The sequence below is a fragment of the Acidocella sp. genome, from assembly GCF_035535915.1.
Lineage (GTDB): Bacteria > Pseudomonadota > Alphaproteobacteria > Acetobacterales > Acetobacteraceae > Acidocella.
Map to the genome: position 1 here is coordinate 114,062 of NZ_DATLPB010000063.1, position 47,331 is coordinate 161,392.

At 63.5% G+C, this 47,331-nt stretch carries 56 protein-coding genes and 1 tRNA gene (1 of these 57 running past the window's edge); 50 read left to right on the forward strand and 7 right to left on the reverse strand.

The window, feature by feature from the left end; genetic code table 11:
- The 3 genes in view from dapD to VNC39_RS07545 are tightly spaced (each overlapping or abutting the next) and all read left to right on the forward strand, a layout consistent with a single transcriptional unit that may run on beyond the window.
- Positions 1–409, forward strand: partial view of a 2,3,4,5-tetrahydropyridine-2,6-dicarboxylate N-succinyltransferase gene (gene dapD, locus VNC39_RS07535; RefSeq protein ID WP_325397747.1) — the end only. Its footprint begins 437 nt before the window's first position; only the last 409 of its 846 coding nucleotides appear in the window; its start codon lies off the left edge, out of view; its stop codon occupies positions 407–409.
- Positions 409–1,506: a succinyl-diaminopimelate desuccinylase gene (gene dapE, locus VNC39_RS07540; protein ID WP_325397749.1), complete on the forward strand. Its 1,098-nt coding sequence runs from the start codon at positions 409–411 to the stop codon at positions 1,504–1,506. The genes dapD and dapE overlap by 1 nt, the downstream gene beginning before the upstream one ends.
- Complete coding sequence (locus tag VNC39_RS07545; RefSeq protein ID WP_325397751.1) at positions 1,503–2,069, forward strand: hypothetical protein; 567 nt, start codon at positions 1,503–1,505, stop codon at positions 2,067–2,069. Before dapE ends, VNC39_RS07545 begins: the two co-directional genes overlap by 4 nt.
- 139 nt (positions 2,070–2,208) lie before the next feature.
- On the opposite strand, the gene prfB is transcribed toward VNC39_RS07545, so the two are convergent.
- From prfB to VNC39_RS07560, 3 genes are all read right to left on the reverse strand, one after another.
- Positions 2,209–3,340, reverse strand: a protein-coding gene (prfB, locus tag VNC39_RS07550) for a peptide chain release factor 2 (RefSeq protein WP_325397753.1) whose coding sequence is annotated in 2 segments (ribosomal slippage) — positions 2,209–3,270 and positions 3,272–3,340 — 1,131 coding nt in all. Because the reading frame shifts where the segments join, the coding sequence is not laid out codon by codon here.
- Between the two features lie 137 nt (positions 3,341–3,477).
- On the reverse strand, positions 3,478–5,973 hold the full coding sequence (locus tag VNC39_RS07555; protein ID WP_325397755.1) for a penicillin-binding protein 1A: 2,496 nt from the start codon (positions 5,971–5,973) through the stop codon (positions 3,478–3,480).
- Between the two features lie 216 nt (positions 5,974–6,189).
- On the reverse strand, positions 6,190–7,017 hold the full coding sequence (locus VNC39_RS07560; RefSeq protein ID WP_325397757.1) for an N-acetylmuramoyl-L-alanine amidase family protein: 828 nt from the start codon (positions 7,015–7,017) through the stop codon (positions 6,190–6,192).
- A gap of 142 nt (positions 7,018–7,159) precedes the next feature.
- On the opposite strand from VNC39_RS07560, the gene VNC39_RS07565 reads away from it, so the two are divergent.
- Positions 7,160–7,237, forward strand: a tRNA-Pro gene (locus tag VNC39_RS07565).
- A gap of 44 nt (positions 7,238–7,281) precedes the next feature.
- Here VNC39_RS07565 and VNC39_RS07570 read toward each other — a convergent pair.
- The 3 genes from VNC39_RS07570 to VNC39_RS07580 form a co-directional block, all read right to left on the reverse strand.
- On the reverse strand, positions 7,282–7,464 hold the full coding sequence (locus VNC39_RS07570) for a hypothetical protein (RefSeq protein ID WP_325397759.1): 183 nt from the start codon (positions 7,462–7,464) through the stop codon (positions 7,282–7,284).
- Between the two features lie 115 nt (positions 7,465–7,579).
- Complete coding sequence (locus VNC39_RS07575; protein ID WP_325397761.1) at positions 7,580–7,753, reverse strand: hypothetical protein; 174 nt, start codon at positions 7,751–7,753, stop codon at positions 7,580–7,582.
- A gap of 458 nt (positions 7,754–8,211) precedes the next feature.
- Positions 8,212–8,487, reverse strand: a complete 276-nt coding sequence (locus tag VNC39_RS07580) for a helix-turn-helix domain-containing protein (RefSeq protein ID WP_325397763.1) — start codon at positions 8,485–8,487, stop codon at positions 8,212–8,214.
- A gap of 141 nt (positions 8,488–8,628) precedes the next feature.
- Between VNC39_RS07580 and VNC39_RS07585 the strand changes: the two genes are divergently transcribed.
- From VNC39_RS07585 to VNC39_RS07810, 46 genes are all read left to right on the forward strand, one after another.
- The gene (locus tag VNC39_RS07585; protein WP_325397765.1) at positions 8,629–8,979 is read left to right on the forward strand and encodes a hypothetical protein; all 351 of its coding nucleotides are present in this window, start codon (positions 8,629–8,631) and stop codon (positions 8,977–8,979) included.
- 30 nt (positions 8,980–9,009) lie between these two features.
- On the forward strand, positions 9,010–9,393 hold the full coding sequence (ssb, locus tag VNC39_RS07590) for a single-stranded DNA-binding protein (protein ID WP_325397767.1): 384 nt from the start codon (positions 9,010–9,012) through the stop codon (positions 9,391–9,393).
- A complete protein-coding gene (locus VNC39_RS07595; RefSeq protein WP_325397769.1) occupies positions 9,378–9,857 on the forward strand; it encodes a hypothetical protein in 480 nt (159 codons plus the stop codon). Before ssb ends, VNC39_RS07595 begins: the two co-directional genes overlap by 16 nt.
- Positions 9,858–10,083: 226 nt before the next feature.
- On the forward strand, positions 10,084–10,695 hold the full coding sequence (locus tag VNC39_RS07600; protein WP_325397771.1) for a hypothetical protein: 612 nt from the start codon (positions 10,084–10,086) through the stop codon (positions 10,693–10,695).
- 165 nt (positions 10,696–10,860) lie between these two features.
- On the forward strand, positions 10,861–12,270 hold the full coding sequence (gene terL, locus VNC39_RS07605; RefSeq protein WP_325397868.1) for a phage terminase large subunit: 1,410 nt from the start codon (positions 10,861–10,863) through the stop codon (positions 12,268–12,270).
- A 3-nt stretch (positions 12,271–12,273) separates the two neighbouring features.
- Positions 12,274–13,734, forward strand: a complete 1,461-nt coding sequence (locus tag VNC39_RS07610) for a hypothetical protein (RefSeq protein WP_325397773.1) — start codon at positions 12,274–12,276, stop codon at positions 13,732–13,734.
- Between the two features lie 103 nt (positions 13,735–13,837).
- The gene (locus VNC39_RS07615; RefSeq protein WP_325397775.1) at positions 13,838–14,377 is read left to right on the forward strand and encodes a phage scaffolding protein; all 540 of its coding nucleotides are present in this window, start codon (positions 13,838–13,840) and stop codon (positions 14,375–14,377) included.
- Between the two features lie 168 nt (positions 14,378–14,545).
- Positions 14,546–15,919 (forward strand): DUF4043 domain-containing protein, encoded by a 1,374-nt coding sequence (locus tag VNC39_RS07620; RefSeq protein ID WP_325397777.1) that lies wholly within the window; start codon positions 14,546–14,548, stop codon positions 15,917–15,919.
- A complete protein-coding gene (locus tag VNC39_RS07625; protein ID WP_325397779.1) occupies positions 15,919–16,128 on the forward strand; it encodes a hypothetical protein in 210 nt (69 codons plus the stop codon). Before VNC39_RS07620 ends, VNC39_RS07625 begins: the two co-directional genes overlap by 1 nt.
- A gap of 4 nt (positions 16,129–16,132) precedes the next feature.
- The gene (locus VNC39_RS07630) at positions 16,133–16,426 is read left to right on the forward strand and encodes a hypothetical protein (protein WP_325397781.1); all 294 of its coding nucleotides are present in this window, start codon (positions 16,133–16,135) and stop codon (positions 16,424–16,426) included.
- 159 nt (positions 16,427–16,585) lie between these two features.
- Positions 16,586–17,014, forward strand: coding sequence for a hypothetical protein (locus VNC39_RS07635; RefSeq protein ID WP_325397783.1), 429 nt, complete (start codon positions 16,586–16,588; stop codon positions 17,012–17,014).
- Positions 17,015–17,656: a hypothetical protein gene (locus VNC39_RS07640; RefSeq protein ID WP_325397785.1), complete on the forward strand. Its 642-nt coding sequence runs from the start codon at positions 17,015–17,017 to the stop codon at positions 17,654–17,656. It abuts the gene before it with no gap.
- A 3-nt stretch (positions 17,657–17,659) separates the two neighbouring features.
- Positions 17,660–18,643: a hypothetical protein gene (locus tag VNC39_RS07645; protein WP_325397787.1), complete on the forward strand. Its 984-nt coding sequence runs from the start codon at positions 17,660–17,662 to the stop codon at positions 18,641–18,643.
- Positions 18,640–19,404, forward strand: a complete 765-nt coding sequence (locus VNC39_RS07650; RefSeq protein WP_325397789.1) for a hypothetical protein — start codon at positions 18,640–18,642, stop codon at positions 19,402–19,404. The genes VNC39_RS07645 and VNC39_RS07650 overlap by 4 nt, the downstream gene beginning before the upstream one ends.
- Positions 19,404–20,798 carry a hypothetical protein gene (locus tag VNC39_RS07655; RefSeq protein WP_325397791.1) on the forward strand — a complete coding sequence of 465 codons (1,395 nt, stop codon included), beginning with the start codon at positions 19,404–19,406 and terminating at the stop codon, positions 20,796–20,798. Before VNC39_RS07650 ends, VNC39_RS07655 begins: the two co-directional genes overlap by 1 nt.
- Positions 20,799–20,828: 30 nt before the next feature.
- Positions 20,829–21,614: a hypothetical protein gene (locus tag VNC39_RS07660; protein WP_325397793.1), complete on the forward strand. Its 786-nt coding sequence runs from the start codon at positions 20,829–20,831 to the stop codon at positions 21,612–21,614.
- Between the two features lie 81 nt (positions 21,615–21,695).
- On the forward strand, positions 21,696–23,255 hold the full coding sequence (locus VNC39_RS07665; protein ID WP_325397795.1) for a phage tail protein: 1,560 nt from the start codon (positions 21,696–21,698) through the stop codon (positions 23,253–23,255).
- A gap of 15 nt (positions 23,256–23,270) precedes the next feature.
- Positions 23,271–23,693, forward strand: coding sequence for a hypothetical protein (locus VNC39_RS07670; protein WP_325397797.1), 423 nt, complete (start codon positions 23,271–23,273; stop codon positions 23,691–23,693).
- Entirely contained in the window at positions 23,690–24,268 is a 579-nt protein-coding gene (locus VNC39_RS07675; RefSeq protein WP_325397799.1) for a hypothetical protein, read from the forward strand. The genes VNC39_RS07670 and VNC39_RS07675 overlap by 4 nt, the downstream gene beginning before the upstream one ends.
- Before the next feature lie 14 nt (positions 24,269–24,282).
- Positions 24,283–24,450: a hypothetical protein gene (locus VNC39_RS07680; protein WP_325397801.1), complete on the forward strand. Its 168-nt coding sequence runs from the start codon at positions 24,283–24,285 to the stop codon at positions 24,448–24,450.
- Between the two features lie 73 nt (positions 24,451–24,523).
- The gene (locus VNC39_RS07685) at positions 24,524–25,702 is read left to right on the forward strand and encodes a hypothetical protein (RefSeq protein ID WP_325397803.1); all 1,179 of its coding nucleotides are present in this window, start codon (positions 24,524–24,526) and stop codon (positions 25,700–25,702) included.
- A complete protein-coding gene (locus VNC39_RS07690; protein ID WP_325397805.1) occupies positions 25,699–26,544 on the forward strand; it encodes a hypothetical protein in 846 nt (281 codons plus the stop codon). Before VNC39_RS07685 ends, VNC39_RS07690 begins: the two co-directional genes overlap by 4 nt.
- Positions 26,545–26,547: 3 nt before the next feature.
- A complete protein-coding gene (locus VNC39_RS07695) occupies positions 26,548–26,736 on the forward strand; it encodes a hypothetical protein (RefSeq protein ID WP_325397807.1) in 189 nt (62 codons plus the stop codon).
- Positions 26,733–27,836 (forward strand): hypothetical protein, encoded by a 1,104-nt coding sequence (locus VNC39_RS07700; protein ID WP_325397809.1) that lies wholly within the window; start codon positions 26,733–26,735, stop codon positions 27,834–27,836. The genes VNC39_RS07695 and VNC39_RS07700 overlap by 4 nt, the downstream gene beginning before the upstream one ends.
- The gene (locus VNC39_RS07705; protein ID WP_325397811.1) at positions 27,836–28,387 is read left to right on the forward strand and encodes a baseplate assembly protein; all 552 of its coding nucleotides are present in this window, start codon (positions 27,836–27,838) and stop codon (positions 28,385–28,387) included. Before VNC39_RS07700 ends, VNC39_RS07705 begins: the two co-directional genes overlap by 1 nt.
- A 2-nt stretch (positions 28,388–28,389) precedes the next feature.
- Positions 28,390–28,755, forward strand: coding sequence for a hypothetical protein (locus VNC39_RS07710; protein ID WP_325397813.1), 366 nt, complete (start codon positions 28,390–28,392; stop codon positions 28,753–28,755).
- The gene (locus tag VNC39_RS07715) at positions 28,755–29,900 is read left to right on the forward strand and encodes a baseplate J/gp47 family protein (RefSeq protein WP_325397815.1); all 1,146 of its coding nucleotides are present in this window, start codon (positions 28,755–28,757) and stop codon (positions 29,898–29,900) included. The genes VNC39_RS07710 and VNC39_RS07715 overlap by 1 nt, the downstream gene beginning before the upstream one ends.
- Positions 29,900–30,646, forward strand: a complete 747-nt coding sequence (locus VNC39_RS07720; protein WP_325397817.1) for a hypothetical protein — start codon at positions 29,900–29,902, stop codon at positions 30,644–30,646. Before VNC39_RS07715 ends, VNC39_RS07720 begins: the two co-directional genes overlap by 1 nt.
- Before the next feature lie 156 nt (positions 30,647–30,802).
- Positions 30,803–32,062 carry a hypothetical protein gene (locus tag VNC39_RS07725; RefSeq protein ID WP_325397819.1) on the forward strand — a complete coding sequence of 420 codons (1,260 nt, stop codon included), beginning with the start codon at positions 30,803–30,805 and terminating at the stop codon, positions 32,060–32,062.
- A 319-nt stretch (positions 32,063–32,381) separates the two neighbouring features.
- Complete coding sequence (locus tag VNC39_RS07730; protein WP_325397821.1) at positions 32,382–32,582, forward strand: hypothetical protein; 201 nt, start codon at positions 32,382–32,384, stop codon at positions 32,580–32,582.
- 104 nt (positions 32,583–32,686) lie between these two features.
- Positions 32,687–33,034: a hypothetical protein gene (locus VNC39_RS07735; RefSeq protein WP_325397823.1), complete on the forward strand. Its 348-nt coding sequence runs from the start codon at positions 32,687–32,689 to the stop codon at positions 33,032–33,034.
- Entirely contained in the window at positions 33,031–33,591 is a 561-nt protein-coding gene (locus VNC39_RS07740) for a hypothetical protein (RefSeq protein WP_325397825.1), read from the forward strand. Before VNC39_RS07735 ends, VNC39_RS07740 begins: the two co-directional genes overlap by 4 nt.
- Positions 33,588–34,016: a hypothetical protein gene (locus VNC39_RS07745; RefSeq protein ID WP_325397827.1), complete on the forward strand. Its 429-nt coding sequence runs from the start codon at positions 33,588–33,590 to the stop codon at positions 34,014–34,016. Before VNC39_RS07740 ends, VNC39_RS07745 begins: the two co-directional genes overlap by 4 nt.
- A gap of 167 nt (positions 34,017–34,183) precedes the next feature.
- A complete protein-coding gene (locus VNC39_RS07750) occupies positions 34,184–34,420 on the forward strand; it encodes a hypothetical protein (protein WP_325397829.1) in 237 nt (78 codons plus the stop codon).
- Positions 34,421–34,423: 3 nt separating this feature from the next.
- Positions 34,424–34,960: a hypothetical protein gene (locus tag VNC39_RS07755; protein ID WP_325397831.1), complete on the forward strand. Its 537-nt coding sequence runs from the start codon at positions 34,424–34,426 to the stop codon at positions 34,958–34,960.
- Positions 34,953–35,636, forward strand: a complete 684-nt coding sequence (locus VNC39_RS07760; RefSeq protein WP_325397833.1) for a hypothetical protein — start codon at positions 34,953–34,955, stop codon at positions 35,634–35,636. The genes VNC39_RS07755 and VNC39_RS07760 overlap by 8 nt, the downstream gene beginning before the upstream one ends.
- Complete coding sequence (locus VNC39_RS07765) at positions 35,633–36,169, forward strand: glycoside hydrolase family 108 protein (RefSeq protein WP_325397834.1); 537 nt, start codon at positions 35,633–35,635, stop codon at positions 36,167–36,169. Before VNC39_RS07760 ends, VNC39_RS07765 begins: the two co-directional genes overlap by 4 nt.
- 299 nt (positions 36,170–36,468) lie before the next feature.
- Positions 36,469–37,710, forward strand: a complete 1,242-nt coding sequence (locus tag VNC39_RS07770; protein WP_325397836.1) for an MFS transporter — start codon at positions 36,469–36,471, stop codon at positions 37,708–37,710.
- Between the two features lie 223 nt (positions 37,711–37,933).
- On the forward strand, positions 37,934–38,908 hold the full coding sequence (gene egtD / locus VNC39_RS07775; protein ID WP_325397838.1) for an L-histidine N(alpha)-methyltransferase: 975 nt from the start codon (positions 37,934–37,936) through the stop codon (positions 38,906–38,908).
- A complete protein-coding gene (gene egtB / locus VNC39_RS07780) occupies positions 38,892–40,076 on the forward strand; it encodes an ergothioneine biosynthesis protein EgtB (protein ID WP_325397840.1) in 1,185 nt (394 codons plus the stop codon). The genes egtD and egtB overlap by 17 nt, the downstream gene beginning before the upstream one ends.
- A 234-nt stretch (positions 40,077–40,310) precedes the next feature.
- Positions 40,311–41,168: a CPBP family intramembrane glutamic endopeptidase gene (locus VNC39_RS07785; RefSeq protein ID WP_325397842.1), complete on the forward strand. Its 858-nt coding sequence runs from the start codon at positions 40,311–40,313 to the stop codon at positions 41,166–41,168.
- Between the two features lie 92 nt (positions 41,169–41,260).
- On the forward strand, positions 41,261–41,962 hold the full coding sequence (locus tag VNC39_RS07790) for a CBS domain-containing protein (protein WP_325397844.1): 702 nt from the start codon (positions 41,261–41,263) through the stop codon (positions 41,960–41,962).
- 45 nt (positions 41,963–42,007) lie between these two features.
- The gene (locus VNC39_RS07795) at positions 42,008–42,682 is read left to right on the forward strand and encodes a TenA family protein (RefSeq protein ID WP_325397846.1); all 675 of its coding nucleotides are present in this window, start codon (positions 42,008–42,010) and stop codon (positions 42,680–42,682) included.
- 21 nt (positions 42,683–42,703) lie between these two features.
- Positions 42,704–44,119: an amidase family protein gene (locus tag VNC39_RS07800; RefSeq protein ID WP_325397848.1), complete on the forward strand. Its 1,416-nt coding sequence runs from the start codon at positions 42,704–42,706 to the stop codon at positions 44,117–44,119.
- Entirely contained in the window at positions 44,116–44,769 is a 654-nt protein-coding gene (trhA, locus tag VNC39_RS07805) for a PAQR family membrane homeostasis protein TrhA (protein ID WP_325397850.1), read from the forward strand. Before VNC39_RS07800 ends, trhA begins: the two co-directional genes overlap by 4 nt.
- Before the next feature lie 216 nt (positions 44,770–44,985).
- Positions 44,986–45,900 carry a LysR substrate-binding domain-containing protein gene (locus VNC39_RS07810; RefSeq protein WP_325397852.1) on the forward strand — a complete coding sequence of 305 codons (915 nt, stop codon included), beginning with the start codon at positions 44,986–44,988 and terminating at the stop codon, positions 45,898–45,900.
- Between the two features lie 173 nt (positions 45,901–46,073).
- Here VNC39_RS07810 and VNC39_RS07815 read toward each other — a convergent pair whose 3' ends face one another.
- Positions 46,074–46,955, reverse strand: a complete 882-nt coding sequence (locus VNC39_RS07815) for a LysR family transcriptional regulator (RefSeq protein WP_325397854.1) — start codon at positions 46,953–46,955, stop codon at positions 46,074–46,076.
- Between the last annotated feature and the right edge of the window lie 376 nt (positions 46,956–47,331).

The following is a 47,331-nucleotide window of genomic DNA, read 5'->3' on the forward strand; positions in this document are numbered from 1 at the left end:
CTGGTCCACCGTGGGCTCCTGCGCGCAGATCGGCAAGAACTGCCATATCAGCGGCGGTGTCGGCATCGGCGGCGTGCTGGAGCCGCTGCAGGCCAACCCGGTGGTGATCGAGGATAATTGCTTTATCGGCGCGCGTTCCGAAGTCGCCGAGGGCGTGATCGTCGAGACCGGGGCGGTGCTCTCCATGGGCGTGTTCCTGGGGGCCTCCACCAAGATCATCGATCGTGAGAGCGGCGAGGTGCTGATGGGGCGTGTGCCGGCTTATTCCGTGGTCGTGCCCGGCACGCTGCCCGGCAAACCGCTCGCCGACGGCACGCCCGGCCCGAACCTCGCCTGCGCGGTGATCGTCAAGCGCGTTGACGCGCAGACCCGCAGCAAGACCTCGATCAACGAGCTGCTGCGCGCCTGATGGACGGTGTGGTCCTCGCCCAGGAGCTGCTGCGTTGCCGCTCGGTGACACCGGCGGACGGCGGCGCGCAGGCGGTGCTGGCGGTGGCTTTGGAGCGGCTGGGATTTTCCGTGACGAAACTCCGTTTCGGCGCGATCGAGAATCTCTTCGCCGAGCGGCCGGGTGCCGGAAAGCATCTCTGTTTCGCGGGCCATACCGATGTGGTGCCGCCCGGCCCGGGCTGGGGCCATGATCCGTTTGGCGGCGTTGTGCAGGATGGCATGCTCTACGGGCGCGGCGCGGTGGACATGAAAGGCGGCATTGCCGCCTTCGTGGCGGCCGCCGCGAAGCATCCCGGCGCGCATCTTTCGCTGCTGATCACCGGCGATGAGGAAGGCGACGCGACCGACGGCACGGTGCGCGTGCTGGAATGGATGGAGGCGGCGCAAAAGATTCCCGATTTCTGCGTGGTCGGCGAGCCGACCAGCAAAAACCGGCTTGGCGATGTGGTGAAAATCGGCCGCCGCGGCAGCTTGAACGCGCGCATCGCCGTGACCGGGCGGCAGGGCCATGCCGCCTATCCGCATTTGGCAGACAACCCGATCCACCGGCTGGTGCCGGCGTTGGCGGCGATGATCGCCAGGCGGCTGGATGAGGGCACGGAATGGTTCGAGCCGTCTGCGTTGCAGGTGACGAGCGTCGATGTCGGCAACCCCGCCACCAACGTGATCCCCGGCGCCGCCACGGCGCGGCTGAATATTCGCTTCAACGACCGGCACAACGCCGCCGGGCTGACCGGCTGGTTGGAGGAAACCCTGGCTCTGCATGCGCCGCACGGCGAGCTGGAGGTCCGCTGTTCCGGAGAGGCCTTCCTGACCCGGCCGGGCGCGCATACGGCAGCACTTTGCCAGGCGATCGCGCGGACAACCGGGGTGACGCCGGAGCAGAATACCGGGGGCGGGACGTCGGATGCGCGGTTCATCGCCCGCTATTGCCCGGTGGCGGAATTCGGCCTGGTCGGCGCGACGATGCATCAGGCCGATGAATGCGTGCCGGTGGCGGAATTGCGCCAGCTGGTCGATGTCTACGCCGCTTTTATCGGGGAGTTTTGCGTGTGATTCTGCGTGGCTTGTTCCTGATGGCGCGGGGCGCCAAATCCGGCATCAAGGAATTCGACAACACCATGGATGCGTTCACCGCCTCGCTGGCGCCGCTGATCGCATTTCCGTTGGTGGGGGCGGGCGTCTCGGCGGTGGGCGGGCAGTGGCAGCTGGCCCTCATCGGCTTTCTGTCACATTTATGCGCGGTGCTGGCATTGCCCCTGATCACCCACGAATTCGCCCGGCGCACCGGGCGCGAGGCGCTGTGGCTGCGCACCGCCACGGCGCTCGACTGGTCGTTCTGGCTGCTGGTGCCGCTGCTGTTCGTCGCCGCGATCGCCGGGGCGGTTTTTGTGCAGTTCGGCCTGCCGCTCATGAGTGCCGAATATATCGCGCTTGGCCTGATGGGCGGTTATTTGTTCTGGTATCACTGGTTCGTCGTGCGTACCGGGCTGGTGCTCGGGCGTGGGCAGGCGGCGTTTCTGGTGGTGATCACCAGCCTCGCCATGGCGTTGTTTACCGCCGGGCCGTTTTTGCTGGACTATGCGTTTACCGGCTCGTTTGACTTGTCGCGGGTGTAGGGAGAAAGAAAGCGGCCGCTTTTTGAAAAAAGCGGCGCAAAAACTTTTGTTTATGCTGGGCCGGTGGCAGCGAAACCGCACGGGCCCAGTTTAAAAAAGTTTTTTGCTTCTTTTTTTCAAAAAAGAAGCCCTTCCTTCCTTAATCAGCCGCGGCGGAAGCGTCGGAGCGGGTGGCGCCGACGCGTGCGGCTAACGACGCCGCCATGAACGGGTCGAGCCCACCATCGAGCACCGCGGCGGGATTGCCGGTTTCGTAACTGGTGCGCAGATCCTTCACCAGCTGGTAGGGCGCCAGCACGTAGGAGCGGATCTGGTGGCCCCAGCCGATGTCGGTTTTCGCGGCCTCGGTGGCGGCGCTGGCCGCTTCGCGCTTTTGCAGTTCCATTTCGTACATGCGGGCTTTCAGCATGTTCATGGCGGTGGCGCGGTTGCGATGCTGCGAGCGGTCGGTCTGGCAGGCGACGATGATGCCGGTCGGGATATGGGTGATGCGGATCGCCGATTCTGTCTTGTTCACGTGCTGGCCGCCGGCGCCGGAGGCGCGGAACGTGTCGACTTTCAGGTCGGCCGGGTTGATCTCGATTTCGATCGTGTCATCGACCACGGGATAGACCCAGACCGAGGAGAAGCTGGTGTGGCGGCGGGCGGCGGAATCGAAGGGCGAGATGCGCACCAGCCGGTGCACGCCGGATTCGGTCTTCAGCCAGCCATAGGCGTTGGCGCCGGTAATCTGCATGGAGACGGACTTGATGCCGGCCTGTTCGCCCTCGGACTCATCGAGGATTTCCACCTTGAAGCCGTGCTGCTCGGCCCAGCGCGTGTACATGCGCGCCAGCATCTGCGCCCAGTCCTGCGCTTCGGTGCCGCCGGAGCCGGCATTAATTTCAAGGAAGGCGTCGCGCCCGTCGGCCTCGCCAGAGAGCAGGGATTCGATTTCGCGCTGCCTGGCCTGCTCGGCCAGGCGCTGCAGCGTGGCGACGCCGTCGGCCACCATCGCCGCGTCGCCCTCGGCCTCGGCCATCGCGACCAGCTCAAGCGTATCCTTGGTTTCGGCTTCCAGCGTGCGCACGCCCTCGACCAGCGAGGCGATGCGGCCGCGTTCGCGCATCACGGTCTGCGCGGCCTCGGCATCGTCCCAGAGGGAGGGGTCCTCGGCGCGGGCGTCGAGTTCGGCGAGTTTTAGGACAGCGGCATCCCAGTCAAAGATGCCTCCTCAGCAGGGCGACCGAACGGCCGATCTGCTCGTTTAACTGATCTGATTCTGTGGACATGAGGCAGCATATACGAGCAGGAGGCGGGGAATGAAAGCGGCCGCTTTTTGAAAAAAGCGGCGCAAAAACTTTTATGAGTTTGGGACCGAGCGGTGGAACCGGCACGGGCCCAAACTCACAAAAAGTAGCGCTTTCTTTCAGTACAGCCCGCCGAGATTATTACCGGCTGGCTGCGCCGCGGCCGGGGTTGCGGCCGGGACCGCGGAACCGGGCGTGCCCGGCGTGCCGGCCGGTATGCCGCTGTCTTGCGCGGTCAGGCCGCTTTGGCCGGCGAGCAGGCCATCAGTGGACTGAGCCCCCGGCACCTGCCCGGTCTTATAGGCCTCGGTGAGGGGCTGGCCGTTGAAGCTGGTCTGCTCCAGCGTGGTGCCGGAGGGCACCGGGAAGTCGAGATTGGGCTGCCCCTGCAGCGCCACTTTCATGTAGGCGTTCCAGATCGGACCGCAGACCTCGGCACCGGTCTGGTTGTTGCCGAGGCTGGCCGGCGTGTCGTAGCCGGTCCAGCAGCCGGTGACGATGCCGGGGCTGAAGCCCATGAACCAGGCGTCGTTGAAGTCGTTGGTGGTGCCGGTCTTGCCCGCGATCGGCTGCGTGATGCCCGCGACCGCCGGCTGGCCGGTGCCGCGCAGCACCACGCCGCGCATCATCGTGATCATCTGGAACACGCTGTCGGGATCGGCCAGCTGCGCGCCGGAGAAGACGCTGAGCGGCGGCTGGTCCGGACTGCCGTTCACGCAGTTCGTGCAATTCTGGCCCGCGGCCTGATACAGGATTGAGCCGTCGGGATTGGTGACGCTGTCGATCAGGCTCGGCGTGACCTGCCGGCCGTACTCGTCGAGCTCGGCATAGCCGGTGGTCATGCGCCAGAGCGTCGTGTCGATCGCGCCGATCGCCGAGGGGTAATAAGGTGGCATCTGGTCGACGATGCCGAAGCTTTCGAAGGTTTTCGCGATGTTGGTGAGGCCGATCTCGCGGGCGAGATGCAGCGTCGCGAGATTCAGGGATTGTTCCAGCGCGTGGAAAATCGGCACCGGCCCTTCGAAGTTATTCTCATAATTGCCCGGCCGGTACACGGTGCCGTTCGCCAGCCGTTGCACGAACGGGGCGTCCAGTACCGGGGCGTCGGGCTGGATGCCTTGTTCCATGGCGGTGAGGTAGACGAAAGGCTTGACCGAGGAGCCGGGCTGGCGTTGCGCCTGGATCGTCCGGTTATACGGGCTTTGGTCGTGGCTCCAGCCGCCCACCATGGCGAGCACGCGGCCGGTGCGCGGATCGATGGAGAGCAGGGCGCCCTGGATCAGCGGGATCTGTTCCAGCGCGAGGGTGCTGCCGCCCGTTGAATCCGGCATGACCATGACGATGTCGCCGGGATGCAGCACATCCGCAACCGTTGCGGGGCGGGGGCCGAGATAACCGTGCAGCCGGGGCCGCGCCCAGAGCAGCGAGGCGAGCGGCAGCGTGCCGGTTTGCGGGGTGCTGTTGCCGCTGGCGGCATCGACATAGCCGACATGGGCCGCGTTGCCGGAGGCCTGGAGCACGATGCCGAGCTGCCAGCCCCGCCGCATGCCGGCCGGGAGCGTTTGCCGGGCGAGGTCGGTGGCCCAATTGCTGAGCAGGTCCGGATCGTCGACATGGCCGACGAGACCGTGCCAGCCGTCATGGGCGCGATCATAGCGCATGAGCCCGTCGCGGACCGCGTCGGTGGCGGCGGCCTGCAAAATAGGATTGAGGCTGGTGTGGACGATCAGTCCGCCCTGGTTGACGGTGGTGGCGTCGAATCGCTGCGCCAGCGCGGCCCGCACGGCATCGGCGAAATAGCCGGAACTGGCGACGGTGCGCGGCGTGCCACCGGAGTGCGGCAGCAGCGGCTCGGCCGTGGCGGCGGCGGCCTGGGCCTGGGAGATGACGCCGTCATCCAGCATGCGCGAGATCACGAAATTGCGCCGCTGCAGCGCATCCTGCGGGTGCAGGAATGGGTTGTAGGTGGTCGGCGCCTTCGGCAACGCGGCGAGCGAGGCGGCCTCGGCAATGTCGAGCTGGCTCAGCGGCTTGTCGAAATAAGCCTGCGCTGCTGCAGCGACGCCGTAGGAATTATTGCCGAGGAAGATTTCGTTCAGATACAACGTGAGAATCTGCTGCTTGCTCATCACCTGGCTGACGCGCACGGCCAGGATCGCTTCCTTGATCTTGGTGGCAAAGGTGATGTGGTTGTCGAGCAGCATGTTCTTCACGACCTGCTCGGTGATCGTGGAGGCGCCAAGCGGCCGATGGCCGGAGCCGATCATGGTGAGGTCGGTCAGGCCGGCGCGGATGATGGCAAAGGGGTTGATGCCGGGATTCACCCAGAACAGCCGGTCTTCGGCGGCGATGAAAGCATTCGCCACCACTGGCGGGATCTGGTCGTAAGGAACGTAAATTCGATTTTCGGAGCCCACTTCCGAGACCAGCTGGAAATTATTGGCGTAGATCCGCGTTTCCAGAGGCGGGTGATAGTGCTTGAGCGAGTCGACGCTGGGCAGGTCGGCGCTGAACACGAAATAGCCGGCGATGCCGCCAATGATGGCGGCGATGATGCCGACAAAGACCAACCGGTACAGGCCGAAGACGAAGAACCCGGCGACTCTGCTCAGCATGCCGGTCTTGCGTGGCTTTTTGCCATTCCCTGGCCCCTGCGGCGGTTGCCGGGGCGGCTGCCGAGGCGGTTCGCGACGGGTCGGGCTTAAGCGCTCACCGGCGCTGAATGGTTCTCTCGGGTCAGACATGAGCGGTCCTTAGCATCCCATCAGCCCCCTCGCGAGGACGCCGGCATAAATTTCTCGAAAGGCTCCGGCCATGTTCAAGGGCGGCGTTCAGCCCGCCATCCGCACGCCTCTGCCGCCGGAATAGTGGGTGAAATAGGCGTCGATCGAGGAGGTGAGCCGGTCTGCGATCAATTGCCGGTGCGAAGCGCTTTTCAGCAGCCGCTCATCGAGCGGGTTCGACAGGCAGCCCATTTCCAGCAGCGCGCTGGGCACGGAAGGATCGCGGAGCACCGCGAGATTGGCGCTGCGGTGCGGGTCGGGCAACAGCGGCACGACCCCGGTGAAGGAGCGTTGGATGTCGCTGGCGAGCGTTGCCGAGCCGATGCGCGTGGCGCGTGTTTCCAGGCTGGCGAGAATGCTTGCCACCTGCGGCGACACCCCGGCAAAATGCGGCCCGGCAAAGCGGTCCGCACTGTTTTCATCCGTTGCGACGTCCGCCGCCAGCCGATCGGAGGCTTTGCTGGAGAGGGTGAAGACGGAGGCGCCGCTGAGATCGGCCTCGGGCAGGTGGTCGCAATGCAAGGAGAGAAACAGATCGGCTTTGGCCGCGACGGCATCGGCGACGCGCCCTTCGAGCGTGACATACACATCGGTCGAGCGGGTCATCTCCACCCGGTAGCGGCCGGTGCGCGAGAGTGTGCGATAGAGCAGATGACCGGTGGCAAGGGTGATGGTCTTCTCGAACAGGCCGTCCGCCGCGATCGCACCGGGATCGTTGCCGCCGTGACCGGGGTCGAGCATGATCAGGGGGAGGCTTTTTCGGACGGACCGGGACCGCGCCAGCGCGGGCAGGCCGGTGGCGATGAGGCCGGTGGCCGCCAAGCCGAGGGCCAGGCCGGAAAATTTGCGGCGTCCAACGAAGCAGATTTCGCACATGACGGCTTGCTTACCAGGAAACTTGCGGTTTTGGCTAGGAGCCTTTGAAAAACATGAGTTTTTGAGGCGTCGCCCTCGGTACCGACTTAATTGCGCCGGAGATCTTGCGGCACCGGCCCAGCTTGGCTATAGGGTCGCGCAACGGAGTGTAGCTCAGCCTGGTTAGAGTACTGTGTTCGGAACGCAGGGGCCGGAGGTTCGAATCCTCTCACTCCGACCAAACAAATCCTTGAATATTTTGAAGTTTTTTGAGGCCGCACGCGCTCAGGACATGTGCCTGACGATTGCGCCGGTGCCGTCGCACGCGTCGCAGCGGATCAGGGTTTTGCGCGTGATCTGGCGATAGCCGCCGAACCAGCCCGCGACCCACAGCAGGCGGCTGACATAATATTGGCGCTGCCCGGCGCAAACCGGGCAGGTTGCGATCTCAGTGCGGCATGGTGTCACGGTGGCATGACCCTGGCCACGGGGATTTTGATGATTTTGAACGGATAGGTTGGAACCATTCGAGACGCTCCGGTTGGGGCGTTGAGAGGGCGGGGCGGCGCCATGCGCGGGCGCGTTATTCGGTCAGCCGCCGGTCGCGCAGGAAATCCGCCCGCGTGGCCGCAAGGTCGCGTGCCGCCGCGGTGAAACATTTCGGCTCGCCGATCGCCTCGAGCTCCGCTTTCGCCCGGCGCAGCACCATCGCGATGCGGGCGTTGTGGGCGAGGATGGCGGCGAAACGCGCGCTCATGGCATGCGCGCGGGCATGTTGTTTGTAAAACACGACATTCTGTCAGGGGCGGGCAGGGGGCTGCCGGCGCCGCCCACCGAGTTCGTTATTATTGTCCTGCAAGAGGTTTAAATGGCTGACCGGCATGGTTGCGCTCCGCGAAGATCCGTCTGAGTGAACTGTATCAATAAAAAATATTTGACGTCAAGAAAAAATAATTGATTGACCATCAAAATAATTAACGTTAAATGTCTACACCGGAGAGTTGTCAAAGTGAAAATTCAACGAAAGGTTGCTTTCTGTGGCAAAAAAATATCAAAAAATCGTTGAAGAATTATTCGGCTTATCCGAAACCTTGGAAATTTTCGGCAATGCCGCGATCTCCGGCGTGGCCCCGGCCGCCGCGACCTCGCTTCTGGTGGTCAGCAGGAGACTTGGAAACATTGCGCAAAATATCAGCAGAGATCTCGATGACGTCGCTAAGATAGTTTCAAATGCTGGTGAATCCACTGCGGCAGGCCTGACGGATCGCCGCAATATATCCAGTCCAGAGTGACTCCGTATAAACGGCGCAACTGGCACATCGCATATTGATCGGGGTAATTCTTTCCCATTTTCCAGTTGTTGAAGACGGCGTCGGACACGCCCAGCGTTTCCGCGAGCTTCTTGTTGTTCAGGCCGCGTTCGCGTTCCAGAATATCGGCGATTTGTGCGAGGTTTTCGCAGGACATTTTGCGGTGCTGCAACTTGTTCATGTAAATCTCTCCTTTGTCTCGTTTGATGCCCGCGGTCTGGTTGCGGAAAGATCGTGTTTGTATCTTTAATGCATTTTTTTTCTTGATTCAATCAAGAAAAAAATCTTTATTATGGCCTGTTGCGCAAAAGGAGCGTGGCTCATGGCAAAAGCCTTCCCGCGGCGCCGCGATTTCAGCTGTTCTGACGTGGCGTCAATAATTGCCCAAATTGTGCCGGGCAGGCCGGGCCTGCCGGCCGGGGGCGGCGCGGGGCTTTTCGTCGCGCCTGCGGCGATATCCGTGCGGAGCATTCTCAACATTCCCGACATGCCGTTCGAGGCCGGCCCGCGGCCGCGGACCTGCCAGTGGGTGACCAGCGATGGCGCGCCGTGGACATTCTGCGATGCGCCCGTGGCACATGCCGGCAGTTCATTCTGCGCGCCCCATCACGCGCGCGCCTGGTACGTGCCGCCTAAAGCGTCAGGCGACCGGCCGCAGGGCGGCACGGACTGACAAGCAGGGGACGCAAGAAGGGGAAAATTCATGTCTGGCTTTGTCAACAAGGCGATGATCGTCGGGCGCCTCGGCAAGGACCCGCATATCCGCAACACGCACCGCAGCGGTATCAAAATTGTGACGCTGACCGTCGCCACATGCGAACATTGGACGGACGCGTCGACCGGCATGCGGCGGGAGCATGTCGAGTGGCACCGCGTGGTGATCATGAATGAGGCGCTGGGCGACGTCGCGGAAAAATTTTTGCGCAAGGGCGCGAAGATTTACGCCGAGGGCAAGCTGATGACGCGCCGCTGGGTCGATCAGGACGGCGCCGCCCGTGCCACCACCGAAATCAATCTCGGCCGGTATCATGGCACGCTCACGCTGCTCGATGCGCAAGAGGAGGACGGGCCATGGCCCTGCATCTGACCGCCGATTATATCGGCCGCCGAATCGAGCATGCCGGCGCGGTGATGCGCTGTCTGCACGTGAAGCATCCGAGTACATTATTGGCGCAGGGGCGCGTTCTGATGACCCGCGAAACGCTGGAAGGGGATGTGCCGCGCGGCGATCAGCTTGCCTATCCGGTGCCGAGCGCGCGCGACGTGTCGCTGATGGATGAGGCACTGTCCTGGATTTTGCTGATTCCCAACGAGACGAAGCGGCGCGTGGTGTCGCTGCGCTCGCAATATCACCCGCTTCGCGAGCGCCATGTGATGAGCTGGCGTGCCTGCGGGGCGACCTTGCGGGTCTCGGATAAAAGCGCGCAACGCTGGCACGCCGAGGCGCTGGCGTTTTTGCAAGCGGCGTTGGCCGGCTGGGAGGTTAAAAATCCCGCGGGTTGCCGGGTGCTGGCGGGGCATATTAGCCTGCTGTGGCTGGAGGCGCGGTGATCAAGAAAAATTTTGTGAGTTTTTGATGGATATCACGAAATCGTGATAATTTTTATGTCGCAAAAGTCGCGGTATTAGGCTAGAAAATGGTTATTCTGGATTTTTTCGCGACGGCGTGATCAATAAAAAATAATTTATTTTTTGGCCACGCAAATGGCCTGTGGCCCGAGGCGGCGGCCGGGGCGGACCATGTCACCACATTTGAAAGGCGCAGGCGTCACGCTCCATGCCGTTACCACGATCCGCCAGGGGCGCGCCGTTGGGCCGCGCGGGGACGCCGATGCGCCGGGTGACGGACATGCCGGATGACGCGCGGAACGCCGTGCCGGCGCGGGCCGGGCGGCCGGAATGGCTCGGGTTGTTGGCGCAGGTGGCGCCGGACGTCGCCCGGCTGCTGGCCCCGCCAGCGCCGCCGGCGCTGGACCCGCAAAAGACGCTGCGCGAGCGCCGCACCGAGGACCTGATCGCACTGCTCGATGACGGATGGTTTTTGGCCGACATTGCCCGCTTGTGGGGCTGTGGTAGGAGCGGGCTGAACGCCTGGATTGCCCGGGACAATGAACGCGCCGCGCGGGCCAGGCTCTCGCGCAAGCAGGTTTCCGACCTTTGGGCGAAAGCGGGCATGCAAATGCTGGTGTGGGCGGCATCGGATAAGAATGAGCTGAAGCGCGCCACGGAGATTGCCAATTACTGCAAATGGATGGCGAGCAAGTTCGACCCTGATTCCTACGGCGCGCGGGTGGCGGTGCAGAACGAAGACGAGCGCACGGCCCGCGAACTGACCACGGCGGAGCTGATGATTATCGCCAATGGCGGATCGCTGAAGGCAAAGGCGTGAAGGAAAGCACTACTTTTTGTGAACAAAAAGTAGCAAAAAAACTTTGTTAACTTTGGGCCCGTGCGGGTTCAACGCCTCAGGCCCAGCATAACAAAAGTTTTTGGTGCCGCTTTTTTCAAAAAGCGGCTGCTTACTTAAAAACCAACGCGGGGATTCGTTTTGACAGTGTCTCGCGAGGAAGCGGCGCGCCTGGTGTTGGAGCGCAAGGCCGCCGGGGAGACGTTTGAAGCCTATTGCCGGGCGGTTTTGAGAGGATTGGGGCAGGCGCCGGCGGCGCATCATGTGCGGCTGATCGCAGCGCTGGACGATGTGGTGACGGGACGGGCTGACCGCCTGTTGGTGACGATGCCGCCCGGGTCTGCGAAGTCCACTTATGGCTCGGTGCTGCTGCCTGGCTATTTTTTCATGAAGCGGCCCGGCGCGATGATGATCGGGGCTTCGCATACGGCCTCGCTGGCGGAATTGTTCTCGCGACGCGTGATGGCGACGATCCGCGAGCAGCGGCTTATGTTAGGCTATGGCCTACGCAGCGAGGCGGCCGCGGGATGGTTGACCACCAATGGGTGCGAATATCTGGCGGCCGGTGTGCGTGGCCCGATCATGGGGCGGCGTGCCGACCTCGCGGTGATCGACGACCCGGTGAAGTCGGCCGAGGAAGCTGAGAGTCTCCTCATCCGGAACAAGGTGTGGGATTGGTATTGGTTCGACCTGCTCACACGCTTGCGGCCGGGTGGACGCGTGGTGCTGATCATGACGCGCTGGCATGAGGATGACCTCGCCGGGCGGCTGCTGGCGCAGGAAGCCGGCTGGAAAATGCTGCGCATTCCGGCGGAGGCTGAGGAGAACGATCCGATCGGGCGCGCGCCGGGAGAGTTTCTATGGGGCGACCAGGCAGGATTTGATTACGCTGGCGATTTGCGGCGCAAGAAGGCGGCTTATGCGGCGGCAGGGCAGATGCAAGTGTGGCACGCGCTGTTCCAGGGCGCGCCGCGGGCGCCGGATGGTAATCTGTTCAAGATCGCGGCCATCACCAGCATCGCCGCGTGCCCCGCGGGGTATCGCTGGGTGCGCGCCTGGGATTTGGCGGCGACCGCCAAAGGCGGGGACTATACGGTGGGCGCGTTGCTGGGGCGCGGGCCCGATGGAAGATTTTGCATCGGCGACATCGTGCGTTTGCAGGGCGGGCCGGAAGAGGTGGAGCGTGTGCTGTTGGCTACGGCCTCACGCGATCGCGCGGAGCTTGGCAGCGTGACGATTTCGTTGCCGCAGGATCCCGGCCAGGCCGGGAAGACGCAGGTGGCTTATCTGACGCGCCTGCTGGCGGGTTCGCATGTCGTGTCGTCGCCCGAAACCGGTGACAAAACGCAGCGCGCCGTGCCGCTGGCAAGCCAGGTGAATGCCGGAAATGTTTCGATGGCGGCGGCGCCGTGGAATCGCGTGCTGCTGGATGAGCTGAGCGGCTTTCCCACCGCCAAACATGATGACAGCGTAGACGCGCTGAGCCGTGCTGCCGCCGAGCTGGTGGCGCCACCGACGGCGATCAGGCGCGTGCCGACATCGTATATGATGAGGTGAGTCTTGGACGTACTTTCTCTCCGCGCCGGGATGAACCTGGCTGATTCCGATTATCCGGCCCGTGTGGAACGCCTGACCTTCCTCGCACGCGTGCGCGACGGCCGGCAATATGACCACATCGCCATTCCGTTTTCCTGCGAGCGCGCGCCGGATGGCGCCTATATCAAGCTGTGCGACCGGCGCCCGAGTGTGCGAACCGGGCTGTGCCGCACGGTGGTGGATGATTCCGTGTCGCTGCTGTTCAGCGAGGCGCGCTTTCCGGCGGTTCATTCAAGGAATGAGAGGCTGCGCCGTACGGCGCAGGCCTTGGTGATTGAAAGCGCGCTTTGCGAGCTGATGAATGACGCGGCAATGAAGGGCAGCGTGGGATCGGTCGCGGTCTTGATGCGCGTGCTGGGCGGGCGCGTGTTTTTCGAGGCCATGGACAGCGTCTATTTGACGCCGACCTGGAACCCGCAAGTGCCGGATGCGCTGCTGCGTGTGGTCGAACGCTACAAGGTGAAGGGGGACGATCTTGCGGCGCTCGGCTACGACGTTGACGAGGCCGAAAACTATTGGTTTCAGCGCATATGGGACGCCAGCGCGGAAATGTGGTTTGCGCCACTCTCTCTGGCCGATGCGGCCAACGGGAAGCAAGCAATACTGGATGCCAGCCGGACGGTGACGCACGGGCTGGGCTTCGTGCCGATGGTGTGGATTCGTAATCTACCCGGCGGTGACAAGATCGACGGCGTTTGCACGTTCGAGGCCGCGATCTCCACCGTGATGGAGATGGACTATCAATTTTCCCAGGCGGGCAGGGGGCTGAAATATGCTGCCGATCCGACGCTGCTGATTAAAGAGCCGGCGGCGGCGGAAGGCGATACCATGATCCGTTCGGTTTCCGAGGCCCTCGTGGTTTCAGAGAAGGGCGATGCCAAGCTGCTGGAAATCAACGGAACGGCGGCCGCCGCGGTGATCGAATATGTGCGCCAGTGCCGGGAAATCGCGCTGGAATCCATCCATGGCAACCGCACGAACGTGGATAAGCTGAACGGTGCGCAATCGGGCCGCGCGTTGGAGATGATGAATCAAGGGCTGATCTGGCTGGCTGATAAATTGCGCATCAGTTACGGCCAGCGCGGCTTTTTGTGCCTGGTGAAAATGGTGTTTGCGGCGGCGCGGCAGCGTGAGGTCAGGGTTGCCGGCGTGCCGTTGGCTGCATTCGATACGTCCGATTTGTCGCTGATCTGGCCGCGCTATTATCCGCCGACCTACAACGAAAAATTTCAGGAGGCACAGGCTTACCGCACGTTGTTCGATGGTGGCCTGATCTCGCGGCAGCGCGCCGTGGCGAAAATGGCGTCCGACAATGATGTGGAAGACGTGGCCGAAGAAGAAAAACTGATCGATGTCGATATCGCGGCCCGCGTGGCACGCGAGAAGGAGCAGGCCGCGCAGGTGGAGGCGCGGGAGGCGGGGTAAGTAAGAGGCCGCTTTTTGAAAAAAGCGGCGCAAAAACTTTTGTTAATTTTGGCCTGTGGCACTGAAATGGCACGGGCTACTGTCATTTTTGCAGGGGAATTCCATGGCTGAAGAGGACCAGAAAACGGGTGCCGGGTTGGCGCCGGGGCGGACCGAACTTGGAGATCTGGCTGCGAAGCTGGCTGTGAGCGCGGATGCCGAGACCAAGGCGTTTCTTGCGTCCGTGCTGAAAGCCTCCGAGGCACAGGCGGCCGATCTTGCCGCTGTTCGGAAAAGCCTGGAAGCCAGCGAAGCCGAACGCAAGAGTGCCGAGAGGCAAGCGCGCGACAAAATCCTGCAGTCCGACCTGCGTGCGGCGGCGAAAGACGCCGGCGCGATGAATGCCGCCGATGTTCTGGCGTTCGTGGATGTTGCGCAAGTGGCGTTTGGCGCCGACGGCGCGCCCACCAACCTCGCCGATCTGGTCAAGGGCGTGAGAGACGCCAAGCCTTATCTGTTCGGTGCGGCCAACACTTCCGCGACCCACACGCCGCCCCCGGCGAAGACCGCAGAGGCCAGGCACGCAAGCGAGTTGAAGCCGGCGGAGTATAATGCGCGGCTGCGCGAGTTGGGCGTCGACGCCAGCAAGATCCGCCGGCGTTGAAGACAGAAAAGGAAGGCTACTTTTTGTGAACAAAAAGTAGCAAAAAAACTTTGTTAACTTTGGCCCGTGCGGTTTCACCGCCACCGGCCCAGCGTAAATAAAAGTTTTTGCGCCGCTTTTTTCAAAAAGCGGCCTCTTCCTCACTTTGAGCAAAGAAAAGGAAGCCACATGGGTATTCAGAATTTTCCCGTTTCATTACAGCCGATTATCCAGCAGGGATTTCTCGAACGCGAGTTCGAACAGGCGCTGCGCTCGCAGCTTGCCTATCGCGAAGTTGCGGATCGTGAGGATATTGCGGTGGGTATCGGTGAGACCATCACCAAGACCCGCGCAGGCCTCATGCCGAGCGTGACCACGCCGCTCGCGTCTGCCACCAATACCAATCTGGATAACGGCCTGACCACCGGCAATTGGTCGGTTGAGCAATATACGCTCAGCATGAATTTCTATGCGGCCACCATCGATCTCAACATGGTGACCAGCCGCGTGGGTATCGCCAACCAGTTTCTGCAAAATGCCTATGCGAATGGCGAGCAGGCCAAACGCTCGCTGGATGAGCTGGCTCGTAACGCGCTGTTCGCCTCTTATTTCAACGGAAATACCCGCGTGCGCACCACGCTGGGCAGCGCCGGGCCGACGATTGCCGTGGACGATATTCGCGGCTTTACGCAGGCGCCGAGCGTGGCCGGCTTTACCTCCGCCGCTGCGGCCATTGCCGCCGGCGTGCAGCCGACCTGGGCGGCGATTTCAGGCAGCAACACGATCAGCGTGGTGATCGGCAGCGACACTTACACGCTGATCGGCGCGACCGCGGACGCGGCCAACGTGTCCAGTACGCCGAACGGCGTGTCCGGTACGCTGACGTTCTCGGGCAACGTCTCCGTGGCGGATGGCACCGCCGGTAATACGGTGATCGCGGCGAACGCTTCCGCCGTTAAGCGCCCGAGCGGGCGCAGCAATACCAGCCTGCTGCAGGCCACCGATACGCTCACCATGAGCGTGTTGCTCGACGGCGTGGCGGCGATGCGCGCCAATGCGGTGCCGGGCGTCGGCGGAGGGCCGATGTATAATTGCTATCTGGACCCGGTTTCCTCCCGCCAGCTGTTCGCCGACCCGGATTTCAAGCAGCTGTTCCAGGGCGTAGGCCTGACCACGGAATTTGCCGCGGGCACGCTGGGGTCGCCGTTCCTGGGCTTGCGCTTCCGCCCGACCACCGAGGCTTATGTGCAGCCGCATCCCAGCCTTTCCAACCTGTATGTGCGCCGGCCGATTATTTGCGGCCAGGGGGCGCTGATCGAGGGGGATTTTGCCGGCATGGCCGCCTCCGAGGTGGCGCCGAAGGATTCCATCGTCAGCATCGTTGACGGCGTAGCCATGGTTACCCGTGAGCCGATCGACCGCCTGCAGCAGATCATTGCGCAGAGCTGGTACTGGATCGGCGGTTTCTGCACGCCCTCTGATGTGACCACGACGCCGACCACCGTGCCGACCGCGACGAGCGCTTTGTACAAGCGCGCGGTCATGATCGAGCATATCGGCTGATGGCGCGGAAAAGCCGGGCGCCTGACCCAGTTTCTCAGGCGCCCGTCGAATCTCGGCAGGCGTCGCGCAGGTTCTTCGCCGGAAAGTTTTTCGGCGTGGTTCTGAACGGACATATCGTCACGTTCAGCCAGGGCCAGGAATATGTAGTAGATGCCGCGGCTGCGGCTGTTATTGCCGCGACGGATGCGGCGGTTGAGTGGAAGGACTGAGACCATGGCCACGGGCAGCATTTCACCCTTTTCTCCGATCGGCACCACGATGATTGCCGCCTCAACCGGCGCAGTCAGCGGCATTGTGGCGGCAGCTGAGGCTTTGCTGGTTTACAACGCCACGGCGGCGACCGCTTTCGTCGCGCTTGGCGGCACCGCCACCATCACGTCGACGCCGGTTCCGCCTGGCGGGCGACAGCTGTTCGCGTCGAATCCGTTCATCACCCGCGTGTCGGTGATGCTCGCGAGCGGTAGCGGCGATGTGTATGTCACGGCCGGCAGCGGCACGGCCTATTAAGAAAGTGGCCGCTTTTTTGAAAAAAAGCGGCGCAAAAAACTTTTGTTATGCTGGGCCGGAGGCGGTGAAATTGCACGGGCCCAAAGTTAGTAAAGTTTTTTTGCTACTTTTTGTTCACAAAAAGTAGTCCTTTTTTTCTTGCTTTTTTGAAAGCACATCATGAGCGGCAGCACCCCGGCATCGCCGAGCGACCAATACAGCAATGCGGCGTTTTCTGACGATGAGAAGACACAGATTCGCCGTTTTTGCGGTTATCCCGCTTACGGTTCTGGTCCGGCGGGATTCCAGGGCTGGCGATTTTTCCAGGCTTATGGGCTGATGGAGTTTCGCCTGAACAATTTGTCGGAGCCGGAATTTGCGGTGGTGCGTCAATATCTGGCGACGCTTTATGCGCTGGAAATGGCGATCCCGGCTGCGGGGGCGAATCTCGCCACCGATGCGGCGGCGGCGTGGCAACATAACAAGGACGAGGTGGCGCAACGTGTGGCGCTATACGACACTTGGCGGCGCAGGCTCTGCGATTTCATGGGCTTGCCTCCCGGCCCCTTTCTGCAGCCCGGCGGCAATAACATTTCAATGGTGGTGTGAGTGTCTGAAAGCGCTATCGCGGCTTCCATAAATCTTGGGTTGGTGCAGACGGCCAGCATGCTCGGCGTTCCCCATAGCTGGTATCGCCCGCAAGGAGCCGGGCCTGTCGTCGCGGCCGGCAATCTGCGCGGTACGGTGATGGCGTATGTGACCAGCACGCAAAATCTGCAGCCGCAATCGGCGGCCTGGGGGAAGGCGGATCGGTTTGCCGCCTTCGATGCGGCCGGCTTCTTGGCAGGCGATTATCTGGTGGCGAACGAGACGTATTTTCTCGCAGAGATCATGCCGCTGGCGAGCGCGTTGCGTCTTGCGTTGTGCAATGAGGTGTTTGCGTGGTCGCAGATGCAGCGTGCCGCCGTGGGCCCGGGAAACCGTGCCGGGGCGCTGATGGCGGTGCCGCAGGCGACGGGCTGGCCTGGCTGGTTGCAGCCGAGCGAGCGCCGCACGGCGCCGGACTTGCACTTGCCGGGCGATGTGGATCAGCCGAACGCGCAAATTCTGCTGCCCGCCTCGCTTCCCGGGCAGATCGCGCGTGGCGACCAGCTCACCACTGGTGAGACGCAGCCGGTGACATGGACGGTGCAGTCCGCGGTCCTTTCCGCCAATGGCTGGCAGATTACGGCGATCCACGCAGGAGCTTGAACGATGGCGACCATCGACGATGTGGAGCAGGGCGTATGCAACGCCTTGGCGGGGTTGCTGTATCCGGGCGCGCAATATCAGTTCGGGGAGGTGGGGCGTTGCGCCGCGCCGTGGCTCGGGGCGCCCGGCGCGCCGCTGCTGACGATGCAGACGCGGCTTTATATCGGCGAACCGAGCAGCAGCGAGCTTGAGGAAGACATCGCTGCGAATATCAGCAATGTCGGCGTCATGCGGATTCAGGGTACGACCCGCAATGCCACGCAGTTCCTCCCGCACTGGCAACAAGTGACCCGCGCCGCGCCGACCTTCACGGCTGCGACCGGCGGCCCCGGCGTGGTGTTCGGCGGTACGGCGGGGCCGGGCATGGTGGTGGGGGTGACCGTGGACAAGGTTTGTTATGCGCGCCGCCTTTGTGCCGCCGATACGCCCGCGCGTGTGGCGGCGGCCTTTGCGGCGATGATTCCCGGCGCGAGCGCGGCGGGCGCGGCGCTGGCCTGCGGGCTAGGCGCGGCGGCACGGGTGGTGGCGGATCAGGTCGTTTTCTATGCCACCGGCCAGCAGGAGACGGTGATTTCCGTGACCATTCTGGCGACCGCCGGGCCGGGGGAGAATGGCTATTTGAAGCGCGCTGCGCTCGGGCGCCTCGTTGCCGGGTTGAAATCGCTGCTGACGCCGGAAGGAAATCTGACGCGCTTCATCGGCCTGGCCGATGGCACCAGCGCCCGGATTCTCGCCGAAGATGAACGCGACGACGATACGCCCAGGCGCGACGATGTGTGGCGCCGCTGGCTTTCGTTCCGCTGCCTGTTCGACGAGGGCGTGCTGCAGACGCAAGCCGCCGCGCTGGCGCCGCTGCTGCTGGTGGGTACGGGCGCCGGGCGGATTTTCTGGGCCGGCGACGGGCCTGCCATGGGCGGCGTTCTGACGGATGGGGATGGCAACGTGATCGGCGATCTTTCAGGTGCGATGCTGGGAAGCTTCTCATGACCAATTCTGTTACGGTTTCAGCCAATGGGGCCGGCATGGTCGGTGCGGTGCTGGCAGTGACCGGCACGGTGTCGCCGGCGGGCGACATGGTGCAGGTGCAGCTTTCGACCAGCGCCACCACCCTGCCGACCGGCGCCTGGACGAGTGCGGCTACCGCGCATGGCGTGTTTGCGGCGAACCTGACGCCCGTGGCAGCCGGCACGTGGTATGTGTGGGCTTATGACCCCATCACCGGCGTGCAGGCTGTGAGCGGGGCCGTGCTGGTAGCCTCTCCCGCGTTGCAGACCGTGGCTGCCTTGCCCATTCCCACCGCGGTGGTGGCGAGCCTACTGGGCGGGAGCGCCGCGGGGGAGACGCCGGATGAGTTGCCGGAAGCGGCACCGCCAGCGGCCAGCGACACCGCTTTGGTGGCGCAGAGCGGCAAAGCCATTCTGGCGCAGCCTTTCAGCGCCATTGCGGAATGGCTCGCCGCGCAATTGCCGGGATTTCTAGTGCCATCGGTTTCTGTCACGGCTTCGGTCGCGCTGGAAACCGCGTCTCATAATCGGCGCATTCTGGTGGTGGCGGCGTCGGGCGTTACGTTATCGCCGTTATTGGCCTCGTTGGGCGACGGTTTCGCCTGCACGGTCATCAATGCCTCCGGAGCGGCGGTGACATTGTCCGGCATGGTTTCCAACACCGGCGCCATGCAGATCGCGGCCGGTGGCGTTGCACGCATTTATGCCTATGGCGCTGCCCCGACCGTGGTGGTGGCGCTGTGATGGGGCAGATCATCACGGCGGGGCGGTTGCTGCTGGCGCGCCCCGGCCTGGCGCTGATGGCGGCGAATGCGCCCCACGGCGGGGTGGCAAGCGGGCTCGCGAACCTGGCGCTGTTCGGCCACGGCCAGAGCAATGCTGCTTATGCCAATGATCAGGACGGGGCGCTGCTGGCCATGGCGCAAGCCATTGCGACCTATCTCGACGCCGCCGGGACGCCGGCAGGCGTCTCAAACTCTGCCTCGGATGTGAGCGGCGCGGGCGTTTATGCAGGCGTTGCCGGCTATGGCTCGTTTCTCACCTATGGCGGAGATACAGCGGCGGCGGCCAGCGCCGCCGCTTATGGCGCTGACGGGACGGCGATGCTGGGCATGATCGCGGCGTTAGCGCCGGCGGCACGTGCGGCGACGCTGGCCGGCATTCTGTATTGGGGCGAGACCGACAGCGCGCTCACCGCGTTCAGCGGCAATGGCGGTCTCGGATACGCAGACAAGCCTGTCTACAAGGCGGCGTTGTTGAACGATATCGGGCAGATCCGCGCGGCGTTCGGGAAAAGCGCGGCGGCAATGCCGTTCGGGGTGTTTGGGCCGCCTTACGGTACGCCGACGGGAGCGGCGATGGTGCGGGAAGCCTGGGTGGAGCTGGCCGCTGATCCGGCGAACAATCTGGTGTGGGCCGTGCCGCAGACTTACGATTCCATCACGCGCGGCAATAACTGGAATGCGGCAACCGGCGTCGAGACATTGGGCCTGCCCAATCCCGGCCATCGGGACGCGGCGGATAATGTGGCGTTCTATCGCCGCGGGGCGCTGGCGATGGCGCGCGCGATCCTCGCCAGCAACGGTTTGGCGGCTTCTTTGTTGCCGGCAGCGCTCGGTGCTGGGACGGGACCGCGGATTGTCGCGGCCACGCTTTCGGGCGCACGTGTGGTGCTTACCATCCAGCATGATGGCGGCACCGATCTGCTGGTTCCGGCCTTCGCCCCGCCGAATGGCGCTGACGCGCCACTGCCGGCCCAGGGCGTGGGTTTCAGCGTTATGGATGGCGGCAGCGTCACGGCCCCCGGGACGATGATCCGGGCGGTTGCTTGCACCAGGCTGGATGCGACGCATCTGCAGCTCACTTTGGCGAGCGCGCCCACCAACCAAGCGAGTGCCTGTCGCCTGTTCTATCCCTGGCCGGACGAGATGTGGGCGGACCAGCCGCTCACCGAAATCGGCCGCGGTTGCGCGGTGACCGATAATTTCGGGCAGATCGCGGTGCCGGCGGATTATGACTTGAATCAGCTTCTCGGGGCCGGCTGGCGTATGAATATGCCGTTGGGTTCGCCCGTTTCGATGACGGGGAGCGGGGCTTCGGCCAACGCCCGGTTCGGGATCGCGCTCTCTCCGGCGTGACCGCATTTTTCTGAAGTTCAAGGAATCACCATGGTTTTTGCACCTAGGCCGCCGGTGAACGAGCCCGGCGCGACGCAGTTCTCTTTCGCTGCCATCGAGGCGCTTGCGGCCGCGGCGGTGGGGGGCGCGATTGCCCTGACCAGCGTGCCGACCACCGGAACGGCCGGGACCACGTTGGCGATTGCCGGCACCGTGACGCCGGATGACAGCGCGGTGCAGGTGGGGCTCTCGACTTCCGCGACAATGGCGCCCGCCGCATGGGTGGCGGCGACGGTGACGGGCGGCACATGGAGCGCCAGCCTCAGTCCAAGCGCCGCCGGCACCTACTATGTGTGGGCTGAGCAAGCCGGCAGCACCGGCGTGCGGGTTATTTCCGCCGCCCTTACGGTTAGCGTGAGCGGTGGCGCGCCGACCATCACAAACACGTACGGGGCGACTTACACGTGGGGCATCAATCCGGCGGATGCACCGGCGGCGACCTATTCGTCGGCGACCAACGGCGCGGCCGCGGGCGGGACGCCTGCCAGCTCGATTCCCCTGCAATTCACGCTGTCTCCCGCCGACACCGCTAGCGGCGACACCGCGCATATCTTTTGGACCACGACCGCGCCCACTACCATTCCCGCCAGCGGCGAAAGCGGCGTGACCTATGGCAGCAGCGGTAATACCGCCAGCCTGATCAATAGCGGGTCGGCCGTCGCCGTGTTTGCCGCCGTCCCTAACGTTGCCGGAACATATTATCTGTCCGTCTGGCTCAAATCCGCGAACGGCGCCATGCAGGGCGGTGCCGTGCTCTCGCCGATTACGATTACCTGACCGCAAAATTTTCGGGGTCCGGGGCCTTTCGGCCCCGGCGGAGCCCGCTTTTATCCTTCCTTGCCAATAGGGAATTTGCTCATGCCGATTGTTCAAAGTGGCACGCTCAACACGACGGCGCTGATCGTGCCTGATCTTTACGTCGTGATCGTCCCGCCTTCCGTCACGCAACTGAACGGCGTGCCGACCGATGTTTTGGGCGTTGTCGGCACGGCCACATGGGGTCCGGTCGGCGTTCCCACCGTGATCGGCGACATGGCGGATTATGCCGCTTCCTTCGGCCCGGTGATGCCGCGCACTTATGACATGGGCACCGCCACGGCGATTGCCGTGCAGCAGGGCGCGCAGAATTTCCGCTGCGTGCGCGCTTCCGATGGCACCGATACCAGGGCCGCCGCGACGATCCTTTCCGCGTTGACGCTGACGGCGAAATATACCGGCACGCTCGGCAACAACATCGTGGCGACGATCTCCGCCGGATCGAAGACGAGCAGCTGGCGCATCACCATCTCCATTCCCGGCTTCACGCCGGAAGTGTTCGACAATATTCCCGGCACCGGCACGACAGTGTGGGCGAACATGGCGAACGCGATCAATAACGGCTGCAGCGCGCTGCGCGGCCCGTCGCAGATCGTGACCGCGAGCGCGACCGGAACCTCGGGCGCCATTGCCGCCGCCTACGCGTTTGCCGGCGGCACCGATGGTGTGGCGAGCATGACCGACACGCTGATGCTGGGCGTGGACACTCCGCCTTACAGCGGCATGTATGCGCTGCAGGGGCAGGGATGCGGTGTCGCCATGCTGGCGGATGTGACGACATCCACCACGTGGGCCACGCAGATCGCGTTCGCGGTGGCCGAAGGGCTTTACATCATGATGACGGATCCGCCGGGCGAGGCGCTCAGCGCCACGGGCATCACCGACGCGGTGACCAACAAGCAAACGGCCGGCGTGGACTCGCCCTGGGCGAAGCTGATGTTCGGCGATTGGGTCTATTGGCAGGACACCGCCAACAACGTGCTGCGCCTGGTTTCGCCGCAAGCCTTCGTGGCGGGGCGCCTCGCCAACCTTTCGCCGGAGCAATCCTCGCTCAACAAGCCGCTTTACGGTGTGGTCGGCACGCAGAAATCTGGCGTGCCCGGCACCGGCCAGCAGAGCGCCTATGCCAGCGCTGATCTTTCCGTGCTGTTCCAGAACGGGCTGGACGTGATCGCCAACCCGCAGCCGGGCGGCGCTTATTTCGGCGTGCGCGGCGGCTTCAACACCTCCTCCAGCGCCGCCATGAACGGTGACAATTACACGCGCCTGACGGATTACATCGCGGCGACCTTACAGGCCGGCATGGGCATTTATGTCGGCCAGGTCGTGAACGCGCAGATGTTCCTGAACATCAAGGCGACGTTGCTGAATTTCCTGAGCGGGATGCTCAGCCAGGGTCTGCTCGGCAGCACCGATGGATCGGCGCCGTTCTCGGTGGTGTGCGACGCCAGCAACAATCCCGCGGCCCGCACGGCCCTGGGCTACGTGCAGGCGGACGTGCAGATCCAGTATCAGGCGATCAATGAGAAATTCATCGTCAATGTCGAGGGCGGGCAGACGGTGACGATCTCGTCTTCGTCCGGCGCCGGCTCGGCATCGTAAGGGGAGAACTGATCCATGCCGCAATTTACCATTGGTGAAAATGTCCGTGCGACCATGATCGGCCCTTACGGACCGATTACGGTGCCGGAGATGACGCAGATCACCACCAACCCGAACCAGAAGCGGGTGGACGTGCAGACGCTGAACGGCGTGACGAACTCGGTGGTGGTGATGCGGGGCCCGACCGGTACGATCGAGTTTGCCCGCGTGAACAACCAGATCGAGCAGCTTTACGAGCAGATGTTCCAGGCCTGGCAAACCGGTGCGTCGATTCCCACCGGGTCGCTCACGCTGACCATTTGCGAGTTGAACGGCGCGCAGACCACGCAGCATTTTGCCACCGTGACCTTCACGATCACCGATATCGGCCGCTATGAGCCGGGCCGCTCGGTGTTGCAGAAAATCGAGTGGGCTGCTGAGAGTTTTAGCAACGCATGATCGCCATAACCCTGGATGACGGCCGCGTCCTGGAGCTGAGGCCGGTCGAGCCGCATGAGGCGATGCAGCTGGCCGAAGGCGTGGACGCGCCCGGCACCGGCCGCGAGCAGAAGCTGAGCGGCAACCGTGTGTGGTGGAACCGCGCGCTGCAGGCCGCCGCGGTGCGCAGCATCAACGGGATTCCCAACCCGTTCCCGTTCTCGCGGACGCATATACGCGGGATGATCGGCGATTTGGGGGCGGCGGGCGTGACGAAGATCGTCGAGGCGCTGCAGGACATGGTGATTGCGCCGGACGCGCGCGCGATCGAGGCGTCGCCGCTTTCCGCTGTCGAGGAGTTGGATCTGTTCGAACTGGCAGGCGATTATTCGGACGTTCCGGGCTGGATCGCCGCGGCATATCTGGCGGCGCAGGTGCGCAAGATTGATGGCGCAGCATTGGCTTTTCCCACGACGCAGGATGATGTGCGCGCGCGGGTGGAACGGCTTGGCGCGTCCGGGCTGTTGGCGGCTTTCAATGCGGTGCGCCCGGCTGAACCGGAGCCGCGGTTGAGTGAGGTGGCGGCAAAAAACTAGCCGGCCGCCCGACGTTGCGAGAGGCGGTGTTTCTGGCGATGGCCGGGGCCGCGCCCTCGATCGAGGCCGCGCTTGCCATGAGCGCGACACGCCGGGCGGCCGTGATGATGATTGCCAGGGAGCTCGAGGCGCAGCGCGCACGCGCCTGGCTGCGGATGATTGCGCCAAGCGCGGAGGGTTGATGCGGCATCGTTATGCCGCCCGCCTCGGCGCTCTCTGTCTATCGTTTCCATCATTCAGGCCGGAAGGCGCGCCATGCCGGACATCGATCTTTATGAAATCGGCGTTGAATTGCTCGGTGATGAGCAGGCCGACGCGACGATTGTCCGGTTGGGAACGCTGCAAGGCGTCATCGATCGGGTCAATGCCGCGCTGGCGACGAGAGGCGGCCCGACACCGGCGGCGGTGAACCACGCGAGCAAGGAAGCGGGCACGTGGCGCCGGCATCACCCCGCACGCCCCTTAAGCGGCACGGCGGACGGGCAAGCGGGCGGCACTGTGCCGTCACAGCCGGCGCGCGCGCCGGCTGCCGGCCTCACGCCGGCCGCCGTGCTGACGGTCATCCAAGCGGCCCACGCGCCGAACCGCAGGCCGCGCGCCTTGGCGCCGACGGTATCTAACGAACTGTTGGAGCGGGGGGGCACCCAAGCCGGCCGGATTGCCGTGCCGGAGGCTGGGCGCCTGATCGCGAAGGCCGGGCCGAGCAGCATGCAAGATTTGCGCGGTCCGCAGGCGCTGTCCAGGAAGCCTGGCGGGGCCGATGAGTTCCTCACCGGCATCCTCGTCAGGAAGATCGCATTGCTGCGGGATCCGTTTCCGTGGCGCGCGGTCGACGTTGAACCCGGAGCAAAAGCGCACGCGCCGTTGCAACAAACGGCGGCCGGCGCGCGCGATTTCGGCGGGCTTGTGCGTATTGGCACCTTGACGGGCCGGACCGACAGGGCCCCGATGCCCACCCGTCTTTTGCACAAGACAAGCAAGGTGGATGAGGCTGGAGCGCACGCCGGCACCGTGATCGAGCGCACGTGGCGCCGCCTTCAAAGATCGGGTGGAACGGAAATCGCGGCGGGAGATGCCGCCTATTCAAGCACTGCCGGCATGGGCGCAGGCGGTTTTGGCGCCATCGGTGCGATCGCGACGGCGACCAAGGCAGCGGCCGCGCCATGGGCGGCACGGGGCCGGCCAGCCGGAGACCCATCGCTGGCGGACGGCATGACCATGCCCGGTGCAACGCCCGATCGGCCGCTTTACGCCAGGATTATCATCGACCAGCCGATACCCACGATGGTGACGAACCATGACATGCTGACCAGCGCGACGGTCAGCGCGATTGCCCAGCATCAAAGCGCCATGCCGACCGCGCCCACAGGCATGAACAACAACCTCGTGCCGCCGGCGCCGGGCGTGCCGGCCCCAGGATCGTATCTCCCATGAGCATGAGCATCAGCGGTTCGGTGCTGTCGGCGGTGCAGGCCGCCGGGCAGATGTTCGGCGGCTACGGCATTTTGACCATCGGGCCGATGCAGCTGACCGGCATGGAATTGCCGGACTCCATGCCGGTGGGCGGCAAGCAGATGATCGGTGTCTCGACCATGGTCGGCGGCGGTCTTTGCCTCGATGCGATGGGGCCGGTCGAGAACAGTATTTCGTGGCGTGGCCAATTTACCGGGCCGAACCGCACGGTGCGTGCGCGGCTGCTGGATTCCATCCGCAAGAGCGGTTCAGTCGTCACGCTGGCCTGGGATGTGTTCAGCTATCAGGTGATCGTGGCCGAGTTTGCCGCCGACACGCGGTCGGTGGACCCGGTGCCGTACAAGATCACCTGCATCGTGTTGGAGGATAATTCATCCCCGACCGGGAACACGCTGACCTCGCTTGTCAGCCAGGTTGTGGCGGATGTTTCCAGCGGTAACGTGGTGGGCGCGCTCTCGTCGCTCTCGGCCGGCGTCGCGACGCCGATCACCACCGCATCAACTTCGGTGGCGCAGCCGGGCGCGACCACGCTGGGCACCGCCGCCTATGACGGGGCGGTGGGCGCGGTGAACGCCGCCAGCGGCGCCATCAACGCCGCCGCGGGGGCGGCGAACGGCCTGCTCGGCCAGTTCGGCACCAATCTGTTGGGTGTGAGCCAGGCCGCCACCACCGCGGCGTCGATCCCGGCCGTTGCCGCCGTGATCAACGGCGCGGCCGGCGCCGCCGGCGATGCCGCCAATCTCCGCGTGGCCGGCGGCTATTTCGGCCGCGCCGCCACCAACCTACTGAATGCGAGCGCCTGAGCCATGCAGCAAGTCACCGTGACCGGCACCACTCTTTACGCGCTGGCGGCCAAGTATCTCGGCGACGCGACGCAATGGATACGTATCGCCCAGCAGAACAATCTTTCGGACCCGCAGATCAGCGGGGCGCCTGTCACGCTGCTGATTCCCGAACCCAACCTGAACGCCACCGGAGGCGCGCCGAGCCAATGAGCCAGAGCATCGCCCGCGCCCTGCGCGTTCAAGTGCTCGCCAACGGTGCGGCGCTCACCGGCGTGCTCTCGGTGCAATGGAGCGATCCTTTGGCCTATAATGTGGGCAGTTTCACGATTGCCAAGGGTTTCACGCCGGTGGACGCCAACGGGCCGGCCTGGTGGGCCAACACGGGCAATAAACAGATCGATATTGAAATCAAATTGGCGCTGGCCCCGACCGGCTATGTTTCGATGTTCACCGGCCAGGTTGACAGCCACTCGCTTGACCCTTTGCGCCGTACCATCAGCTTGCGCGGACGCGACATGGCCGCGCAATTTCTCGATACGCGCATCACCGAGACCTATCAGAACCTGACGGCCTCGGAAATTGCCGCGGCGCTGGCGCAGGCGCACGGGATGACGGCCCAGGTGACGCCGACCACTACGCTGGTGGGGCGCTATTACAGCGCCGATCACGATACGATGGCCGCCGGCGGATTCTCGTGCGCGGTGAATGAGTGGGATCTGTTGTGCCTGCTCGGCCAGCGCGAAGGCATTGTGCCCTATGTGCAGGGGAATGTACTCCATTTCCAGATTCCGGGGACGCCGCCGCCGTACTATGCGCTGTGGGTCGGCCAAAACAGTGACGGCGTGATGCTGAGCAACTGCAAGACGCTGAGTTGCGAGCGCGCCTTGACGATGGCGCGCGACGTGCAGGTGACGGTGAAATCCTGGCATTCCGGCAAGAAGACGGTCGTAACGGGGTCTGCCGTGACGAAGACATTGAAAGCTTCCGATCCTGCGGTACCCAAGACCCTTTACGTGTTCGAGATTCCCAACCTGACGAGCGCCCAGGCCGCAGCCGCGGCGCAGCGGCTTGCGCAGGACATCGCCCAGCATGAGCGCACCATCACCGCCCGCCTGCCGGGCATCGCCACGCTGACGCCGCAAACATTGTTCACGCTGACCGGCACCGGCACGGATTATGACGGTATCGATTATTTTTCCGCCCAGGTCACGCACAGCGTCACGCCTCGGGGCGGCTTCGAGACCTCCATATCGGCCAAGAATTATTCGCCTTTGTCGCTTTTTGACGGCGCGAGCGGAGCGTTGATTTAATGAGCATGCAAAGGTTGATGGCGGCGCAGGCGCGCGGCGTGGTCGGGCAGGTGAGCCAGTTCGGCGCGCCGCGCTTCGGGCTCGTCGCCTCCTTCAACCCGCAGACCTATTGCGCGAAGGTGACGATCCAGCCGGAGAACACGTTGACCGGCTGGCTGCCGATCCTCTCCGCATGGGTCGGCGCGGGCTGGGGCTTGGTTGCGCCGCTGCCGCTCGGCGTGCAGGTGCTGGTGCTGCCGGACCGCAACGACGCGCAGCAGGGCGTGATTGCCGGCGTGCTGTTCTCCGATGTCGATACGCCGCCCAGCACGGCCGCCGCCGGTGAGGTTTTATTCCGGCACAAGAGCGGGGCGTTTCTGACGCTGAAAAATGACGGTTCGGTGTATATCGCCGCGCCGGGCGGGCTGAACATCAATGGCAATGTGAGTGTGACCGGGACGCTCACCGCCAGCGGCGATGTGATCGGCGCGGGCATCAGCCTGGATAATCACGAACATCCTTACACGCCCGGCACGAGTGGTTCGGCGCTCACCGGAAAAGGGCAGGGCTGAGCATGGCTGACATTTCCCACATGTTCGGCGGCGATCTTGCGTTGAGTGCCACCGGCGATTTGCTGGCGGTGAGCGGTGATGCGCTCACGCAACAGCGCGTGCTGCGGCGGCTGCTGACCAACGCCGGAGATTATATCTGGCATCTCGCCTATGGCGCCGGGCTCGGCCAGATGGTCGGCCAGCCGGCCAACGCGGCGGCGATCGAGAACATCATCCGCGGCCAGATTTTTCGTGAATCCTCGGTGGCGCAGGTGCCGGCCCCCATTGTGACCACCACCGCGAACAATGACGGCACGGTGGCGGTGACGATCCAATATGCCGACGCCGTGACCGGCGCGGGTTCAACGCTCACATTTCAGGTCAAGTGATGCAACTCTCCCTGCAAAATTTCTCGACCATGTTGAACAACATGGCGGCCGCCGCGCAGGCCGCCGCCAGCCAGGCGCTCGACCTGCTGGTGGGCTCCAGCTTGCGCGCCATTTTCGAGGCCGTGGCGGGGCTGTGCCTGTGGCTGCAATGGCAGAACGTGCAGGTGCTGCAGATGGCGCGTCTGACCACGGCGGCCGGCACCGATTGCGATAGCTTCGTGGCCGACTTCCCGCTGTTCGGTGGGCGCCTGGTCGGCGTGGCTTCGTCAGGCCAGGTGACGTTCGGCCGCTTCACCGCCACGCAACCGGTGCAGATTCCGGTAGGGACACTGGTGAAGACCAATGACGGCACGCAGAGTTTCACCGTCGATCTCGATACGACCAACGCCGCCTTTCAGGCGGACCCGAGCGGCGCGACGCAAGGCTGGTTCACTCTGGCGGCCGGCGTGGCGAGCCTGAATGTCGCCGTCACCAACGCCGCCGCCGGGACCACCGGAAATGTGCTGGCCGGCACGATCGGGCTGATCGCTTCTTCCGCGCCGGGCCTCGACACCGTGACGAACGCCAACGCCTTCACCAACGGCTTGAACGCGGAGACCGACACGGCGCTGAAAGCGCGCTTCGGCCTGTGGTTCAGTTCGCTGAGCAAAAGCACGCCGGCGGCGATCGACGCAGCCGTGGCGGACGTGGCGCAAAACCTCACCTGGCAGCAGATCAACAACACCGATGCCGGCGGCAATTTCGCGCCCGGCGCCGTCACCGTGGCGGTGGATGATGGCAGCGGCGCCACGCCGTCCAGCACCATCGCCCTGGTGGCCACCGCCGTGCAGGCGGTGCGGGCGGCGACGATCAACGCCTATGTGATCGCCGCGGCGCCGCTGGCGGCCAATATCAGCATGACCCTGACCTCGGCGCCCAATACCAACCACGCCGCCGCCGTGGCTGCGGTGCAGGCGGCACTGGCGGGCTATATCGGGGGCCTGGGCGTCGGCAACAAGCTGCCCTACACGCGCCTGGCGCAGCTGGCCTATGATTCCAGCAGCGCCATCACCAACATTACCGGCCTCACTTTGAACGGCGGAACGACCGATCTGGTGCCGAGCGATTTTCAGGTGGTGCGCGCCGGCGCCCTGACGGTGGCGTAATGGCGACCGGAGATCAGGCTGATTTTCAGGCGCGGTTGCGCGGGCTGCTGCCTGCCGACTGGTTCGCCGATGCTGCGCCGGTGCTGGACATGGTGCTGGCCGGCATCGCCAATGCGCTGGCCGCCATCTATCTGCTGACCGCCTTCACCCGCGCGCAGACGCGGCTGGCGACCACGCAAGGCGGGTTCGTGGATCTGTGGGCGCATGATTTTCTCGGTGACTCGATCATACGCTTGCCGCAGGAGACCGACACAGCCTTCAAGGCGCGGACGCAATGGACCATCACCGCGCCGCGCGGCACCAGGGCAGCGCTGACGGAAATGCTGGAATTTCTCACCGGCAACGCGCCGCGCGTGGTCGAGCCGGCCAATACCGGTGACACCGGCGGCTGGGCCGGGCCGCTGGGCACAGAAGGCGGCGGCACGTTCGCCTGGGACGATGGCAGCGGCACGGTCGGGGCCGGCGCGTGGGGTAGCCTGTTGCTGCCCTATCAGCTCTTCGTGACGGTTGTCCGGCCGTCTTTGCAGGCATCGGCGAGCCTGGGCGGCTGGACCGGCGCGCTCGGCACCGAGGGCGATGCGCTCGGCGGCTGGAGCGGGGCGGCACCCTACACCAGCAACAACGGCTCGCTCGCGTTCACCGACGACAACATGGTGGCGGCCACGCTCACGGATTCATTCCTGATCGCCGCTGTGTACGCCTGGATGCCTGCCGGTTCCATCGCCTGGGTCAATCTTTCGAATTAGAGAGAAGCAAGCAGCCGCTTTTTGAAAAAGCGGCGCAAAAACTTTTATTTACGCTGGGCCTGAGGCGTTGAACCGGCACGGGCCTAAAGTTAGCAAAGTTTTTTGCTGCTTTTTGTTCACAAAAAGTAGCCTTCCTTCGTCTGGCAAGGACATTTCATGAATCGCACCATCGCCTATCCAGGTTCGCTGCCGAAATCGGCAGACTTTCTCAATGCGCAACGTAACGCCATGATTTCGGACGGGGCGATTTTGCAGGCGGTGTTCGGCACGTCGCCGGTGGCCTCGGGCTTTACCTGCACGGCGCTCGCGGTGCCGGGCATGGGCGTGCAGGTTTCCGCCGGTGCGCTGACGCAATTCACCAGTGTGGACGCCACTGCCTATGGCGAGCTGCCCGCCGATCTCACGGAATTCTGCGTCAAGCAGGGGATCAATCTCGATTCCACAATCTTGAACATGGCGGCGCCGACCACAGTGGGCCAGTCGATCGCTTACCTGATCGAGGCGACTTTTGCCGAGGCCGATGGCACGCCCGTGGTGCTGCCTTATGTGAACGCCGCGAATCCAAGCCAGCCCTTCGCCGGGCCGACCAATAGCGGCGCCGCGCAGAACACCACGCGCAACCAGACCGTGACGCTGGCGGTGAAAGCCGGTGCGGCGGTGGCCACGGGCACGCAGACCCCGCCGGCGGCCGATAACGGCTATGTGCCGCTGTTCGTGGTGACCGTGGCCTTCGGGCAAACCGCGATCACCGCCGCCAACATTGCGCAGCATCCGAGCGCGCCGTTCCCGCCCTATACGCTGCCTCAGCTTTCGCCCGGATTCTCCCATCAGCAAGCCTTTGCTGCCTCCGGCACTTTTACCGTTCCCGCCGGTGTCACGAGAATCAAATTCCGTGTGTGGAGTGGCGGCGGCGGCGGCGCTGGATCGGCGGCCTCGACCATTGCTTTTGCCGGCACTGGCGGCGGCGCGGGTGGTTATGCGGAACTGGTCGAGACCGTGACGCCGGGGCAGGCAATTGCGGTGACGGTCGGACAGGGCGGGGCGGGGGGCGTGGCCCAATCGCCCGGCGCCAGCGGCGGGACATCCAGCGTTGGCACGTTTGTCACGGTCACGGGCGGCGCAGGCGGCGCGTATCAGGCCGCCTTTGCGACCACAAACACCGCCGGCGGCCAGGCGGTGGGGGGCATCGTGAATTTTCAAGGTGGCTTTGGCGGCATCGTCATGATGAATGGCTCGACCGGCAACGGCCTTGGCGGCGCGGGCGGCAACGCGCCGCAGGGCGGACAAGGCGGCGTCCAGAGCAGTGCCGCCGCGGGGCCTGGGCAATTCCCTGGCGGCGGCGGCGGCGGCGCCGGCGGCCCCGGCGGCTTGACCGGCGGTGCCGGCGCGAATGGCCTCGTGATTGTGGAGTATTGATCATGGCACTCTATGCGCTCATTTTGAACTCGCAGGTCGTGCAGCTTGCGAACACAGCGTTCCCGGTTGCCTTGCCGCTGCTGTGGACCGGCGATATTTCCGAGGTCACACCGGCGCCGCAGGTTGGGTGCCAAGCGGCGCAAGCCGGCGGGGAATGGACATTCACTGCCGCGCAGGCCGCGCCGAGCCCGACGCTCGCCGAGCAGGCGGCCGCGCAACTGGCCGCCGGCGTGGCGGTGACGTTCGCCACCAGCACCGGCCTAAGCGCTACCTACGCCACCACCCTGGCGGCGCAGGTGAAGCTCATGGCTGAGGCCAATTGGCTGATCAAAAACAACAGCTTCATAACGGCACCACGACTCTGGTGCTGGTTGACGCGAGCGGCACGCAGCGTTCGTTCAACCCCACGCAGTTCGCGGCGTTGGAGACGGCCTATGCGCCCTATGTCTCGGCAGTGGATCTGGTGGCCGACAGCAACCAGGGCACGCTGCCGGCCGCGACGCTGACGGTGAGTGCGTGAGAGGCGTTTTTGCGCGCGCCTGCTGTGCCGCCGGTGCATTCGTCGTCGGCCGCCTCGCGCAACTTCGCATTTTGCTAGTTCAAGCCGGCATATGGGAGGATCGCTTGCTCAATGTCGTCGATTTCGACGGTTCCGCGAGCATGACCGTCTCCACGCACACCGCGCTCGCGGCTGGCTACCGGCCCGGCAATATACGCCTGCCATTGCCGCAGCGGAAATGGTGGGGCTGCGTCGGCTGCCGCATGCTCGCCTGTATCGTCCAAAAATCGCATTGCTGGAAGGTGATGAACAATGTGCCGATGGCAGCGCAGAATTACCTGCGCGCCTGCCTGTGCATCTCATGGGTTCTTATCGGGCCTTTCTGGTTTCATTGGTGGGCCTTTGCCGTGGACGGCGCCACCATCGTGCCGTTCGCGGTGATGGAGCAGATCAGCCGATGGGGGAGAAAATGACCCGTGTTGTCCTGCTCCTGATCTTGCTGCTTTCCGATGCCTGCTCGAGCGGCATCGTCACGCTGCCCCCGAAAGAGACGGCGACTCAAGAGTTGATCATGTCGTCGGCGGCGCGCAAAGCTGTGGAGAGTTTGTCCCCTTTTGCTGCATCGTCAGCCTATGTGGACGGGTCTGACTTCACCGGCAGCAAGTTCGAAATTGCAATATTCAAAGCCTGGCTTCTGCAACATGGCGTCGGGCTGGCGGCACAAAAGAACGCCGCCGTGACCATCGTTCCGTATACCGCAGTCGATTCCTATAACTTCAAGTCCCTGCTGTTGGGCGTGCCCAGGCTGAAGCTTTCGGCTTTTCTCAGCACGCCGGAGATCGCGTTGTACGGCAAGACGACGGAGATCGCGATCAACCAGATCTCGTTTTACGCCGTCGATAACAAGACGGGCAATGCAATTGCGGTCGAAACCAGCAAGTTTGGATTACAGCCTTACAGCATTACAAAAATGCTCTTCGTGCTGCATTTCGAGCGCCCGAAACTCGCGTCTGACCAGAGGGCGCCATGAGCCAGGCGATCGATGGCGGCGCGCCGGGGAAGCGCAAGCGCGTGCCGAAGGAGAATGAGGCGAGGGGGAGGGGGATGGGCGTTGAACGAGACGTCGGTGAGTTGCGTGGCGATGTGAACGGGTTGTTGTCGCGCCAGCAGAGCTCCGACGCATCGATCGTCGAACTCTTCAATCAAAACCGGCAAATGCTCAAAATATTTCATGATGGGCAAATAAACGCCCAGAGAGACCGTGAAACCCTGGGCCGGACGCTTGGTGACATGATTGCCGACAGTGCCAAGCGGCAGGAGGAGCGTTACGAGCGGCTGGCGCAGCAGCTCGCCACGCAGCGAGGTACGTTCGGCACGTTTCGCTGGATGTTCGATAGCCTGGTGCTGCTTTGCGGTGGCGCGCTGGCGGGAATTGTCACGCATTTCGTTCGTTAGATAAGAAAGAAAGCAGCCGCTTTTTGAAAAAAGCGGCGCAAAAACTTTTGGTTGCGCTGGGCCGGTGGCGCTGAAACCGCACGGGCCCAAATTAACAAAGTTTTTTGCTTCTTTTTGTTCACAAAAAGAAGCGCTTCCTTCCTTCTTTTTTCTTCAAGGAAATCCTCATGAACACGCTGATCGCCCGGTTTTCCGAGCCGAGCACCTATGCCGGCATCGCCGCGATTCTGGCCGGTCTCGGCTACGCCATTCCGCCCGGCATCGGCCACGATCTGATGCTGGCCGGGCTTATCATTTCCGGCGTCGGCGCGGTCCTTCTTAAGGAGGGCTGGCGTCGGGCTCTGACCACCGGCGATGCCGCGGTCGCCGTCGAAACCTCTGCAACTGCAAGCAAGGAAGTCTGAACCATGACCGTTTCCCGTCGGGGCCTGTTGGCGACCGTGCCGTTGCTCTCCGCCGTGGCGATGCTCGGCGCATGCGCGGTGACGACCGCGAATGGCGTGACCATCGTCACGATCAATCTCAACATGCTGGAAAATTACGCCCTTGCGGCGAAGAACGGTGTGGCGACGCTGCTGAGCGTCCCGCTGATCAGCACGGCGATCGGTGCGGCCAGGGTCCTTGTGATCAACGACGCTGTTGCCGATATGGCGGCCCAGGTGGCGGCGCTGAACACGGCGAATCACGGTGTCGCGACGCTGACGTTCACCGCCGCCAGCATTCCCGCCGCGATCACCGCGTTCCAAACCGACGCCAAGACGCTGCTGGCGGATGTGGTAGTGGTGGCGAACAGCCTTACGGGCTCCTTGGCCGCCAACATCGTCACCATCGTGGACGCGTTGCAGACCGTGCTGGCTCTGGGCGAAGCGGTGGCGTCGACCGCCGCCGGTGCGGCCGAACCGAGGATGAGCGCGAGCCAGGCGCTGAAATTGCTGGGTGTCTGAGGTGCTTCTCGCTCATCAGCTCGCGGCGATGAGATTGGGGTGCCGGTGGCATGGCGCGCCGGCCGCGCCTGGCCGCCGCGTCACGACGGTTATGCCCCGGGGGGCTTACAGCCGGATTTTCGGCACGCCGCGCGTTGCGGGGCACAATGATCTGGTCGGTGATTGTGTTGAGACCGCAGCCTGTAATGCCGTGCAGACGGAGATGGCCAGGGCCGGGATTTCACGACCGCAAATCGCCAATGATCTCGCGGTGACGCTTTACAGCCAGATCACCGGCTATACCGCGTCTAATCCCGCCAGTGATCAAGGAACCGACCCTGAGGCGTTGTTTGCGTGGTGGCGCCAAAACAGCATCGCCGGTTATAGGCTGCGGCAGGTCGTCCCGGTCGACCCCAAATTCGAGGCCGACATCCGGGATGTCGTGAGCCGCGCGGGCGGCATTTTTCTGATCCTCGCGTTAGGCCTCGCACAGCAGAATCAGCTCGTATGGACGGCGGCCGGCGCACCCGGTTCGTGGGGCTATCATGCTGTTTGGGCCGACTCCTACGATGGTGCTCTCACCTTCGCCACCTCCTGGGGCGAGGCCAAGCCGATCGACCGCAGTTTTTTCGTCGCCGGGTTCGTCGCCGCCGCCTACGCGCTGGATATCGCCAAAGAAGCGGTAACCGGATCGTGAATTTCGCCGCATGCGTGGGCTTCACCCTGCAGTGCGAGGGCGGGTTCACCGCAAGCCCGGAAGATCGCGGCAACTGGACCGGTGGCGAGATCGGCGTCGGGAGTCTCAGGGGAACGAATTTTGGCCTGTCGGCTGCGTCCTATCCGCACCTGGACCTCCGCGACCTTACGCCCGACGCGGCACGGGCGATTTATCGTCGCGATTACTGGCGGCCGGTCAAAGGTGATGCATTGCCTGTCGGTCTTGACCTCATGGTGTTTGACCATGCGGTGAATGCCGGGGTCGCGGCGAGCGTGCGTCTTCTGCAAGCGGCGGTCGAAGTTGCGGTAGACGGCGACCTGGGGCCGCGAACATTGCTAGCGGTCTGTCTGGCCAGCCCAAATGACCTTGTCGCGCAGCTGAGTCGGGCGCAGACGGCGTTTTATGACGCGAGCGTCGCGCCGATGTTCCGGCAGGGGCTGATCCGGCGCGTGGCGTTGCGCACTAACGCGGCGTTGGCTCTGCTCAGCCAGGTCGGGGCCGGTGATTCCTGACAGAGCGTGCGTGATGCCGCTGCATGCGGCGAGGCTCGCCCCTATCGGCGAAAAAGTAGAAATTATGAAATTTAAACGAAAGTCAGCGTCGCGGGGGCGGCACGCGGGGCAGGCGGTCGACGCATCCCGGTCGTCTGGCTGCAAAAAAGCGCGCAGCTTCGTCGCAAAAAAAAGACGTCACCTCGCATTTAGAGCGACGTCTTTTGCCAAGAGATCCTCCCATAAAGGAACCCTCTTGCATTATATTACATAAGCTTTAACACGGCGGGAATTGATTGCAATACTGGGATTGGAAAGCAATGTCTGCCACCGCCACAGAAAACCTGAAAAGGGCGCGTAACGTCGTCATCGCCGCTTATCTAAGCTGGACCCTTGATGCGTTCGATTTCTTCATCCTTATCTTTACCTTCAACGACGTCGCCAAGACTTTTGGCGTCTCCATCACGTCGATCACGTTCGCCATTACCTTGACGCTGGCGACGCGCGCTGTCGGTGCGTTCATTTTCGGAAGGCTGGCGGACAAATATGGCCGCAAGCCGATTTTGATGCTGGTCGTGTTGCTGTATTCGTTCTTCGAGGCGTTGAGCGGGTTCGCGTGGAGTTTCGGTTCCTTCCTGGTCATACGCGCGCTGTTCGGCATTGCCATGGGCGGTGAATGGGGCGTGGGCAGCTCGCTCGCCATGGAGACGATTCCCGACCGCTGGCGCGGCTGGGTGTCCGGCCTGCTGCAGGCGGGCTACCCGTGCGGCTATTTCCTGGCCACGCTGCTGTTCGGCTTCGCGTATCAATATCTCGGCTGGCGCGGCATGTTCTTCGTCGGCGCGCTGCCGGCGGTCCTGGTGTTCTTCATCAATTACGGAATCGAGGAGAGCCCGGCGTTCCAGCAGCTCAAGGCGGGCCCGCGCGTCTCCACATGGCAGATCCTGCGCAAGAACGGCAAGCTCGTGCTCTACGGCGTGCTGATGATGGCCGCGTTCAACTTCTTCTCGCACGGCACACAGGACATTTATCCGCGCCTGTTCCTCGGCGCGCAGTTGCATTTCACCCACGCGCAGATCACCAACATTTCGCTGATCTATAATGTCGGCGCGATGCTGGGCGGCATTTTGTTCGGTTTGCTCAGCCAGAAGATCGGTCGCCGCTATGCGATCATCGGTGCCTGCGTGCTGGCGCTGATCGTCATGTTCCCCTGGTCGCATGCCGGCACGCCGATCGAGATCGCGATCGCCGCGTTCTTCATGCAGGTGGCGGTGCAGGGCGCCTGGGGCGTCGTGCCGGTGCATCTGAACGAGTTGTCGCCGTCGGAAATCCGCGGCACGTTCCCGGGCTTCATTTACCAGTTGGGCAACTTCGTTGCCTCCTTCAACGCGCCGATCCAGGCCAGCATCGCCTTCCACCATGGCGGCGATTATGGCTTCGCGCTGATGCTGGTGGCCGGGATCGTCTCGGTGCTGCTGATCATCCTGATGATTTTCGGCCCCGAGGCGCGCAACGTTTCCATGGCGCACCGGACCGTGCTGGAACCTGGTGTGGCGGATTGAGGCGACGCCACGAACGTCTGAGGGAGAATGGCGTGCCGGCAGGCACGCCATTCTTTGCGCGCCTGCCGGTGGTTTGATACCCGTGCAAAGCCTAACAATTTCGACAGAATGCGGAGATAACGCTGGACATCGGTGCGTAGAGGCGTATCTCGTGATCCGTTGACCACAAGATGCCTGAACTCCCGCTTCACGCGAACGGCCACAATCGTCACGGGAATGTTCTATGTCACATGGAGAAAGTGCGGCGGAGCGGATCCAAAAAAGCGGTCCTGAACATGCGACCATAAGGGCTGAACTGATTGAGGATTTATGCCGGCCGCAGGCAAGCATCGCGCCGAAATATTTCTATGACGCGTTCGGGTCGAAATTGTTCGAAATGATCTGCGAACTGGACGAATATTACCTCACCCGCACCGAGGCAGCGATTATGGCGCAACATGCCGCAGGGATCGCGGAGTCCGTGGGGGTGGGGACAACGCTGATCGATCTGGGCGCCGGCAATTGCGCCAAGGCGGCGTCACTGTTTCATGTCTTGCGGCCTCGGGCCTATGTTCCCGTCGATATTTCCGTGGCGTTTTTGCGCGGCGCAGTGGAGATTCTGAAAAAATCCCATCCGCACATTCCCATGCATCCGGTCGGCCTTGATTTCTCCGATTTTTGGATGCTGCCCGCGAGCGTGCAAGAAGGGTACGGCAAGAAGCTGTTTTTTTATCCCGGCTCGTCGCTGGGCAATTTCACGCCCCTGCAGGCGGCCAAATTCCTCGCCCGTATCCGTGCCGCGTGCGACAGCGAGGGCGCGCTGCTGCTGGGCATTGACCTGGTAAAGCCGGCCGAGGAGCTGGAAGCCGCCTACGATGATGCACTCGGCGTGACCGCCGCCTTCAATCGGAACATTTTGCAGCACGTCAATCGGCTGCTGGACAGCGATTTTCGGCCGCGCGACTGGCAGCACAAAGCCGTGTTCAACGCGGCGCAGAGCCGGGTAGAGATGTATCTGTGCGCGCGCAAGGAGCTGACCGTGACCTGGCCGGGCGGCGCCCGCCAGTTTGCCCGTGGTGCCGAGATCCATACCGAAAACAGCTATAAATATTCCCGCGCCGCCATTCTCGACCTGTTGCAGCGAAGCGGCTTCGGCGAGGTGCGCTGCTGGTCCGATGTCGATAACCGCTATTTGGTGTGTCATGCTCGAGCAACGTGAAACCCTGCATCCGCTTGCCGCCCGCTTCGCGCAGGTGCGGCAGCACACCATGGCGTTGGCGGCGCCGCTTTCTGATGAGGATTGCCAGGCCCAGTCGATGCCCGACGCGAGTCCGGTGAAATGGCACCTCGCGCATACGACATGGTTTTTCGAGACGTTCATTCTCGAACCTTTCGAAGCGGGTTTCGCGCCGTTCCATTCCGCGTTTCGCGTGCTGTACAACTCCTATTACAATGGCGTGGGCGCGCAGTATTCGCGGCCGCAGCGCGGCCTGGTCACACGGCCCTCGCGTTCTGATGTCGTTGCGTACCGGGAGAATGTCGATGCGCGCATGCTGGCGCTGCTGGCCCGCGGACGATCGCCGGAATTGACGGCCCTGGTCGAACTCGGCCTGCAGCATGAGCAGCAGCATCAGGAGCTGATCGTTACCGATGTGATGCATCTGCTCAGCATGAACCCGCTCTTTCCGGCTTATCAGCCTGAGGCCATGTTGCCGGCGCTGGGTGGCCCCTTCCTTTGGCGCGATTTTGCCGGCGGCGTCGTAGCGGTGGGCCATGATGGAGAGCAATTCCATTTCGATAACGAGTTGCCGCGGCACCGGCAGTTTCTGGAGCCCTATCAGCTCGCGTCCCGGCTGGTGACGAACGCGGAATATCTCGCCTTCGTCGCCGATGGCGGATATAACGAGCCGTCATTCTGGCTTGCGGAAGGGTGGGATTTCGTTCGCGCCAACAAATTGTCGCAGCCGCTCTATTGGCATCGCCAGGACGGCCATTGGCGGGTGTTCGGCCTGGATGGGCTGACCGATTTGCAGCCGGATGCGCCGGCGCTCAACCTGTCTTATTTCGAGGCGAGCGCCTATGCGCAGTGGGCCGGCGCGCGGCTGCCGACCGAGGCGGAATGGGAGCACGCAGCACTCACCGATCCGTCCTTGCCGCAAATGTTCGGCACGGCCTGGCAATGGACCAGCAGCGCCTATGCGCCTTATCCCGGGTTCCGAGCGGCCCCCGGGGCGGTCGGCGAATATAACGGCAAGTTCATGGTGAACCAGTATGTGCTGCGCGGCTCTTCGCTCGCGACACCGCCCGGTCATTCGCGGGCCACGTACCGCAATTTTTTCCCCACCGGCGCGCGCTGGCAGTTCAGTGGAATTAGGCTGGCGCGGTAGTAAGCAAGTGGGCGCTTTTTGAAAAAAGCGCCGCAAAAACTTTTTTGATGCTGGGCCATGGGCTGTGTCGGCAACAACGCCCATGGCCCGGCATAATAAAGTTTTTTTGCTACTTTTTGTTCACAAAAAGTAGCCTTTCTTCTAGCCTCAGCCCAAATGCGCCTGCGTGGATGCCTGAACCAAGTTCGCCGTTCGGAAAGTTTATGGCGTCGCCCGTTTGTCGGGCGGGATGGCGTGCGGGCCGGCTGGCGCGCGGCGTTGTTCCTGCTGGCGATGGCGGCGCAGCTTCTGCTGGTTGCCCTCATTCTGCACGAATTGTTCAGCGCCATGGCGGTGCACGGGCTGCAGGGCGGGTTGACGCCGTTCATGGTGGGGGTGAACGAGCTGGGGCTGTTGTTGCCGGCCTGCGGCGCCAGCGCGCTGATGGCGTTCCTTGAAGACACGCGGCTGACGGCTTACGGCTTGGCGGACCCGCGCAAGCTGCCCCGCCTCGGCGCCGGGTTTGTCGCGGGGGCGGTGGCGCTCAGCGCGCTGACGCTGGTGTTGCGCGCCGGCGGGTTCGCCACCGAGCAGGCCGGCGTGCCCGGCCTCGCCAACGAAATCTTCTATGCCCTGAAATGGCTGGGTGTCAGCCTGCTGATCGGACTGACGGAAGAGTTTGCCCTCCGCGGCTATCTGCTCTCGGCCTTGCGGCGCGGCATGGGGTTCTGGGGGGCGGCTGGCCTGACCAGCCTGTTTTTCGGCGTTCTGCACGGTATGAATCCCGGCGAGACCCCGCTGGGCCTGGTCGACACGGTCGGGGCGGGGCTGCTGTTCTGCCTGTTTATCCGCTGCACCGGCTCGCTTTGGTTCGCGATCGGCTTTCATGGCGCCTGGGATTATGCGGAGAATTTCCTGTTCGGCACCGCCGATAGCGGCACGCGTTGCGTCGGCACGCTGCTGATTTCCGCGCCGCGCGGCAATGTATATCTATCCGGCGGCGTGGCCGGGCCCGAAGGCAGCCTGTTCTGCACCGCGCTCCTGCTGCTCGCCGGTGTTTTGGCCTTCATTTTCATGCGCCCTGCCGCGCTTTTGGCGCCGAAACTGCCATGAGCGAAAAAAAGCCCGGCCATAGACTTTGACATGGGTCAAGGCAAGGCGCCGGCAAATGCCGCAAGGTCCTGCTGCAACGACAGGAGGATCGTATGAATGTCGCCGCTCTAATGAGCACGAATATTGTTTCCGTTTTGCCATCGACGACGCTGGTCGATGCGGTTCGCGTCATGATCGCCAGTCATGTGAGCGGCCTGCCGGTCGTGGAAACTGACGGCACGCTGGTCGGTATGATCACCGAAGGTGATTTGCTGCGCCGCACCGAACTGGATAGCGAAGGCAAGCAGCCGAGCTGGCTGAAGGCATTCCTGATGCCCTCGGCCGTCGCGGCCGATTACGTCGCCACCCATGGGCGGCGTGTCAGCGAGGTGATGACCCCGCGTCCGATCTCCGTGACCGCGGCGACCGAGCTCGCAGAAGCCTCGCGGATCATGCTGCACAAGCATGTGAAGCGGCTGCCGGTGCTGGAGAACGGGAGGCTGGTCGGCATCATCAGCCGGGCGGACATCTTGCGGGCATTGGCGCGCAAGCTGGTCGAAACGCCCGAAGACCGGTCCGACGAAGAAATCGGCGCCTACATCAAGAACGAGCTCGCTCAGGCGAAATGGGCGCCGAAATCCAGCATCAAGGTCCAGGTGAAGGAAAAAATCGTCGACCTGGAGGGCACGATTTTCAGCGATGAGGAACGGCAGGCGGTGATCGTCATTGCCGAGAACGCACCCGGTGTGAAAGCCGTGCAGGATCACTTGATTTTCGTCGATCCGGGGTCGGGCATGTCATTTCCGATCGCGTAAGCCTGGTTCTGGCCACGCGGCGCCGGCGCGGCTAATTTCGGCGGCATGACAGTGACACCGTTTTTCGACCGGCTCCGGGCCGACGCCGCGGGGCCGTGGGCGCGTTATGTTCAACATCCTTTTGTCCTCGCTTTGGGCGACGGCTCGTTGTCTGAACGAAAGTTCAGGGAGTTTCTGGTTCAGGATTATTTGTTCCTGATCCAATATGCCCGCGCCTATGTCCTGCTCGCGTATAAATTGGACGAGCCGGCGGATATGCGTGCCGCCCTGACGACCGCCGATGCGTTGCTGACCGGCGAGATGCCGTTGCATGTGCGCTATTGCGCCGGCTGGGGGTTGGACGAGGCGCAGATGCGGGCGGCGCCGGCGGCGCTGGAGATGATCGCTTACACGCGCTACGTCCTGGAGCTCGGGCAGGCCGGCGACGCCCTGGATCTGATGGTAGCACTTGCCCCCTGTATCGCCGGTTATGCGGAAATCGGCGCCATGCTGAACGAGGGGCTGTGTCCCGGAAATCCTTATACCGACTGGATCGCCGCTTATGCCGGCCCCGACTATAACCGCTCGGTTGCCGAGGCGATGGCCATGCTGGAACGGCTGGCGGTGAGCCGCGGCGGGGCGGCGCGCTATGATGCGCTGCTGAACCGTTTCATCCAGGCCACTGAATGCGAAGCGGCGTTCTGGGAAATCGGCTGGCGCGCCGGCGCAAAAACCTCTTAAGCTACCGGAGGAAGCCGCGACGTGCGGCAGATTCAGGAGGGGGCCTTGGAGGATATCTGGCGGCTGTCGGCAACCGAGCTGGCGCAAAATGTCAGGGACCGTAAAATCTCCGCCCGCGAGGCTGCACAGGCAGCCCTCGAACGGCTTGAGGCGGTGAATCCGGCGATCAATGCCGTCATCGATTACCGCGCCGAGGATGTGCTGGCGCAAGCGGACGCGGTCGACGCAAGCGCCGCGCGCGGTGAGGAGGCGGGGGTGCTGGCCGGCGTGCCGGTAACCGTCAAGGTCAATCTGGACCAGGAAAATTTCGCCACCACCAACGGCACGCGGCTACAGGCGCGCAACATCGCCGGGACGGACAGCCCGGTGGTGGCGAATCTCCGCCGCGCCGGCGCGGTGATTCTCGGCCGCACCAACACGCCGGCTTTCTCGCTGCGCTGGTTCACCGATAATCTGCTTCATGGCGCCACAAAAAATCCGCGTGACCCATCGCGCACCGCGGGCGGCTCCTCGGGCGGTGCGGCTTCCGCCGTCGCTGCCGGCATCGGCCATCTCGCGCATGGCACGGATATCGCCGGCTCCATCCGTTACCCTGCTTATGCCTGCGGGGTTCATGGGCTGCGCCCCAGCCTCGGCCGTGTTCCCACGTATAATGCCAGCGGCCCCGAGCGGCCGATCGGCGTGCAACTCACCGCGGTTTCCGGCCCGATCGGCCGCTCCATCGCCGATCTGCGCCTCGGCCTTGCCGCGATGTCGGGCTTCGACCCGCGCGACCCATGGTGGGTGCCGGCCCCGCTGGAATTTTCCAATCAGCCGCGCCGCGCCGCTTTGGTGCGCCGCCCCGGCGGGCTGGAGATCGTGCCGGAGGTGGAAGAGGCGCTGGTGGACGCCGCCGCGCGGCTGCGCGATTCCGGCTGGGAGGTGGCCGAGCTGGATGACATTCCCGCCATCGAGGAGGCCGTCGAGCTGCAAGCCCGGCTCTGGATCGGCGAGAGTTTCACCCCCTGGGAGGAGATGACGGCCAAGGATGGCGATCCCGGTGCCATCGCCACCATTGCCGAACTCAAATCCCTGCTGAAGCAGGTTTCGGCGGAGACATATCTCCACGCGTTGGTGCGCCGCAGCGCCATCATTCGCGACTATCAGCTCCTGCTGCAGGACCATCCGGTGCTGCTGCTGCCGGTCTCGGCGGAGCTGCCGTTTCCGGATCAACTGGACCGGACGGATTTTGCCCGGGTCTGGCGGGCACAGCTCACGCAGATCGGCCTTCCGCTCACCGGCCTGCCGGCGCTGACGGTCTCCACCGCGCGGGTGGGGCGCACCACGACCGGGGTGCAATTGCTGGCCGGGCGGTTCCGCGAGGATCTGCTGCTGGAGGCGGGCGAGGTGCTCGAAGCGGGTGGCACGCCGCCAGCGCCGCTCGATCCGGTTTTTTGACCGAATTCCATAAATTTCCGTCCTATAGCACGGCCGAACGGGCGGCCGACGCCGCCATTCACATTGTTGGCCTGCCGCTCGGTGTGGTCGCCGCCATCGCGCTGGTCGAGCGTGCCACGGCTTTCGGCGAGCCGATCATCGCCGCCATCGCTCTCTATGCCGCAGGCATTGTCGGCATGCTCGGTGCGTCGGCCGCCTACCAGCTTTGCCCGGACGGCCGGTTGAAGGAACGGCTGCGTCGCTTCGACCGGGCCATGATTTTTGTCATGATCGCCGGGACCTATACGCCGATCAGCCTCGTCACGCTGTATGGCCGATCCGGGCTGATCCTATGCCTGCTGGTCTGGAGCCTCGCCGCGTTGGGTATATTTGTGACCCTGTATCACCCAAGGCGCTTCGAGCGCGCGCTGCTATGCCTCTATCTGGCCATGGGCTGGATGCTGCTGGCGCTGCTGCCAAATTGCGTGGCCCGGCTGCAGGGCGAAGTGCTGGCACTGATCCTGGGCGGCGGGGTCGTTTACACGGTCGGCGGGCTGCTGCAGGCGCGGCCGGTCAAATTCCACAATCCGGTCTGGCATCTGCTGGTTCTGGTCGCCGGCGGCATGCATTATGTCGCCATCAGCCAGCAGCTCACCGGCGGGGTTTTTTAGGAAGAGAGAGGCCGCTTTTTGAAAAAAGCGGCGCAAAAACTTTTTTGAAACTGGGCTTGAGGCGCTGAAACCGCACGGGCCCAGAATAACAAAGTTTTTTTGCTACTTTTTGTTCACAAAAAGTAGCCTTCCTTTCTAGCTGCTTTGAAAACCCCTAATAAGTAAATTCAGTTCCCCAGGTTTCCGCGACTGATGAAACTGACTAGTTAGACGACGATGTCGAAATCTCTTGCCGGCCTATCCTTGCGCGATCTCGAATATGTCGAAGCGGTCTCGGAACTGAAGCATTTCGGCCGCGCCGCGGAACGCTGCGGGGTCAGTCAGCCGGCTCTGTCCGAGCAGGTGCGCAAGCTGGAAGCCTATCTCGGCATGCCGATCTTCGAGCGCACCAAGCGCCATGTCGCGATCACCGCGCAGGGGGAGGTGCTTCTCGGGCATATTGACCGGATCCTCGCCGAGGCGCGGCATTTGCTGGCGCTTGGGCTACAAGGCACCGATTTATCCGGCGTTTTGCAGCTGGGCGCGATCGAAACCCTGGGACCTTATTATCTGCCGGCGGTCCTGGCTTTGCTGCGGGGTAAACTGCCCGACGTGTCATTGCGCCTGACCGAGAACCGTACGTCAGCGTTGATCGAGCGGCTCCGCCACGGGGCGCTGGACGTCATTCTCGCGGTGATGACACCGGACATGCCGGGCCTCTCGCACCAGGCAATTTTTTTCGAACCCTTCATGCTGGCCACGCCACGCTGGCACCCGCTTGCCTCGCTGCCGCAGATTCGATTGAACACGCTGCCACACGAGGGGCTATTGCTGCTGGAAGAGGGGCACTGTCTACGTGATCAGGCACTGGATCTCTGCGACGGCGCGCCCCGCGCCACCCGTCATGCCACCAGCCTGGAAACGCTGTGGCACATGATCGCGGCCGGGGAGGGCTATTCGCTGCTGCCGGCGTTGGCGGTGCGTGAACGGCCGGATATCTCCACGTTGGTCGACTGCCGGATGCTGGACCAGCCCAATGCCGGGCGGCAAATCAGCCTGATCTGGCGCGCCAGCGACCCGCGCGAAACGCAGTTCCGCCGTTTCGCGGCATTGCTCGCGGCGCATGCGCCGGACGGGGTGAGGGTGGAGTAGGAACAGGAAAGGAAAAGGAAGGGAAGTAAGCGCTACTTTTTGTGAACAAAAAGTAGCAAAAAAACTTTGTTATGCTGGGCCATGGGCGTTGTCGTCGACGTAGCCCCTGGCCCAGCGTAAACAAAAAAGTTTTTGCGCCGCTTTTTTCAAAAAGCGGCTTCTTCCTTACTGTTTTAATGAGCGCTCAGCATCGCCATGAACGAAGCGGCCACATGGCTCTGGTAGCGGTCGGCATGGCGCAGAACGTGGAAATCGCGTTCCGGCAGCGCGAATTTCACATGATACAGCAAACCGGCTTCGAGGCTGGGCGCCGCCACCGAAGCGGAAATGGCGGTGGCGCCCAGTCCGGCCTCGACCGCGCCGCGCACTGCCTCATTGGCGGGCAGTTCCAACGCCACCCGCAGCGCCGTGGCCGACACGCCAAACTGCGCCAGCGCCTGTTCGAATTCCGAGCGCGTGCCGGAACCTCGTTCGCGCAGCACCCAGTCGCTGTCCAGCAACTCTTCCGGCGCCAGAGCTTCGCGTTGCGCCCAGGGATGGTCCGGAGCGACCACCACGATCATCTTGTCGCGCGCCACCCGCTGGCTGAGCAGCGCCGGATCGGTGACCGCACCTTCAACGAAGCCCAGCTCCGCCTCGCCGCGATGCACCGCCTGCGCCACTTGCGCGGTGTTGCCCACCGTGAGGCTGATCTCGATGTTCTGGTGCTGGCGGCGGAAGGCCGCGAGATGCCGCGGCAGCCAGTAGCTGGAGATCGTTTGGCTCGCCTGCACCAGCAATGAGCCATGCTTGCCACCGCTGAGTTCGCGCAGCAGCAGTTCCGCCGCCTCCGCCTCGGCCACGAGGCCGCGCGCCGTGCCGAGAAACAGCGCTCCCGCTTCGGTCAGTTCAATCCCACGCCCGACGCGGTGAAACAGCTTGATATCGTGCCGTGTCTCCAGCGCCGCGATCGCCGCGCTCACCGCCGACTGGCCGAGATGCAAGGCCTCTGCCGCCCGCGTGACATGCTGGCGGTCAGCGACGGCGATGAAAATCCGGAGCTGATCGAGTGTCATGGTTTTCGACGCTTAAAAGCGGCCTCTGCAAAACAAATCATCGATCAAATCATTGATTAATGTGATCTTTACGATAAAATCTATCAGAATTTTTAGGGGAACGGAAGAGAATGAACGGCCGTCCATGATATTTGCGGAACGCCTTTGCTTCCGGGTGCGATCCCGGCGATTTTTATACTTATGAGAATGCCATTGCAGGGCTTTGTGCGGCGTTGCCGTCGCGCAAAGCCCTGCAAGCTTCAGAGTTCCCTCAGAAACCGGCGCTGGCGGCGTCCAGCGCTTGGATGGCCTCGGCGTCCAGGGTCAGGCGCGCGGCTTTCTCCAGATCCTGCAATTGTTCAAGGCTGGTGGCGCTGGCGATCGGCGCGGTCACTTC

Excerpts from the sequence above, each read along its gene's own strand:
- dapE (WP_325397749.1), top strand. The coding sequence starts at position 409 with ATGGACGGTGTGGTCCTCGCCCAGGAGCTGCTGCGTTGCCGCTCGGTG.
- VNC39_RS07555 (WP_325397755.1), bottom strand. The coding sequence starts at position 5,973 with ATGCTGAGCAGAGTCGCCGGGTTCTTCGTCTTCGGCCTGTACCGGTTG.
- VNC39_RS07560 (WP_325397757.1), bottom strand. The coding sequence starts at position 7,017 with ATGTGCGAAATCTGCTTCGTTGGACGCCGCAAATTTTCCGGCCTGGCC.
- VNC39_RS07575 (WP_325397761.1), bottom strand. The coding sequence starts at position 7,753 with ATGAGCGCGCGTTTCGCCGCCATCCTCGCCCACAACGCCCGCATCGCG.
- VNC39_RS07580 (WP_325397763.1), bottom strand. The coding sequence starts at position 8,487 with ATGAACAAGTTGCAGCACCGCAAAATGTCCTGCGAAAACCTCGCACAA.
- VNC39_RS07585 (WP_325397765.1), top strand. The coding sequence starts at position 8,629 with ATGGCAAAAGCCTTCCCGCGGCGCCGCGATTTCAGCTGTTCTGACGTG.
- ssb (WP_325397767.1), top strand. The coding sequence starts at position 9,010 with ATGTCTGGCTTTGTCAACAAGGCGATGATCGTCGGGCGCCTCGGCAAG.
- VNC39_RS07595 (WP_325397769.1), top strand. The coding sequence starts at position 9,378 with ATGGCCCTGCATCTGACCGCCGATTATATCGGCCGCCGAATCGAGCAT.
- VNC39_RS07600 (WP_325397771.1), top strand. The coding sequence starts at position 10,084 with ATGCCGTTACCACGATCCGCCAGGGGCGCGCCGTTGGGCCGCGCGGGG.
- VNC39_RS07615 (WP_325397775.1), top strand. The coding sequence starts at position 13,838 with ATGGCTGAAGAGGACCAGAAAACGGGTGCCGGGTTGGCGCCGGGGCGG.
- VNC39_RS07620 (WP_325397777.1), top strand. The coding sequence starts at position 14,546 with ATGGGTATTCAGAATTTTCCCGTTTCATTACAGCCGATTATCCAGCAG.
- VNC39_RS07625 (WP_325397779.1), top strand. The coding sequence starts at position 15,919 with ATGGCGCGGAAAAGCCGGGCGCCTGACCCAGTTTCTCAGGCGCCCGTC.
- VNC39_RS07630 (WP_325397781.1), top strand. The coding sequence starts at position 16,133 with ATGGCCACGGGCAGCATTTCACCCTTTTCTCCGATCGGCACCACGATG.
- VNC39_RS07635 (WP_325397783.1), top strand. The coding sequence starts at position 16,586 with ATGAGCGGCAGCACCCCGGCATCGCCGAGCGACCAATACAGCAATGCG.
- VNC39_RS07645 (WP_325397787.1), top strand. The coding sequence starts at position 17,660 with ATGGCGACCATCGACGATGTGGAGCAGGGCGTATGCAACGCCTTGGCG.
- VNC39_RS07650 (WP_325397789.1), top strand. The coding sequence starts at position 18,640 with ATGACCAATTCTGTTACGGTTTCAGCCAATGGGGCCGGCATGGTCGGT.
- VNC39_RS07655 (WP_325397791.1), top strand. The coding sequence starts at position 19,404 with ATGGGGCAGATCATCACGGCGGGGCGGTTGCTGCTGGCGCGCCCCGGC.
- VNC39_RS07660 (WP_325397793.1), top strand. The coding sequence starts at position 20,829 with ATGGTTTTTGCACCTAGGCCGCCGGTGAACGAGCCCGGCGCGACGCAG.
- VNC39_RS07665 (WP_325397795.1), top strand. The coding sequence starts at position 21,696 with ATGCCGATTGTTCAAAGTGGCACGCTCAACACGACGGCGCTGATCGTG.
- VNC39_RS07670 (WP_325397797.1), top strand. The coding sequence starts at position 23,271 with ATGCCGCAATTTACCATTGGTGAAAATGTCCGTGCGACCATGATCGGC.
- VNC39_RS07675 (WP_325397799.1), top strand. The coding sequence starts at position 23,690 with ATGATCGCCATAACCCTGGATGACGGCCGCGTCCTGGAGCTGAGGCCG.
- VNC39_RS07685 (WP_325397803.1), top strand. The coding sequence starts at position 24,524 with ATGCCGGACATCGATCTTTATGAAATCGGCGTTGAATTGCTCGGTGAT.
- VNC39_RS07690 (WP_325397805.1), top strand. The coding sequence starts at position 25,699 with ATGAGCATGAGCATCAGCGGTTCGGTGCTGTCGGCGGTGCAGGCCGCC.
- VNC39_RS07695 (WP_325397807.1), top strand. The coding sequence starts at position 26,548 with ATGCAGCAAGTCACCGTGACCGGCACCACTCTTTACGCGCTGGCGGCC.
- VNC39_RS07700 (WP_325397809.1), top strand. The coding sequence starts at position 26,733 with ATGAGCCAGAGCATCGCCCGCGCCCTGCGCGTTCAAGTGCTCGCCAAC.
- VNC39_RS07705 (WP_325397811.1), top strand. The coding sequence starts at position 27,836 with ATGAGCATGCAAAGGTTGATGGCGGCGCAGGCGCGCGGCGTGGTCGGG.
- VNC39_RS07710 (WP_325397813.1), top strand. The coding sequence starts at position 28,390 with ATGGCTGACATTTCCCACATGTTCGGCGGCGATCTTGCGTTGAGTGCC.
- VNC39_RS07715 (WP_325397815.1), top strand. The coding sequence starts at position 28,755 with ATGCAACTCTCCCTGCAAAATTTCTCGACCATGTTGAACAACATGGCG.
- VNC39_RS07720 (WP_325397817.1), top strand. The coding sequence starts at position 29,900 with ATGGCGACCGGAGATCAGGCTGATTTTCAGGCGCGGTTGCGCGGGCTG.
- VNC39_RS07725 (WP_325397819.1), top strand. The coding sequence starts at position 30,803 with ATGAATCGCACCATCGCCTATCCAGGTTCGCTGCCGAAATCGGCAGAC.
- VNC39_RS07740 (WP_325397825.1), top strand. The coding sequence starts at position 33,031 with ATGACCCGTGTTGTCCTGCTCCTGATCTTGCTGCTTTCCGATGCCTGC.
- VNC39_RS07745 (WP_325397827.1), top strand. The coding sequence starts at position 33,588 with ATGAGCCAGGCGATCGATGGCGGCGCGCCGGGGAAGCGCAAGCGCGTG.
- VNC39_RS07750 (WP_325397829.1), top strand. The coding sequence starts at position 34,184 with ATGAACACGCTGATCGCCCGGTTTTCCGAGCCGAGCACCTATGCCGGC.
- VNC39_RS07755 (WP_325397831.1), top strand. The coding sequence starts at position 34,424 with ATGACCGTTTCCCGTCGGGGCCTGTTGGCGACCGTGCCGTTGCTCTCC.
- VNC39_RS07770 (WP_325397836.1), top strand. The coding sequence starts at position 36,469 with ATGTCTGCCACCGCCACAGAAAACCTGAAAAGGGCGCGTAACGTCGTC.
- egtD (WP_325397838.1), top strand. The coding sequence starts at position 37,934 with ATGTCACATGGAGAAAGTGCGGCGGAGCGGATCCAAAAAAGCGGTCCT.
- egtB (WP_325397840.1), top strand. The coding sequence starts at position 38,892 with ATGCTCGAGCAACGTGAAACCCTGCATCCGCTTGCCGCCCGCTTCGCG.
- VNC39_RS07790 (WP_325397844.1), top strand. The coding sequence starts at position 41,261 with ATGAATGTCGCCGCTCTAATGAGCACGAATATTGTTTCCGTTTTGCCA.
- VNC39_RS07795 (WP_325397846.1), top strand. The coding sequence starts at position 42,008 with ATGACAGTGACACCGTTTTTCGACCGGCTCCGGGCCGACGCCGCGGGG.
- VNC39_RS07810 (WP_325397852.1), top strand. The coding sequence starts at position 44,986 with ATGTCGAAATCTCTTGCCGGCCTATCCTTGCGCGATCTCGAATATGTC.
- VNC39_RS07815 (WP_325397854.1), bottom strand. The coding sequence starts at position 46,955 with ATGACACTCGATCAGCTCCGGATTTTCATCGCCGTCGCTGACCGCCAG.